We start from the raw sequence: 56,616 nt of genomic DNA, 5'->3' as shown, positions 1-56,616 counted from the left end.
CCCGTGAGGCCGGCAACGACGGCGACGCCGAACAACGCCCGTGTGGCGTGGAACCGCACCACGAGGACCGGCACCAGGAGAGAGCACGGCAGCCCCATCACGGCGAACAGCGAGAGCAGGGCGCCGGCCGCGGCGGGGCTCACCCCCGCCTCGTCGTGCAGCAGGGTCGGCAGCCACGCGAACGACGTGTAGGCGAGCACGCCCGACACCGTGAAGCCGACGACGAGCGCCCAGGCCAGCGGCAGTCGCCACATCCGCCCGAACGCCCGAGGGCTCGCGGCCTCGATGTCGGCGTCGGAGTCGCTGCGTCGCCGGACGAGAAGCGCCACCCACGGGATCATCGCGACCAGCGCGAAGACCGCCCACAGTCCCAGCGAGAGACGCCAGCCCGCGGCATCCGCCACCGGCACCGCCACGAGCGGAGGCGTGAACGTCGCGACCGCCATCGAGGTGGAGTAGATCGTCGTCATCAGGCCGATGCGATCGGGGAAGTACTTCTTGACCAGCGGCGGAAGGAGGATGTTGCCGACCCCGACGGCCGCGAAGATCAACGCGGTCGACAAGAGAAGCGTCAGCGCATCCACGGCGAGGCCGCGCCACGTCAGAGCGAGCACGGCGACGACCATCGCCGCGACGGCCAGGCGCTCGAGACCGAATCGGCGCTCGAGCCGCGGCGTGAGGATGCCGAACACGGCATAGCACACGGGCGGCGCCGTGCCGATGAGCCCGACGACGGCGGGAGACACCGCGAAGTCGGCGCCGATGAAGCCCAGGACAGGCGACAGCGACGCCACTGCGGTGCGCAGCGAGAACGCGAAGAGGACGATGCCGATGAACGCGAGGGCCCGTCCTCGCCAGAGCGGGCGGGCCGCGGGGCGCGTCAAGACTCCTGCGACCCCTCGACCCAGGCGAGGTACTCCTCGGTCACGGTGCCGGTGACGTAGCGCCCGTCGAAGCAGCTCATGTCGAGGTCCTCGACGTCGGAACCTTCGAGGATCGCCGCCTTCAGATCCTCGACCTCCTGATAGACCATGTAGTCGGCGCCGAGCTCGGCCGCGATCTCGGGGATCGTGCGGCCGTGCGCGACGAGCTCATGGCGCGACGGCATGTTGATGCCGTAGACGTGCGGATAGCGCACCGGGGGCGCGGCCGAGGCGAAGGTGACCGACAGGGCCCCGGCATCCCTCGCCATCTGGATGATCTGCTTGGACGTCGTCCCGCGCACGATCGAGTCGTCGATGAGCAGCACGTTCTTGCCCTTGAACTCGCTCGACATCGCATTGAGCTTCTGGCGCACGCTCTTCTTGCGCGCAGCCTGGCCCGGCATGATGAACGTCCGGCCGACGTACCTGTTCTTGTAGAACCCCTCGCGGTACTCGATCCCGAGCTTCCGCGCCACCTGCATCGCGGCGGGACGCGACGAGTCCGGGATCGGCATGACCACGTCGATCGCACCCTTGGGGGTGTACTTGGCGATGGTGTCGGCAAGACGGTCCCCGAGACGCAGACGCGCCTCGTACACCGAGATGCCGTTCATGACGGAGTCGGGACGGGCGAGGTAGACGTACTCGAACGAGCACGGGATGAGCTTCGGGGACTCGGCGCACTGCTTCGTGTGGAGGTGACCGTCGAGGTCGACGAACACCGCCTCGCCGGGGTCGACGTCGCGCACCACCTCGAACTCGCCGTTCTCGAGGACGAGCGACTCGCTCGTCACGACCCACTCGTAGCTTCCGTCGTCGTTCTTGCGCGTGCCCAGCACGAGGGGACGGATGCCGTACGGGTCGCGGAACGCGAGCAGGCCGTATCCGGCGATGAGCGCGATGGCCGCGTACGACCCCTCGACCCGCTCGTGCACGCGGGCGACGGCCTGGAACAGCTGCTCCGGCTCGAGGTCGACGCCCGAGATCGTCGCCTGCAGTTCGTTGGCGAGGACGTTCACGAGCAGCTCGGTGTCGCTCGACGTGTTGAGGTGACGCCGGTCCTTGTGGAACAGCTCGTCGGTGAGCTCGCGTGTGTTGGTGAGGTTGCCGTTGTGGACGAGGACGATGCCGTACGGCGCGTTCACGTAGAACGGCTGGGCCTCCTCCTCGCTCGACGCGGTGCCCTTCGTGGCGTACCGCACGTGTCCGAGCCCCAGGTTGCCGAGGAGTGCGCGCATGTCGCGCGTGCGGAACGCCTCGCGCACCTGCCCGCGCTCCTTGTGCACGTGGAAGACGCCGTTCGTCTCGGCGGTCGCGATGCCCGTCGAGTCCTGCCCGCGATGCTGCAGCAGGAGGAGTGAGTCGTAGATCTCCTGATTGACCGCGCCGCGGCCCACCATCCCGACGATTCCGCACATGGGGTGTTACTTCGCTCCGTCGTTGTCGCTGTAGGCGCCCACCAGGCGGACGGCTCCGCCGTCGACGCCCTTCGCACCCTGCTCGAAATCGCCCGCGGGGCGTTCCCCGGTGCGGACGACGCCGACCTGCCATGTGGCGATGCCCTCGGCGGTGAGAGCGGATGCCGCGGCCCCCGCCTTCTCGGCGGCGACGACGGCCAGGAACCCGATCCCGAGATTCCAGGTGCCCTCGGTCGCCTGCAGATCGAGGTCGCCGAGGTCGGCCAGCACCCGGAAGACCGGAGGCGGCGACCAGGTCGAGCGGTCGACCTCGGCCCACGTGCCCTGGGGCAGGACGCGCGCGAGGTTGGCGGCGATGCCGCCGCCGGTGACGTGGCTCAGAGCGTGGACGGCGTCGTCGGTCTCGGCGATGAGCCGCAGCAGCGCCCGGGTGTAGAGACGCGTGGGCTCGAGGAGCGCCTCGCCCCACGTCGTGCCGTGCGCACCGAGGTCGGGGGCGCGGTCGCCGTACTGGATGCCGGCACCGGCCACGATGTGCCGCACGAGCGAGTACCCGTTGGAGTGGAGCCCGGAACTCGCGAGGGCGAGGACGACATCGCCCTCTCGCACCCGCTCGGCTCCGAGGACGCGATCGGCTTCGACCACGCCGGTGGCCGCCCCCGCGACGTCGTAGTCGTTGATCCCCAGCAGACCCGGGTGTTCGGCCGTCTCACCGCCGACGAGCGCCGTGCCGGTCTCGGCCGCCCCCTGGGCGATGCCGCGGACGATGTCGGCGATGCGCTCCGGGAAGACCTTGCCGCACGCGATGTAGTCGGTCATGAACAGGGGCCTGGCCCCGACCACGACGATGTCGTCGACCACCATGCCGACCAGGTCGAGGCCGATGGTGTCGTGCTTGTCGATCGCCTGTGCGATGGCGACCTTCGTGCCGACCCCGTCGGTGCTCGTGGCGAGGAGCGGCTTGTCGTACGCGCGGAGCGCGCTCGCGTCGAAGAGTCCGGCGAATCCGCCGACCCCGCCCCGCACCTCGGGCCCGTGCGTGCGCCGGACCGCGGACTTCATCAGCTCGACGGCGAGGTCACCGGCGGCAGTGTCGACCCCGGCGGCGGTGTAGGGGTTCACAGCGGGGGAGTCAGGCGAATCGGGCGAAGAAGAGGCCACGGACCTCAGCCTACCGGCGGCGCGCGACGCCCGGATGCCCGCGTGACCGCGCGGCGGGCCGAAAGCCCCGGCATCGTTGGGGGAAGCCGGATCTACAATGTCGGCATGGGCGGCACCGGGGCTCCGGAGTGGCTGATCCGCGAGGACGCGGGTCAGCCGGTCCTGCTCGCGCTCTATCTGCGCCAGGTGCTCGGAATCCGCTCCCCCGACGAGCTTCCGCCGCTGCGCGGCATCCCTCCCCGCGTCAATGAGCGATCCGAAGAGGAGCAGGCTCTGCTCGAGCGGCAGTGGCGCGAGTACTGGGCGATGACCGTCGAGCCGCAGGCGCACCCGTCCCCCGTCCCGCTCGAGCTGGTCGACGGGTTCGACACGATGCTCGCGCTGCCGGCCGAAGGGGCCGAGGCCCTCCGCGCGGCGATCGCGCCGCACGCGGCCGAGGCCCTCGCGTTCGCGCAGTCCGCGCACGCCCGCTACCGCCGCGACGCGAGCCCCGGCACGGGCACGGCCTATCGTGCTTACGCCAGCGCGATCGCCGAGCATGAGCGCCAGGTCGGGCGGCGGGCGCACTCGTTCGAGCTCAACGTCCAAGTGCTGCCGCTGGCGCAGCGCGGCGTGTGGTGGATCGGCTCGCTCACGATCGCGGTCACCGACGGACTGCGGGGGGATGTCGCGGCCTTCGACGCCGCCATCCACCCGATCATCGCCGAGCTGGCGTAGCCCTACGGATTCTCGTCGAGGTGGATCGACTCGTGGTCCACGAAGACATCGCGCGACCGGCTGCTCGAGCGGCGGTCGAGAAGGAGCGCGACCACCGCGGCGAGCGCGAGACCGACGGGGACGCAGATGAGGGCGAGGAACCCGAACACCTGCCCCTGCGAATAGACGAGCCCGGTGTTGGGGCTGGCGTACTCGGTGCCGTTGAAGGCGAACGTGAGGATCATCGCCGCGAGGAGCCCGAGCGCACCGCCAAGCAGCAGGAACACCGAGAACTTCGGAGCGCGGCGCACCCGCAGGGTCTCAATGTGGTCGTCGACGTGCTCGGTCATGTCCCCATTGTCCCACTCCCGGGGCCCCCTGTCCCCGGTCCTGCACTCTCGGCCCTTCCCGCTCGGACGGCCGGGTCAGGGACGCAGCGGAAGGAGGTCGGAGATATCGGCGCGGGTGCCCGACGCGAGGATGCGGCCCTGGGCCGCGGCATCCGTCCACGACTGCGCGCCGGTGGCGAGGGCGACCCACGTGGCGGCGTCGGTCTCGACGACATTCGGGGGTGTGCCGCGCGTGTGGCGCGGCCCCTCGACGACCTGCACGGCCCCGAACGGCGGCACCCGGACCTCGACCGAGTTCCCGGGGGCCTTCTCGGCCAGCAGCTGCAGCAGGTACCGCACCGCCGTCGCCAGGTCGGTGCGAGAGGGGAGGGATGCCTCGCCCGCCGCGCGGACCGCCTCGAGGGCGGCGCGGCCCTGGTCGGTGCTGATCCTCCGCGGCATGCCTCCACGCTACGCCCGGGCCGGAGAGGCGGGGCCCGTGCCCTCCGGCGCGGCGGCACGAGCTCGTGGGCGCCAAGACCGAGGAAGAGCTCGGCGCGGGGTGGCTCACACCCCCTCCTCCGCAGCGCTTCTCCTCATTTCTTGCGAGTACGCCCGGGAGAGCGGCCCGAAACGAGCCGCAGCCCCCTCGGTAGGCTGTCGGGGTGAAGATCCTCGTTCTCGGCTCGGGCGCGCGAGAGCACGCCATCATCCTCGCGCTGCGGTCGGAGGACACTCCGCACGAGATCTTCGCCGCCCCCGGGAACGCCGGCATCGCCCAGGACGCGACACTCGTCGACGTCGACCCGAACCACCCGGGCGCGGTCACCGCCTTCGCCAACGCGAACGCCGTCGACCTCGTGGTGATCGGGCCGGAGGCTCCCCTCGTCGCGGGCGTGGCCGATGCGCTCCGCGAGCGCGGCATCCCGGTGTTCGGGCCAGGGAAGGCGGCGGCCCAGCTCGAGGGATCCAAGGCCTTCGCGAAGCGGATCATGGATGCCGCGGGCGTGCCGACCGGACGCGCGCTCCGCGCCGCCTCCCCGGCCGAGCTCGAGGCGGCGCTGGACGAGCTCGGCGCCCCCTACGTGGTGAAGGCCGACGGACTGGCCGCAGGCAAGGGCGTCATCGTGACCGAGGACCGCGCGGCCGCCGTCGCGCACGCCGCGTCGTACCTCGCCGCCGGACCCGTCCTCGTCGAGGAGTTCCTGTCGGGTCCCGAGGTCTCGCTGTTCTTCCTCAGCGACGGCGACCACGTCGTGCCCCTCAGCCCGGCGCAGGACTACAAGCGACTGCGCGACGGTGACGACGGGCCCAATACCGGAGGCATGGGGGCCTATTCGCCGCTGCCGTGGCTGTCGGAGCGCTTCGGCGGCGAGGACGAGTTCGTCGACCTCGTCACGCGCGAGGTCGCCCGACCCGTGATCGACCGGCTCGACGCCGAGGGCACTCCGTTCATCGGCCTCCTCTACGCCGGCCTCATCCTCACCGACGCGGGCGTGAAGGTGATCGAGTTCAACGCGCGGTTCGGCGATCCCGAGACGCAGGTCGTGCTGCCGCGGCTGCTCGACCCGCTGTCCGAGCTGCTGCTGGCCGCGGCATCCGGAAATCTCGAGTCCCACCCGCGGCCGGCGTTCGCCGATGCGGCCGCCGTCACCGTCGTGGTCGCGAGCGAGGGCTATCCGCAGGCGCCGGTCACGGGGCGCGCGCTCACCGGGACGGATGCCGCAGCCGCCGTAGAGGGCGTGCACCTGGCGCATGCCGCCACGGCGGCCGCGGACTCCGGGCTCGTCGCCACGGGCGGGCGCGTGCTCAACGTCGTCGGCCTCGGCACGACCTTCGCCGAGGCGCGCGACCGCGTGTACCGCGCGGTCGCGGAGATCGGCCTCGAGGGCGCCCAGCACCGCACGGACATCGCCGCGCGGGTCGTCGAGTCCTGAGTCACGCGGCCAGCCTGGGCGGGCCTAGGCCTCCCGGCCGCGCGCGAGAGTGACACTTCTGCGCGAGGGGCACCGAGTGTTCACGTCGGTCTCGCACGAAAGTGTCGCTCTCGCGGGCAGCAACCCGGGTCAGACCGCGGCCTCGGCCGCCTGCCACTCCGCGGTCGGCGTCGGGGTGGGACGCCGCAGGAACAGGACCGCGACGACCCCGACGAGCAGCACGGCGGCCGGGAGCAGGATGGCCTGGGCCATCGCGGCCGAGAACGGCTCGGCGATCTGCGGCGGCAGCGTGCCTCCGTCGAAGCCGCCGGCGGCGTCGGATGCGCCCGGCAGATTCGCCTCGAGCCGGCTCTGCATGAACACGGCGATCGCAGCGGAGCCGAGCACCGCGCCGATCGTGCGCGTCGTGTTGTAGATGCCGGCTCCGGCGCCCGCCTGCCGCGGCGCGAGGTTGCGGGTCGCGGTGGTCGCGAGGGGACCCCACATTCCGGCGTTCCCCACGCCCATCAGGAACGACGGGATGAGGAACATCCAGATCGGGGTGTCGAGGTTCATGAGGAACGAATAGAGCACGAGCGACGACGCGACCAGCAGCAGGCCGGGAACGAGCAGCACGCGCGGATCGGTGCGGTCGAGCAGGCGGCCCGCCAGCGGTGACAGCACGCCCGCCGCGATCGCCATCGGCACGAGCAGCAGTGCCGCCTCGGTCGGGGTGAGGCCGCGTCCGAGCTGGATGAAGAACATGAGCGGGAGCGACATGCTCGTGACAGCGAACCCGACCGTGGCGATGCCGAGGTTCGCGACCGAGAAGTTCCGATCTCGGAAGAGCTCGAGCGGCACGAGCGCCTCGGTCTTCGTTCGCGACTGCTGCCACAGGAAGAGCCCCAGCACCGCGACGCCCGCGAGGATGAGCCCCCACACGGTGATGGGTCCCCAGATCACGCCCCAGTCGTAGGTCTCGCCCTCCTGCAGGCCGAAGACGATCAGGAAGAGCGCGACGGCGCTGAGCACGACGCCCACGAGGTCGAACTTGTGGGGGTGCGTCTCGAGCTTGGGGACGAGCATCCATGCCAGCACGAAGCCGACGATCCCCACGGGGATGTTGATGAAGAAGATCCACTCCCATCCGAGTCCGTCGACGAGGAGGCCGCCCGCGAGCGGGCCGACGAGCATCGCGACCCCGGACGTGGCTCCCCACAGGCCCATGGCCGCGCCCCGCTGGTTGGGCGGGAATGTGCGGGTGATCACGGCCATCGTCTGCGGGGTCATGAGCGCTGCCCCGAGTCCCTGCACGGCGCGGAATGCGATGAGCGCCCCGAGCGCCTGTGACAGGCCGCACGCGAGCGAGGCGAGCGTGAACACCGCGAGACCGATCAGGTAGATGTTCTTCGGGCCGAAGCGGTCGCCGAGGCGTCCGGTGATGAGGAGCGGCACGGCGTACGCCAGAAGGTACGCCGACGTCACCCACACGACGTTGTCGAGGTTGTTCGTCTCGGGGTCGAGGGCGGCCTTGATCGCCGGATTGGCGACCGACACGATCGTGGTGTCGACGAGGATCATGAAAAACCCGATGACCAGGGCCCACAGTCCGGGCCACGGGCTGCGCGGCTTGTTCCCGACCGCGTAGGCGCCGGTGATCGGCTTCACTCCCCGGCGCTCGCCGGATGCGGCGGGGCCCGCCTGCGTGTTCTGTTCGGTCATAGCCGGGCGGCCTTCCTCTGGGCGAGATAGCGTTCCGAGGGCTCCGGTTCGGGCCCCCAGGCGAAGTCGGGTTCGGCGAGACGGGCGAGCAGCCCGTCCAGCCAGGTCAGATCGGCGGCGACCATCGCTTCATCGCGGTCGACCTCGAGCAGGTACTGGTCGGGCACGCCCTTGCCGCGGGCGGATCGGTGGCCGCTCTCGAGCGCGATCCGCGCGGCGGCGAGCGCGGTGCGGCGGGCGCCGAGGAGCTCGAGGACCTCGGAGCGGTCGAGGTTGTGGGCCTCGGCCAGCGCGACGCGGAACTCGGCCGGGCGATCGACGCGGGGCAGCTCCCTGCGCACCCATTCGCGCACCGCACGGGCTCCGGCATCCGTCACGGAGTACGTCGTGCGTTCGGGGCGGTTGCCCTCGCGGTCGACGCCGACTTCGGCGACCAGTCCCTCCCGCTCGAGGCGCGCGACGGTGTGGTAGACCGTGCCGTGGGTGACGCTGACGAGCCGGTCCTCGCGGCGCATGCGCAGGAGGCGGATCATCTCGTACGGGTGCATGTCGCCCTCGTGGAGGAGCGCGAGCACCATCAGCCCGAGGGGCGTGAGGCGGTCGACCGCATCCTTCATGAGCGCTCCGTATCGATTAGTCCATGTGGACTATACCCCTCACCGACCCGCCTGAGGACAGTGTCGGAGTACGCGAGTACGGTGACCGCATGACGGATGCCGCAGCCATCGCCCGGGCGCACGAGATCTTCGATCCGCTCGCCGCCGACTACCTCGCCCGTCCAGGCGTCGACATCGGCCCCATGTTCGGGAGCGAGGGCCTGCGGATCCGCGGCAAGGTGTTCGGCTTCGTCGGCTACCGCGGGTCGATGGTCGTCAAGCTGCCCGCCGCTCGTGTCGACGAGCTCGACGGCGTCGACGGCATGGAGCGCATGGTCATGCGCGAGCGCGCGATGAAGGAGTGGATGCTGGTGCCGCCCGAGGCGGCCGACCGCTGGGGGCCGCTCCTGGCCGAGGGGTTTGCGTTCGTCGACGCGATCACGCCGGTCGCCCCGGGATAATGGCCTGGTGACGACCCCCCTCGACCTGCACGGCTGGCGCCATGTCTACTCCGGCAAGGTACGCGACCTGTACGTCCCCGCCGAAACCCCCGAGAGCGCCCGTCCGGCTCGCATGCTCGTGGTCGCGAGCGACCGGGTGAGCGCCTTCGACCACGTGCTCGCGCCCGGCATCACCGAGAAGGGCGTCCTGCTGACGACGCTCAGCCTGTGGTGGTTCGACCAGCTCGCCGGCGCGGACGGGGGGCGCGGCATCCCGAACCACCTGGCGGCGTCGCACGTGCTCACCCGCGGCGAGGACGGACTGGCGAACACGGCCGACGACCTGAAGTCGTTGATTCCGGATGCCGTCGTCGGACGCGCGATGGTGGTGAAGAGCCTCGGCATGCAGCCGATCGAATGCGTGGTGCGCGGCTACCTCACCGGGTCGGGGTGGGCCGAGTACCGCGAGAGCGGCACGGTCTGCGGCATCCCTCTGCCGACCGGTCTCGACAACGGCGACCGCCTTCCCGAGCCGATCTACACGCCGGCCTGGAAAGCGCCGATGGGGCAGCACGACGAGAACATCCCGTACGAGCGGACGGTCGAGCTGGTCGGTGCCGACCGCGCCGCCGAGCTGCGCGATCTGTCGCTCGAGATCTACCGCCGCGCCGCGGCGACCGCGGAGCGGCACGGCGTGATCCTCGCCGACACGAAGTTCGAGTTCGGCCTCGATGACGACGGCGTCATGACGCTCGCCGACGAGGTGCTCACGAGCGACTCGTCCCGGTACTGGGATGCCGCGGCCTGGGCGTCCGGCACGACGCCCGAAGAGCGCATGGCCAGTTTCGACAAGCAGATCGTCCGCGACTGGCTGGCGGCCCACTGGGACAAGCAGGGCGAGCCGCCGGCACTCCCCGCCGAGATCGTCGAGCGCACCGCAGCGCGCTACCGCGAGCTGCTCGACCGCCTGACCGCCGCCTGACCGCCTGGCCGCGGCTCCCCGGGAATGCCCACCCCGCGCGACGGGTTGTGTATTCGCATGAATGAGAAGCTCGCGGCGGACACCGGTATGGGCCCGGTGACCCTGCTCGTGGGCGATCTGGACGCGATGACCGCGTACTACCGCGACGTGGTGACGCTGCGGGTGCTCTCAGCCGACGGCGACACCGTGACACTGGGACGCGCGGGCCGCCCGATCGTCGTGCTGCGCCACGAGCCGGGCCTGCGTCACGCGAGCGCCGGATCGGCAGGACTGTTCCATACGGCGATCCTCTTCGAGACGCAGGCGGCCCTCGCTGCCGCTCTCTACAGCGTTGCCCGCCACGCGCCCGGCACGTTCACCGGATCAGCCGACCACCTCGTCAGCCAGGCCTTCTACTTCACCGATCCGGAGGGCAACGGCGTCGAGCTGTATTGGGACCGCGACCGCACCGAGTGGTCATGGACCCACGGGCAGGTCGAGATGGCGACGCTGTTCCTCGACCCGAACGGCTTCCTCCGCGAGCACCTCAGCGAAGAGGCGGCCCTCGGCGCCACCGCGGGAGACGCGGCATCCGTCGGTCATGTGCACCTGTCGGTCGGGGATGTCGCCACCGCCCGGTCCTTCTACGTCGATGCCCTGGGGTTCGACGAGACGGCGGCGCTCGGCGAGCAGGCGGTTTTCGTCAGCGCCGGCGGCTACCCCCACCACATGGCGATGAACGTCTGGAACTCACGCGGCGCCGGACCGCGCATGCCCGCCCTCGGCCTCGGCCGCGTCGATCTCGCGCTCCCCCACGAGGACGCGCTCGGTGAACTCGGTGACCGCCTCCGGCATCACGGGGTCCGGGTGCGCGACGACGGCCGAACCCTCCGTTTCGACGATCCGTGGGCGAATCTGCTGCAGGCGACGGCGCCCGGGCGCGGCTGACCGACTTCGGCGGCAGGCGCTGCCGAGTCAGACCGAGTGGCGGACGACGAGTTCGGTCTCGAGGATCGTGACGTGGCGCGGATGCCGACCCGCGAGCAGATCGAGCAGCACCGACGCCATGCGCTCCCCCTGTGCGAAGGACGGCTGGCGCATCGTGGTGAGCTGCGGCTCGACAGATGTGGCGACGGGCGAGTCGTCGAAGCCGATGATCGCCATGTCTTCGGGCACGCGCACCCCGGCCGCCCCGAGAACCGCGAGGGCGCCCTGCGCCATGAGGTCGCTCGCGACGAAGATCGCGTCGGGGCGCTCGCCCGACTCGAGGATGCGTCGCATCGCGTCGGCGCCGCCGTCCGCGGTGAAGTTGCCGTCGACGACCATGCCCTCCGGCAGATCCCACGCCCGGAGGGCGTCGCGGTAGCCCTGGAGCCGGTCGATGCCGGCGGGCATCGTCACCGGGCCGGTGATCGACGCGATGTTGCGGTGCCCGCGCTCGATCAGGTAGGTCGTGGCGTCGTGCCCGCCCCGCACGTTGTCGACGTCGACGTAGTAGTCGCGCTCGCGCTCACGCACGGGGCGACCGCCGTAGACCACCGGAACGGCGCTGGCGATGCGGTCGATGAAGGTGTCGCTGGTGTGATGCGACACCACGAAGGCGCCGTCGACCGCGCCGCTGCGCACGTAGCTCGTAGTCTTGTCGCCCGGGTCGTCGCTCGCGATGAAGAGATTGAGCACGTAGTCCGAGCGGCTCAGTCGCGCGTTGATGCCCGAAACGATCGCGGCGAAGAACGGGTCGCCGAAGAACCGGGTGGTGTCTTCGGGGACGATCAGTGCGATCGCGTGGGTCTGGCGGCTGGCGAGCGACCGGGCGGCACGGTTGGGGACGTAGTTCAGCTCGGAGATGGCCCTCGTGACGGCCTCGAGCGCCTCGGGGCTGACGGCCGTGGACCCGTTCACGACACGCGAGACCGTCGACCGTGAGACGCCCGCCGCGACGGCGACCTCTTCGATCGTGACGGTTCCCCGCAGCGCGTCCGTGGTCATCTCCTCCTGCTTCCCCTCGGGATGCTACGCCACCTCGGGGACACGGCGACCGAAGGCCGCGGCATCCCGATCCAGCGCTCGCGCGGCGATGATGCGGCTGTACTCGAGGCCGCTGTCCTTCACGGTGCGCAGCTGGGTGTCGTAGTCGACGCGCACGATGCCGAAGCGCTTCTCGTACCCCCATGCCCACTCGAAGTTGTCGAGCAGCGACCAGTAGAAGTATCCCCGCACGTCGACACCGGCATCCACCGCGTCCAGGATCGCGCCGAGGTGCGATCGCACGAACTCCGTGCGATCGGCGTCGTGCACCCGCACCCGGCCCGCCTCGACCACGCGCTCGTCGTCGTACGCGGCGCCGTTCTCGGTCACGAACAGCGTCGTGCCCGCGGGCTTGGCGTATTCGTCGGCCACTCGGACGAGCAGTCGGGTGAGGCCCTCGGGCTGCACCTCCCAGTGCATCGGCGTGCGCGGGAGACCCCGTTCGTGCCAGTAGATGCCCTCGTGCGAGGGGAAGGGCGACTGCCCCGGCCGGTCGGTCGGCGCGTCGCCACCCGTCGGAGGCACAGCCGGAGCGTGGCCGCCGACGAGCTCGCCGTGGTAGTAGTTCACCCCGAGCGTGTCCAGCGGTGTCGAGATCGCCTCGAGGTCGCCGGGCTGGATCGCTCTCTCGAGCGCGGCGATCGCCTCGGCGTCGACCACGCGGATGTCCTCGACCACGTCGGCCGGGTACTGGCCCCGGAAGATCGGGTCGAGGAACCAGCGGTTGAACTGGCCGTCGATGCGGCGTGCGGCGTCGAGGTCGGCGGGATCGTTCTCGTCCACCGGGTCGGCGACGGTGAGGTTGAGCGTGATCCCGAGGTTCAGCGACGCGTCGCGGGCACGCAGCTCCCGCACGGCCTGACCGTGGCCGAGCAGGAGGTGGTGGGCCGCGAGAACCCCCTCGGTGACGCTGTAGTGGCCCGGCGCGTGCAGTCCCGCCGTGTAGCTCAGGAACGACGAGCACCACGGCTCGTTGAGCGTCGTCCACACGTTGACGCGGTCGCCGAGCGCATCGTGCATGTCGAGGGCGTACTCGGTGAACCGGTCTGCGGTGTCGCGGTCGGCCCATCCGCCCTTGTCCTGCAGCGCCTGCGGGAGGTCCCAGTGGTAGAGCGTCAGCCACGGCAGGATGTCCGCGCCGAGCAGCTCGTCCACGAGGCGCTTGTAGAAGTCGACGCCCTTCGGGTTGAGCGCGCCGCCGTCCGGACGAACGCGCGACCACGAGGTCGAGAAGCGATAGGTCTGCAGCCCCATCGACTTCATCAGCGCCACGTCGTCGGCGTACCGGTGATAGTGGTCGCAGGCGACGTCACCGTTGTCGGCGTTGATGACGGCACCGGGCACGCGGCAGAACGCATCCCAGATCGAGTCGCGACGGCCGTCCTCGTGTGCGGCGCCCTCGATCTGGAAGGCGGCGGTGGCGGCGCCGAACAGGAAGTTCGACGGGAAGGCGCGCGCAGTGGTCGCGGTCATGCGGACGGCGTCCTCTCTGGTGGGGGGTGGAAAAGTGGTGGGGATGCCGGACCCGGCCTCGACAGCGGTCAGCCCTTGACGGCGCCGGCCATGATCCCGCTGACGAGCTGCTTGCCGGCGAAGGCGAAGAGGATCAGGAGCGGGATCGTCGACAGGAGCACGCCCGCGAGCACGACCGAGTAGTCGACGAAGTAGTTCGACTGCAGCAGCGAAAGCGCGACCGGAAGCGTGGGGTTCTGCCGGTCCAGCACGATGAAGGGCCAGAAGAAGTTGTTCCAGGCGCCCACGAAGGTGAACAGGAACAGCATCGCCGCGGCCGGTCGGGCGGCGGTGGCGCCGACGACCCAGAAGGTGCGGATCATCGACGCGCCATCGACGCGCGCGGCCTCGATCAGCTCATCGGGGACCGACTGCTGGAGGTACTGCGTCATCCAGAACACGCCGAACGCACTCGTGAGCGCCGGAATGATGATCGCGCCGATCTGCCCCGTCCAGCCGAGGTCGGCGAACAGGATGTAGAGCGGCACGACGCCGAGCTGCATCGGCACCGCCATCGTCGCGACGACGAAGACGAGCAGCGCCTTGCTGCCGGGGAAGCGGAGCTTGGCGAACGCCCAGCCCGCCAGAGTCGACGTGACGACGACCGCGGCGGCGATGAGCGTGGAGCTGTAGATCGAGTTCCACAGCGCCGGCCAGAAGTTCACCGCAGGGTCGTTGACGACCGACAGCGCGTTCGCGATGAAGTTGCCACCGGGGATCCACGACATGTTCGGGTCGTTGATCGTCGAGGAGTCCCCCGAGCCGATCAGGAACGACCAGTAGTAGGGAAAGATCGCCGACAGCAGCACGACGCCGAGTCCGATATAGACCCAGAAGCCGGCGCGGTGTCCGCGGATCTTGGTGGTGCGGTCACGGCGTCCGCGGCGTCCGGCCACGCCCGCCGTGGCGACGGGCTCCTCGACCATCGCGATCGGAGGTGTCGTGCTCATCGGCGGAATCCCTTTCTGCGCGGTGCGGTCACGCCTCTGCCGCCCTCGTCCCGGACGAGCCGGCGGGTGACGGCGAGATTGATCAGTCCGATCACCAGGATGATGAGGAACAGGATCCACGCGAGCGCGGCGGCGCGGCCGAAGTTCCATTCGCGCCAGCCGATGTTGTAGAGGAACAGGGTGATCGTCAGCCATTGCTGCGCGGCCCCGCCCTCTCCGGTGTTGTCGTACATGCGGGGCTCGTCGAAGATCTGCAGGCCGCCGATCGTCGACGTGATGATCACGAAGATGAGGGTCGGACGCAGCGAGGGCACGGTGATCGCGGTGAACTGGCGGAACGCGCCGGCACCGTCGACCGTGGCGGCCTCGTAGTAGTCGCGCGGGATCGCCTGCATGGCGGCGAGGAGGATCAGGGCGTTGTAGCCGGTCCAGCGGAAGTTCACCATCGTCGCGATGGCGACGTGGCTCCAGAACGGGTCCTTGTGCCACGGGATCGGCTGCAGGCCGAGGTCGGTGAGGATGTTGTTCACCAGGCCGTGGTTGTCGCCGAACATGTTGCTGAAGATCAGCGCGACGGCGACGGGGGCCATCACGTAGGGGAGCAGGACGCCCATCCGCCAGAACGTCTTGGAGCGGATGTTGCGGTCGAGCATCGCGGCGATGAAGATCGCGAGGATCAGCTGCGGCACGGTCGACAGCAGGAAGATGCTGAAGGTGTTGCGCAGCGCCGTCCAGAACTGCGGGTTCTGGAGGATCCAGATGTACTGCTCGAACCCGACGAACTCGCCGGAGTTGCGGACCAGGTCCCATTCCTGGAACGAGATCACGGCCGTGTAGACGATCGGGAACAGGCCGACGATCGCGAAGATGATGAAGAACGGCGAGATGTAGAGGTAGGGGGAGACCTTCAGATCCCAGCGGCTCAGCCGGTGGGAGAAGGACAGCACGCGCGGTGCGCGCTCGGCGTCCGGCCGGCCGGCCGGCTCGGATGCCGTGGGGCGGGTGGCGGTCGTTGTCACCGGAGGCTCCGATCGATGTCGAGTGGTGAGGCAGGCGGGTGGGGAGTGCACGCGGACCCGGGCAGGGCCCGCGCGCACTCCTCCTCTGTCACGCCACGACCGGGCGAGCGGCCGCGGTGGTCAGATCAACCGCTCAGAAGGCCTCGACCTCGGCGACCCACGTGTTCCACGAGGTCTGCTCGTCCTCGACACCGTCGAAGACGCGCGTGACCGCGTTCTGGAGTGCGTCGTGGTACTTGAAGTAGCTCGCGTCCTTGTAGGGAGCGACCGTCACGGCCTCGGCGCGCTCGCTGAGGATCTCGCCGGTCGGAGCGTCGTTGAAGTACTCGTTCGTCGCGTCCGTGAGGGTCGGGTCGGAGTACGCCTCGAGCTGGCTCGGGAACGTACCGGCGTTGGTGAACGCCTTGACCTGCTGCTCAGGAGCGGTCAGCCAGTCGGCCAGCGCGAGCGCGGCGTCCACGTTGGCGCCGTTGGCCGGGACGGTCAGGTACGAGCCGCCCCAGTTTCCGCCGCCGTTCGGGAAGACGTTCGCGATGTCCCAGCCGGTGACGTCGGGCGCGTTGCCGGAGATGACGCCGAGCATCCAGCCCGGGCAGAGCATCGTGGCGAACTCGCCGTTGGCCATCGAGGCGAACCAGTCGTCCGACCACTGGCCGGCGTAGGCGGCGTTGGGGACCGCGCGCTCCGTGACGAGCTCGTACGCTGCCTGGATCTCGGGGTTCTCGGTCGCGATGACCGTGCCGTCGGGCTCGGTGTAGGTGTACTCGATCTGGTTGACGATGCCCTGGAGCACCGAGTTGGCCGAGTCGATCATCGGCTTGCCGGTGGCTTCCTTGTACTGGTCGGCGACGTCGAGGAAGTTCTCCCAGTCGCCGTCGAACAGCTCGGCGACGCCCTCGCGGTCGCTGGGGAGCCCGGCGGCCTCGAACAGGTCGGCGCGGTAGCAGATGCCCTGCGGACCGATGTCGGTGCCGAAGCCCACGAGACGGCCGTCGGGGTCGGTCGCAGCGGCTTCCTTCCAGTCGAGCCAGCGGCCCTTGACGCTGTCGGGCGCCTCGGCGAGGAGGTCGGAGTACTGCATCGCCTCGGCGAACCAGTCGATCTCCACGGCCTCGATGTCGGCGAGGCCCTCCTTGCCGAGCTTCTGGAAGTAGTTCGCGCGCGCGTCGCCCGACTCGGCGGCGCGGTTGTGGACGATCTTCACGTTCGGGTTCTCGTCCATGTACTCCTGGAGGAGTTCATCGGTGTAGCCGAAATCGTTGAACGTGGCGATGGTGAGCGTGACCGGCTCGTCCGAATCGCCCGAGCCGCTGTCACCGCCGTCGCTGGCGCAGCCGGCGAGGACGAGCGCGGTGGCCGAGAACGCGGCGACCGCTACGGCGCTTCGGCGGAAGGCACGTGAGTTCACTGTCACTCCTTTGTGTTGTCAGATCTGTGTTGCAGGTGGTGTGCGACCGGGACGGGATGCCGGGCCACGATGCCGTGGGAGCGTTCCCACCGGACGGGAACCGACGCTATGGGATCGCTCCCACGATGTCAAGGGAGCGCTCCCACGATTGCGTCACGGTTGTGTCACGGTTGCGGCTGAGCCAGAGGTCGGCGGCCCATAGACTTGACGGGACCCCTGCCCGCGACATCCGGAGCTCTTCATGCCCACCATCGTCGTCGACGTCATGCCCAAGGCCGAGCTGCTGGACCCGCAGGGGAAGGCCGTCTCCGGTGCACTGGCGCGACTCGGCCAGGACGCCTTCTCCGCCGTCCGCATCGGCAAGCGATTCGAGCTGACGGTCGAGGGAGAGGTCGACGACGAGGTGCTCGCCACGGCCCGCAAGGTCGCCGACGAGATCCTCTCCAACTCGGTGATCGAGGATGTCGTGGGCATCGAGGTGGTCGAGTGACCACCCGCGTCGGGGTCATCACCTTCCCGGGCTCGCTCGACGACCGCGACGCCCAGCGCGCGATCGCCGTGGCCGGCGCCGAGCCCGTCGCCCTGTGGCACGGCTCCCACGACCTCGAGGGCGTCGACGCCCTCGTGCTCCCGGGTGGGTTCAGCTATGGCGACTACCTGCGGGCGGGCGCGATCGCCGCCCTCGCGCCGATCATGGCCGAGGTGAAGGATGCCGCGGCGAAGGGCATGCCGATCCTGGGGATCTGCAACGGATTCCAGATGCTCGTCGAAGCCCACCTTCTCCCCGGCGGTCTCATCCGCAACGCGCATCAGCAGTTCATCCGACGCGATCAGCGGCTGCGCGTGGAGAATGCGGACACGGCGTGGACGAGCGACTTCGAGGACGGTCAGGAGATCGTCATCCCCCTCAAGAACGCGGACGGCGGATACATCGCGTCCGAGTCCGAGCTCGACCGGCTCGAGGGCGAAGGGCTCGTGGCGTTCCGCTACCTGGGAGTGAACCCGAACGGGTCGCTGCGCGATATCGCGGGGATCGCGAATGAGCGCGGGAACGTCGTCGGCCTCATGCCCCACCCCGAGCACGCCGTCGAGCCCGGCTTCGGCCCCGACACGCCCGCGGCCATGCGCTCCGGCGTCGACGGCCTGCCGTTCTTCACGTCGGCGATCGCCGCCGTGGTCACCGCCGCGGCCTGAGCCCGCGACATCCGTCCGATCAGACCGTGCCGGCCGGCGGCCACACGCCGATGATGACGCCCATCACCACGAACGTCACGAGTTCGTGGGCGATGTTGATGACGGTGAGCGAGGTCGGCCGGCCCTCGAACTGGTCGTGGGTGATGAACCGGGCCGCCGTGAATCCGGCCCACAGGATCACCGCCGTGCCCAGCGAGGCGAGCAGGTAGCCGCCGCCGTAGAAGTGCCACGCGATGTTGGTCGCGCCGGCGAGAACCCACGCCGACACGAAGCTCACGAACACCGTCACGATGATCGGCATCCAGGCCTGCAGACCGGTCTGCCGGCGGTCGAGGTCGACGTTCGCGAGCGTGGCCCAGCGCGCGCCGAAGACCCTCCGCGTGTACCAGATCGAGCCGACGACCATCGTCGACAGCGTCGCGATCACCACCGCCCAGTAGTTGATCTCGGGAACCATCGCGCACCTCCTCGCGCAGGGGCGCGTGCGCGCCCCGTCCCGGCGACGATATCGCCGGTGATCGATGCCGTCGGGGAAGCACGCCGGGGCGCATCGCTCGGCGCGTCACGCCGAGAGCGTTCGGCTCCCGTCTCGGGACGCCCACACTTCGAGCGCGTGATCCCGTGCTGCGGCCGAGGCCGCAGCGAGGGCGCCGGTCACCACGACGTCGGCGCCCAGCTCCGACACCACCAGGTCGGGCGCGGGCAGGTCGAGGTCGGTGGGCAGCTGGCGACGGGCAGCGGCGACCACGTCCTCGACTCCCGCGGAGATTCCGCCGGACACGACGACCCGCTCCGGGTCGAACATGCTTCCCAGCACGCTGACGATCCGGGCGAGCACGGCGCCGACGCGCTCGGCGATCGCGAGCGCGGCGGGGTCGCCGAGTGCGGCGAGTTCGAGGACCCTCCGCGCATCGAGTTCGTCCGGCGGCACCGCGGCGAGCGCGCCTTCGGGGTCGACCCGGCCGCCGTCGAGCGCCTCGGCGGCCCATGCGCCCACGCGGGCTCCCAGTCCGTCGGCCGAACCGACGCCCTCGACGTGGTCGAAGGCCACCATCTCGCCGACTCCGCCGTGTCGTCCTCGGAGGAGCACGCCGTCGACGACGACACCGGCGCCGAGGCGTGCCCCGGCGAGGAGTGTGATGTAGTCGCGGCATCCCACCGCCGCACCGACCGTTCCCTCGGCGACGGCGGCCAGGGAGGCGTCGTTGTCGATCCTGAGGTTCGGCGCCCACGCGAGGGTATCGACGAGGTCCGGGTTCATCCGCGCCCAGAACCCGGTGGGATGCTGCGGCGAGCGCCCGTCCGCGTCCACGGGTGCGGGCACCCCCACGCACATCGCCAGCACATCCGCGCGCTGGCGCCCGGCGGCGAGCAGCGCGTCGTCGATCGCCGACCCGATGAGGGCGGCCCGCTCGGCCGCGGGGTCGTGGTCGAGTTCGAGCGTCACCCTCCGTGTGGCGAGGGGCCGCGACCGGAGGTCGGCGACCGTCGCCGTCACATGGACATGACCGGCATCCACCCCGACGAGGACGCCGGCGTCCTCGCGAAGCGCGAACCGTCGCGCCGGCCGGCCCTTGCGATATTCGCCCGCGAGACGTGCGTTGGGGAGCTCGCGGAGCAGGCCGCGCTCCACGAGCGCGTCGAGGGCGTCGATCGCTGTCGATCGGGTCAGACCCGTCGTGTCCATCGCTTCGGTCGCCGTGAAGTCCTGCGTCGACCACGCGAAGGCGAGCACGGCGGCGTGACTCGCCGGCCGGGGCGGAGAGGCTGGAAAAGGCGCTGGCATAGGGGATTGATCTCTCGACGGGACGATGCAATACTGCCGTCAATGATTTTATTTGGCGAGTAAATCTATTCAATGGAGATTGTCCGCACGACGCGGAGGAGGACGAAGATGTCACCTGCGGTACGACGCATCGCGGCAGCGACAGCCGTGATCGCACTGGGCGCGACGATGATCGCGGGGTGCGCGGCCGACGGCCGGGAGACGATCCGGTTCACGTTCAGCAAGCGCGAGGCTCTGGAGTTCATGACCGGCGTGGTCGCCGACTTCAACGCCTCCCAGGACGGCGTCCGCGTCGAGATGGACACGTCGGGCGTGGATGTCGTCTCGGCGAGCTTCGTCCGCGGCAACCCGCCAGACCTGATGCTGGCGAACTACAACTACGAAGTCGCGCGTTTCGTCCAGCGGTGCGCGCTCAGCGACCTGTCGGGCACGGACGCCGCCGCGACGGTGCGCGAAGACCTCCAGCCCCTGATGGAGCAGTACGGCCGGTGCGAGGGCCGTGTCAGCGCCCTGCCGTACTCCGTGATGGCAGCATCCGTCATCTACAACAAGGACCTCTTCGCGGAGCACGGCGTCGAGGTGCCCCAGACCTGGGATGAGCTCATCGAGGCGTGCGAGACGCTCGAATCCGCCGGGGTGACGCCCTTCTACGCGACGTTCAAGGACGACTGGACCATCGGCCAGGGGTGGTACGACTACTCCGCGGGCGGTTCGATCGACGTCATCGAGTTCTTCGACGATCTCGCCGCCGCAGGCGCGGAGGTCGGTCCCGACTCCCCCGTGTCGTTCGAGAAGGACTTCTCCGAGCCGATGGACCGGATGCTCCAGCTCACGAGCGAGTACGTCAATGACGACGCCGCCAGCCGGGGCTACGGCGACGGGAACCTGGCCTTCGGGCGAGGAGAGGCGGCGATGTACCTGCAGGGGCCGTGGGCGTTCAGCGAGATCGCCAAGACGGCGCCGGACCTGGAGCTCGGCACGTTCCCGCTGCCGATGACCGACGACCCGAGCGACCTCGCCGTGCGCGTCAACATGGACCTCGCGGCGATGATCCCGGAGGGGTCGCGGCACAAGGAGGCCGCGCGGGAGTTCCTCGAGTACCTCTATCAGCCGGAGATCATCGAGGCCTACAACGCCTCGCAGCTCGGTTTCGCGCCGACGACGGACGCCGCGCCCCCCGACGATCCCCGCATCGCCGGCATGCAGGAGTACTACGACGGGGGCAGGGTCTACCAGGGTCCGTCGGTCCTCGTGCCCAAGACCATCCCGGTCTTCAACTACACGCAGGCGATGGTGCTCGGCGCAGCACCGGAGTCGGTCCTGCGGACCATGGACCGGGACTGGGCCCGCCTGGCCTTCCGTCTGCCCGCCCCGTCCGACGAGACGAAGGAGTCTTCGAAGTGACCACCACCACGACGATCGTGACGGGCGAAAAGAGGCGCCCGCGCAGCACCGCGAAGGTCGAGCCGATCTACTACCTCTTCCTGCTCCCGAGCCTGATCCTCTTCACGCTGGCGATCACGGTCCCCGGCGCCATCGGCATCTTCTTCAGCTTCACCGACTCGATCGGCATCGGCGACTGGAACTTCATCGGCCTGACCAACTACGTCGCGCTGTTCAGCGACCCCGCCATCCTCCAGAGCTACCTCTTCACCTTCGGCTTCTCGATCGCGACCGTGATCGCGGTGAACGTCGTCGCGTTCCTCCTCGCGGTCGGTCTCACCTCCCGGATCCGCTTCAAGACGGGCCTGCGCACGATCTTCGTCATCCCGATGGTGATCTCGGGCATCATCATCGCCTACGTCTTCAACTTCCTGTTCTCCAACTCGATCCCCGCCGCGGGCTCGGCGCTGGGGATCGGATGGCTCGAGACCAGCCTCCTCGCGAACCCCGACCTGGCATGGGTCGCCATCGTGTTCGTCACCGCCTGGCAGGCCATCCCCGGCACGATGCTCATCTACATCGCCGGCCTGCTTTCCGTGCCGGGCGAGGTCTACGAGGCAGCCGACATCGACGGGGCATCCAAGACCCAGCAGCTGCTGCGCATCACACTCCCCCTCGTCGCGGGATACGTCGTCATCAACGTGATCCTCGGCTTCAAGGGGTTTCTCAACGCCTACGACATCATCGTCGGCCTCACCGGCGGCGGCCCCGGCACCGCGACGCGCAGCATCGCGATGACGATCATCGCCGGATTCAACGGCGGCGACTACGCGTACCAGATGGCCAACGCGACCGTCTTCTTCGTCGTCGCCGTCCTCATCTCGGTCCTCCAGCTCTCGCTGACGCGCGGAAGGAATCAACTCTCATGACCGTCACCAGCCAGCCTGCGCTCGCGTTCGAGCAGGCGGACGTCTCCGTCGGCCTGCAGAAGCGAGCCCCCGTCAAGCGGTTCGCAATGGAGCGGGTCAACTGGTCCACGACCATCATCCTCATCCTCTGCGCTGTCACCGTCCTCCTCCCCCTGTACGTCACGCTCTCGATGTCGCTCAAGACGACGGAGCAGGCCGTCGACGGCAATGCCTTCTCCCTGCCGGCCCCGTTCAGCATCGATGGGTTCGTCCAAGCGTGGAACCTGACGCAGTTCCCCGTCGGTGCGCTGATCTCACTGCTCGTCACGGCGTCCACCGTCGCCGCCACCATCGTCCTCGCCGCGTTCGCGTCCTATGCGATCGTGCGCAACTGGGAACGGCGCCTGTTCCGCTACTCGTTCTTCTACCTGCTGGCGGCGATGTTCATCCCCTTCCCGGTCGTCGCGCTGCCGCAGATCCAGCTCACCGGCCGGGTCGGGCTCGACAATCCGGTGGGGGTGGTCCTGCTCGCGACGATGTTCCAGCTGAGCTTCAGCGTGCTGCTGTTCACCGCCTTCCTCCGCTCGATCCCGATCGAGCTCGAGGAGAGCGCGCGCATGGACGGCGCCACGACGTGGCAGACGTTCTGGAAGCTCATCTTCCCGCTCCTGGCGCCGATGAGCGCGACGGTGGGCATCTTCGCGTTCCTCTACGCGTGGAACGACTTCATGATGCCGTCGCTCATCATCTCCGACCCGTCGCTGCAGACGCTCCCCGTGCGCCAGAACCTCTTCCAGTCCCAGTTCAGCAACAACTACAACGTCTCGTTCGCCTCCTATCTCATGGCCATGGCCCCTGCCATCGTCGCCTACCTCTTCACCCAGCGCTGGGTGATGGAAGGCGTCACGCAGGGCGCCGTCAAGGGATAGGGCCGCGACGAGCACCTGCCACCACCGTCACTCCGCATCGAAAGGACTCTGCTTCGTGACAATTTCCAGCGACCTCGACCTCGACCTCGAGACCGACCGCGCCGAATCGGTGCCGCACTGGTGGCGTCAGGCCGTCGTCTACCAGATCTATCCCCGCAGCTTCGCCGACTCGAACGGCGACGGTCTGGGCGACCTTCCCGGCATCACCTCCCGCGCGGACTATCTGCGCGAGCTGGGGATCGACGCGGTGTGGCTGAGCCCGTTCTACCCTTCCGAACTCGCCGACGGCGGCTACGACGTGGCCGACTACCGCAACGTCGACCCGCGGCTCGGTACGCTCGACGACTTCGACGCCATGCTCGCCGCACTGCACGCGCGCGGCATCAAGGTCGTCGTCGACATCGTCCCCAACCACACGTCCGACCACCACGAGTGGTTCCGTGAGGCCGTCGCCGCGGGGCGTGGCTCTCAGGCACGCGAGCGCTACATCTTCCGCGAGGGGTCGGGTCCGTCCGGTGACGAGCCTCCGACGGACTGGGTCTCGGTGTTCGGCGGACCGGCGTGGACGCGGGTGACCGAACCCGACGGCAGCCCCGGTCAGTGGTACTTCCACAACTTCGCGCGGGAGCAGCCGGACCTGAACTGGGATCACCCCGACGTCCACGCGGACTTCGTGAAGACCCTGCGCTTCTGGTCGGACCGCGGGGTCGACGGCTTCCGCATCGACGTGGCCCACATGCTCACGAAGGACCTGACCGAGCCCCTGCCCTCGCGGGCGGAGCTGGAGCTGATCCCCCGTGACGGCAATCATCCGCTGATCGATCGCGACGACGTGCATGAGATCTACGCGGAGTGGCGGGAGGTCTTCGACTCCTACGACCCGCCGCGGACCGCCGTCGCCGAGGCGTGGGTCGACCCCTCCCGCATCCACCTCTACGCGCGGCCCGAGAGCCTCGGGCAGGCGTTCAACTTCGACCTCCTCGAGGCCGACTTCGACGCGGACCAGTTCCGCCGCATCATCACCGACAACCTCGCCCTCGCGGCGCAGTCGGGCTCGTCGAGCACGTGGGTGCTCTCGAACCACGATGTCGTGCGGCACGCCACGCGCTACGGCTTGCCGGGCTCGAGCGCGGAGTCCTCGGCGCCGACCCGGCATGGAGGGGAGTGGCTGCGCCGAGGCGGGGACGATGCCCTGCTCGACCGTGAGCGGGGTGCGCGGCGCGCCGCTGCCGCGACGCTGTTCATCCTCGGCCTGCCTGGTTCGACGTACCTGTACCAGGGCGAGGAGCTCGGACTCCACGAAGTGGCCGAGATCCCGGCGGAGGAACGCCAGGATCCGACGTTCTTCCGCACGGAGGGCGCCGAGATCGGCCGGGACGGATGCCGCGTCCCCCTCCCGTGGCAGTCCGATGGGGCATCGTTCGGGTTCGGCGCCGACGGGGCGCACCTGCCGCAGCCGGCCTGGTTCGCCCGGTACGCGGTCGAGGCGGAGGAGGCCGATCCGGACTCCACGCTCCACCTCTACCGCCGGGCACTGAGGCTGCGCGCCGAGCTGCAGTCCGACGAGGCGCTGGAGTGGATCGAGACCGGACGCCCCGACGTGCTGCGCTTCGCGCGACCGAACGGGTGGCACATCGTCACGAACTTCGGCGACGAGCCGTTCGCACTGGGCGGGGGCGACGTCGTGCTGGCCAGCGGGCCGAGCGCGGCCGGCGAGGTGGCGGGCGAGACCACCGTGTGGCTCGCCCCGACGGGGGGTGCCGCCGGCTGAGGGGGGCGGGGCGGCGCGCTTCGGCGCGTCGCCCCGGGCGCCCGGCCCGACGCCCGGGCGCCCGGGCGCGGAAGCACCGATAGCGTGTACGGATGAGCCGAGGCATCCGGAATCTGACCGTGAGCGTGCCGACCGACGAGCTCGCCGCCGACCTGGGGGGCCTGCCCGACGGGGTCGAACTCGTGGTGTGGCCGATGGACGAGCCGGCTCCTCGTGAGCGGTTCGACCTCGTCGTGCCGCCCTACATGTCGATGACCCGCGTGCTCGAGCGGCTCGAGGGCATCGAGGTCGGCCTGGTACAGAGCCAGTCCATCGGCTACGACGGCGTCGCCGACATCCTTCCCGCCGGCCTGACGTTCGCCAACGCCGCGAGCGTGCACGAGACCTCGACCGCCGAGCTCGCCGTCGGCCTCGCGATCGCGTCGCAGCGGCGCATCGACGACTTCGCGCGCGACACCGCCGCCGGGCGCTGGTCGCCGCAGTTCGCCGACAGCCTCGCCGACCGGCGCGTGCTGCTCCTCGGCTACGGCGGCGTCGGAAAGGCCGTCGCCGCGCGGCTGCTCCCGTTCGAGGTGGAGCTGACCGCGGTCGCGCGCCGTGCGCGCGTCGAGGACGGGATGCCGGTGCACGGCGTCGACGAGCTGCCCGGCCTTCTCGGCGCGGCCGAGATCGTCATCGTCACGCTCCCGGGCGGAGACGACACGCGGCACATCGTGGACGACGCGCTCCTGTCGGGGCTTCCCGACGGGGCGCTCGTGGTGAACGTGGGCCGCGGGCCCCTGGTGGACACCGACGCGCTCGTCGACCACGTGCGCCGAGGACGCATCCGGGCGGCACTCGATGTCACCGACCCCGAGCCGCTCCCGGAGGGCCATCCGCTGTGGGGTCTTCCCGGGGTGCTGATCGCGCCGCACGTCGGCGGCGCGTCGTCGGCCATGCGGCCGCGGATCGCACGGCTCGTGCGCACGCAGATCGAGCGGCTCTCCCGCGGGGAGGCGCCCCTCAACGTCGTGCTCGGGGGCTGACCCGCACCGCACGGTGCTTCGCGGGGTCCGTCGCGGGGTCCGGGCTGGGCGGGGTCCGGGCCTTCGCGCCCAGGGTCCGGGCTCGCGCGGCAGTTCCCGACGCGCGCTGCGTCGCGCGACGCCGCGTTAGCCGCGAACTGCAGCGCGGGGAAGCATCACGTGCCCGCGGCGGAGCGTCCGACCCGTCGCGGCGGGTCTGGGCGCGGCAGGGACGGGCGCGGTGTCCGTCGCGGCGGGTCTGGGCGCGTCAGGGACGGGCGCGGTGTCCGTCGCGGCGGACCTGGCTCGGCCATCGCTCCCGCAGATGCCGCTGCAGTTCCCGACGCGCGCTGCGTCGCGCGACGCCGCCCGTGCCGCGAACTGCAGCGCGGGGGCGTCCCACGCAGCGCGGGGAAGCGTCCGGGCCGGTCAGGCCGTGAAGACGGTGTGGACGTCGCCGAGGACGCCCCGTCCGCCGAGCGCCTCGAGCTCCAGGAGCACGGCGGTGCCGACCACGACCCCGCCCAGCTCGGCGACGAGGGTGCGGGCGGCGGCGAGGGTGCCTCCCGTGGCGAGCACGTCGTCCACGAGCAGCACGCGCGCGCCGGCGGCGATGTCGTCATGGGCCTCGATCGTCGCGGTGGCGTACTCGAGGGCGTAGTCGACGGATGCCGCGGGCCGGGGCAGCTTGCCCGCCTTCCGGATCGGCACCAGCCCGGCCCCTGCCTCCATCGCGGCGGCCCCCGCGAGCAGGAACCCCCGCGCCTCGACGCCGGCGACGACGTCGAAGTCCCCGTCGAAGGGGGCGATCAACGCGTGGATGACGGTCCGGAGGGCCGAGGCATCCGCCAGCAGGGGAGTGATGTCGCGGAACATCACGCCCGGCTCGGGGTAGTCCGGGATGGTGCGGATGAGCGACTCGGCGCGGGTCAGGGCTTCGGACACCGCTTCACGATACCGCCGGTCCCGTGCCCGCCGGTCCCGTGCCCGCAGGTCCCGGAGCCGCCGCGCAGGAGTTCGCAAACTGCGCGGATGCAACTGCGCACGCGGGGAGAAAGCACGCCCAGATCGGCCGTGAGCGGGCGGACGCCCCCACCGCCGTCTCCGGAGGACATCTTCAGCGTCGGGGCGCGGACATGTAAGCGCTTGCAGTATTCTGGTCGGATGACTTCCTCGCAGACCGCCGAGCGCACGGACGCGCCGGCCACCACCGCCGGGCGCGAGTGGTGGCGCACCGCCGTCATCTACCAGATCTACCCGCGCTCGTTCTCCGACAGCTCCGGCGATGGCGTGGGCGACCTTCCCGGCGTCACGTCCCGGCTCGACGACCTCCGCGACCTCGGCGTCGACGCGCTGTGGCTGAGCCCGTTCCAGCGCTCGCCCCAGAAGGACGCCGGCTACGACGTCTCCGACTACTGCGACGTCGACCCGCTCTTCGGCACGCTGGCCGACTTCGACGAGCTGCTCGCGCAGGCGCATGCCCGCGGCATCCGCCTCATCGTCGACCTGGTGCCCAACCACTCGTCCGACCAGCACGAGTGGTTCCAGCAGGCGCTGGCGGCTGCGCCGGGCAGCCCCGAGCGCGCGCGGTACATGTTCCGCGACGGCAAGGGCCCCCAGGGCGAGCTGCCGCCGAACAACTGGGAGTCCGTCTTCGGCGGGCCGGCGTGGACCCGCGTCGTCGAGGCCGACGGCACGCCCGGCCAGTGGTACCTGCACCTCTTCGACTCGTCGCAGCCCGACTTCGACTGGTCGAACGACGCCGTGCGCGAGGAGTTCCGCGGCGTGCTGCGGTTCTGGCTCGACCGCGGGGTCGACGGATTCCGGGTCGACGTCGCCCACGGCCTGGTCAAGGCCGAGGGCCTCCCCGACTACACGCCCGACCCCGACGCCGGCTCCATGGGCGGCGAAGAGGCGAACGTCCCCTACTGGGGCCAAGACGGCGTGCACGAGGTCTACCGCGACTGGAACACGCTCCTCGCCGAGTACGACGGCGACCGCGCCCTGTGCGCCGAGGCCTGGCTGCCCACGCCCGAGCAGACCGCGCTGTGGGTGCGGCCCGACGAGATGCATCAGGCGTTCAACTTCGCCTACCTCGAGACACCGTGGGATGCCGCGGCCCTGCGCTCGGTGATCGCCGAGTCGATCGCCGCCTACGCCGCGGTCGGCGCCCCGAGCACCTGGGTGCTCTCGAACCACGACGTCGTGCGCCACGCTTCGCGCCTCGCGCTGACCGCCGAGAACCCGCAGGGTCACGGCATCGGCCCGGACTCCCCCGGCAAGCCGATCCCCGAGGTCGGCCTGCGCCGCGCCCGCGCCGCCACGACGCTGATGCTCGCGCTGCCCGGATCGGCCTACCTCTACCAGGGCGAGGAGCTCGGCCTCCCCGAGGTCATCGACATTCCCGGCGACGCCCGCCAGGATCCCACCTGGTTCCGCACGAACGGGGAGCGCTACGGCCGTGACGGCTGCCGCGTCCCGATCCCGTGGACCGCCGACGGCCCGGGCTACGGCTTCTCGCCGAACGGCGCCGCGTGGCTGCCGCAGCCCGCCGAGTGGGCGAAGCTCGCGCGCGACGTGCAGAACGGCGACCCCTCGTCGACGCTGTCGCTCTACCGGTCGCTCATCGCCGCTCGCCGCGCGCGCGGTCTCGGCGCGGGGACGCTCGAGTGGCTCGAGGGCTTCGGGACGGATGCCGTCGCCTTCCGCAACGCGGGCGTCACCGTCATCGGCAACACCGGTGACACGGCCATCCCCCTGCCGGGCGGTATCGTGATCGCGGCGAGCGGTCCGCTGGGCGACGGCGAGCTGCCGGCCGATACGACCGTCTGGCTCGCGAACGACTGAGGACCGACCGGCCGTGGGGCCGGACGAGAGGTGAGGACGACGTGGTCAGCATCGACGAGGTGGCGCGGCACGCCGGCGTCTCGACGGCGACCGTCTCGCGCGCCCTGAGCGGCCGCGGCCACGTCTCCGATGCCACGCGCGCCCGCGTCGAGGCGGCGGCGAAGAGCCTCGGGTACGTCGTGTCGGCGTCCGCGTCGAGCCTCGCGTCGGGGCGCACGCGCAACATCGGCGTGCTCGTGCCGTTCCTCGACCGGTGGTTCTTCTCCACGGTGCTCTCCGGGATCGCCTCGGCGCTCATGCGCCGCGGTTATGACATCACGCTGTACTCCCTCACCGCCGACCGCGGCGAGCGCAAGGACATCTTCGACACGTTCCTGCGGCGGCAGCGGGTCGACGGCGTGATCGCGATCTCGATCGAGCTCGGCGAGGAGGAGACCGGGCAGCTGCTCGAACTGGGGCTTCCCGTGATCGCGATCGGTGGCCCGAATCCGCGGCTGACCACGCTCACGGTCGACGACCTGGCCGTCGCGCGGCTCGCGACCGAGCACCTGCTGGCCCTCGGTCATCGCGAGATCGCGCACATCGGCGCGAGCCCCGAGTTCGACATCGACTTCCATATCCCCACCCACCGCCGGCAGGGATTCGAGCTCGCCCTCGCCGACGCCGGCATCGCGGTGAAGCCGTCGCTGTTCGAGCCCGCGGACTTCACGATCGAGGGCGGCTTCCGGGCCGCGAAGCAGCTTCTGGGCAAGCCCGGCGGGCGTCCCACGGCGATCTTCGCGGCATCCGACGAGATGGCGATCGGCGCGCTGCTGGCGGCGCGCGAGCTCGGCTACCGGGTGCCCGAGGACCTCTCGGTCGTCGGGATCGACGGTCATGAGCTCGGCGAGTTCTTCCGGCTCACCACCGTGGACCAGTTCCCGCTCGGGCAGGGCGAGCGCGCCGCCGACGCGATCCTCGCCGAGCTGGAGGCCAAGGGCGTCGCGCCGCCTGTGCACCAGCCCGGCGAGCTGCCCTACGAGCTGATCGTGCGCGGTTCGACGGCACGGCTGCCCGACTGAGCCCACGGGCGCTTCAGCCCACGATGAGCCGACACGGTGCACGCCCACTGGTCCGGTTAGGCTCGATCGCATGACGTTCGACCTCGAGGCTCTCTACATCGACCTGCACCGGCATCCGGAACTGTCGTTCCAGGAGACGCGGACGGCGGGGATCGTCACGAAGCACCTCGAGGAACTCGGACTCGAGTTCGAGGAGGGCATCGGCAAGACCGGCGTCGCCGCCATGCTGCGCAACGGTGAAGGACCCGTGGTCTGGCTGCGGGCCGACATGGATGCCCTGCCCGTTCCGGAGCAGACCGGGCTCGCGTACGCCAGCACCGCTCGCGGCACCGACCCGGCGGGCAACGACGTGCCGGTCATGCACGCGTGCGGCCACGACATGCACGTCGCTGCGCTGCTCGGCGCGCTCGAACAGCTCGTGGCGACGAAGGACGAGTGGAGCGGCACGATCGTCGCCGTGTTCCAGCCAGCCGAGGAGTACGGCGCCGGGTCACAGGCGATGATCGCCGACGGCGTGCTCGATCGGTTCCCGAAGCCCGACATCGTCCTGGGTCAGCACGTCACCCCGCTGCCGACGGGCACGATCGGCGTGCGCAGCGGCACGCAGATGGCGGCCTCCGACGGGCTCACAGTGACCCTGCTGGGCCGGGGTGGACACGGCTCGCGCCCGCACTCGACGATCGACCCGGTCGTGATGGCCGCCGCCACCGTGATGCGCCTGCAGACCATCGTCTCGCGCGAGGTCGATCCGAGGGATGTCGCGGTCGTGACGGTGGGCTCCATCCACGCGGGGCTCAAGAACAACATCATCCCCGCGGAGGCGAGGCTCGAGCTCAGCCTCCGCTACCCCCACGACGAGGCCCGCTCGCGCATCCTCGAGAAGGTCGAGCGCGTCGTGCGTGCCGAGGCCCAGGCGTCGGGCTCGGAGCAGCAGCCCGTCATCGAGATCGACCACACCCTGCCGCCGACCATCAACGACGTCGACTCGACCGCGCGGCTGCAGCTCGCATTCGACGGCGCGTTCGGCAAGGGCACCGTGATCGATCCGGGCATGTTCACCGGCAGCGAGGACGTGTCGTGGTTCGCGCGCGAGTCCGGCGCTCCGCTGGTGTTCTGGTTCTGGGGCGGGATCGACCCGGCCCTGTTCGCGGCCGCGACGGCCGCCGGAACCGTCGAGCGCGACATCCCCACCAACCACTCGCCGTTCTTCGCCCCGGTGCTCCAGCCCACGCTCGACAACGGTGTGCGCAACCTCGTCGTCGCGGCGCGCGAGTTCCTGGGGTCGGCCGCGACCGAGTGAGAGAGAGGATGCCGCGGCCCGCGGCATCCGTCTACTCAGCGCCAGCCCGCCACGCGACGCCGCGGCGGTGTCTCGGGATCGATCGGCTCTCGCGCGTCGAAGAGATGGCGGCCCGACGCGAGCCCCGGCAGCCCTCGCCCGTCGCGGGTCGTGAAGACGAGGACGAGCGACGCGATCGTGAACAGCCAGCCGACGAGGTCCCACGCACCGGGGAGCGCGAACAGCACGAGGAAGCCGCCGATCCCGCCGACGAAGCGGAGCGTACGCGCGAGGCCTTCGAGAAGCGGGCCGCCCTGGTAGCGCAGCTGCACCGCGAGGTCGCCGACGGTGCGGCCGGTGGCGAGCACGACGATCAGCCACACCACGATCGGTGTCGCCGAGGCGACCGTCGACGCCGAGAGGCCGTTGCGCACCTCGGCGTCCGCACCCAGCGCGAGGAGAACCAGCTGGAAGCCGACCCCGACGGCCAGCGACACGAGCCACGCGCCGAGGGCATCGCACAGCATCGCCAGCAGCCGCCGCGTGCGAGTGACCGGCCGCGGTGAGTCGGCGTCTTTCGACACGGCCAGGCCGCGGTGCCGCGCGGGCACGGCGAACGCGAGCATGCCGCCGAGGAGAGCGCCCACCGTGTTGGTGAGGAGGTCGTCGACATCGAAGACGCGGTAGGCACAGGAGTACAGGCCCCACACACCGGTGAGCTGAGTGAGCTCGACCATGGCGGACACCGCGAATCCGACGAGCGTCGCCACGAGCACGCCGCGCCCAGCGAGGACGCGCACGAAGAACCCCAGCGGGATGAACAGGAGCACGTTGAGGACGACCTGCAGCGCGGCGGGATCGGTGAGCAGTGTCGTCGGCTGCGAGGCGACGCCGCGCAGGTCGTCGACGAAGGCGAACAGGTCGAAGTTCGCGCCCGTGCACGCGACCTCGCGGGAGGCGGGCAGAGGGAGGAGGGTATAGGTCCAGATCGCCACGAAGTAGATCAGGGCCGCCGCCCACAGCGCGAAACGCCCGACGGTGATCCGGCCGCGGAGCCGATAGCTGACCGCGACGAACGGCACGAACAGCACCACGCCGGCCAGGATTCCGAACACGATCGCGATCGCTCCGAGGCCGAAGGGCGCGTCCATCCAGAGATCCTCGCAGAGAAGCGGCCCGCATGGATTCCGTGAGGATGCCGCCCTCGATGAATCCTCACGGAATACGTGCGAGTAGCATCACCCGCCGTGACGAACGAATCACGGGAGCCGTCGGTCGACGGGCCACCCATCGCGAAGCGCCTCATCCTGGGCGACCCGCTGGCATCCGCCGACTCCGAGGAGCACCTCCTCCCCAAGAAGCGCGCGCTCCCGATCTTCGCGTCCGACGCGCTGTCGTCCGTCGCCTACGCGCCCCAGGAACTGCTGCTGATCCTCCTCACCGGGGGCCTGGCCTTCCTCGCGTTCGCGCCGTGGGTCGCCGTCGCCGTCGTCGTGCTGCTGATCGTCGTCGTGACCAGCTACCGGCAGCTGATCAAGGCCTACCCGTCGGGGGGCGGCGACTACGAGGTCGCGCGCAAGAACCTCGGGGAGGTCCCGGGCGTCATCGTGGCCGCCGCGCTGCTCGTGGACTACGTGCTCACCGTGTCGGTCTCGGTCGCCTCCGGGGTGGACAACATCATCTCGGCGCTGCCGTGGCTCGATCCGGGGCGCATCGAGCTGGCGGTCGGCTTCGTCATCCTCATCGTCCTCATGAATCTCCGCGGCGTGCGCGAGGCGTCGCGGGCGTTCGCGATCCCGACCTACGTGTTCATCGGCTCGGTCGCGGTGATGATCGTCACCGGCCTGATCGAGACGGCGACCGGCAACGCTCCGGTCGCCTCGAGCGCGCAGTACGCAGTCGAGGCGCAGAACGTCGCGCAGGCCGCGGTGATCCTCCTCATCCTCCGCGCGTTCTCGAGTGGATGCTCCGCCCTCACCGGCGTCGAAGCGGTGTCCAACGGCGTCCAGGCGTTCCGCCAGCCCAAGGTGCGCAACGCCCAGTCGACGCTCGCGCTCATGGGCGGAATCGCGATCCTCCTCTTCTCGGGCCTCACGGCGCTCGCGCTCGTGTCGGGCGTGCACTACGCCGAGAACCCGTGCGACCTCATCGGGTTCGACTGCGCGAACAACCCGCAGCCGAGCCTCATGGCACAGGTGTCGGCGGCGGTGTTCGGCATGGGCTCCATCCCGTTCTTCGTGATCCAGGCCGCCACCGCGTGCGTGCTGCTGCTGGCGGCCAACACCGCCTTCAACGGGTTCCCGCTGCTGGGGTCGGTGCTCGCCCGTGACGGGTACGCCCCGAAGGCCCTCAACACCCGCGGCGACCGTCTCGTCTACTCCAACGGCATGATCGTCCTCGGCCTGGTGGCGATCGGCGTGCTGATCGTGTACCAGGCGAACCTCACACAGCTCATCCAGCTGTACATCATCGGGGTCTTCACGTCGTTCACCATCGGGCAGATCGGCATGATCCGGCACTGGCGGCGCGGCCTGCGCGAGATCGCGGCGCTCCCCGTCTCCGAACGCGCGACCGCGGCGGTGCGCGAGCGGCTGGCGGGTCACCGGAAGGGACTCGCCATCAACTCCCTCGGCGCGGCGATGACGGCATCCGTCCTCGTCATCGTGACGATCACGAAGTTCACGCACGGGGCGTGGCTGGTGTTCCTCGCGATCCCGATCCTGTCGTTCCTCATGATCGGCGTGCACCGGTACTACCGCGACGTCGAGCACGAGATCGCGATGGACGACACGACGCACTTCGGATCGTCCGGCGACGTCGCGCTGATCCTCGTCAACAAGCTGCAGAAGCCGGTCGTGAAGGCCGTCGACTATGCGCTCGCGGCCAAGCACGACAAGACCTTCGCGGTGCACGTCTCGGTCACGGCGGAGGAGGCCGAGCAGCTCGAACGCGAGTGGCGCGAGCATCGGATGCCGATCCCGCTCAAGATCATCGAGTCGCCGTACCGGATGTACGCCTCGCCGATCGCCGAGTTCGTGCGGAAGTACCGGGAGCAGCACGGCTCGTCGGTGGTGACGGTCTACCTGCCGCAGTACATCGTCGGCCACTGGTGGGAATCGCTGCTCCACAACCGCCGGGCCAAGCGGATCGCGCAGCAGCTGATGCTCGTGCACGGCGTCTCGATCACTCTCGTGCCGTGGCTGCTCGACTCGTCCGAGCTCATCTACGGCCGGCGCTCCCGCGCGCTCCCCGGCGACGACCGCGCCGGCCGAGGGATCGTCGAGGAGGCGCACCGGGCGGGCCGCCGCGCCACCCGCCCCGCCGGCCCGCCGTCGCCCGTGACCGAGGCCGAGCCCGCCGCACGTCCGTAACGTCCGGGCCCGGCGCGGACGGGCGGGGCGGCGTAGCCTGGAGGGGTGACCTCTGTGCTCGACCTCGCGGCGATCCGCGCCGACTTCCCGCTCCTCGGCGAGCGCGTCGGCGGCGCCCCCCTCGTCTATCTCGACTCGGCGGCCACGAGCCAGAAGCCGCGGGCCGTGATCGACGCCGAGGTGTCGTTCCTCACGCGTGCCAACGCTGCCGTGCACCGCGGTGCCCACACGCTCGCCGCCGAAGCCACCGAGCTCTTCGAGGACGCCCGTGAGGCCGTCGCCGGGTTCGTCGGCGCGCGCGCGGAGGAGCTCGTGTGGACGAGCGGCGCGACGGCCGGGCTCAACCTCGTCGCGTACGCGATCGGCAACGCGACGATCGGCCGGGGCGCGCCCGCGAGCCGGCGCTTCGCGCTGCATCCGGGCGACGAGCTCGTCGTCACCGAAAGCGAGCACCACGCGAACCTGATCCCCTGGCAGGAGCTCGCTGCGCGCACCGGAGCGGTGCTGCGCCACATCCCGGTCCGCGACGACGGGACGATCGACACGGATGCCGCGGCATCCGTCATCACGAACCGCACGCGCGTCGTCGCCTTCCCGCATGTCTCGAACGTGCTGGGCATCGTCAACCCGGTCGCCGAGCTCGTCGCCCTCGCCCGCGAGGCGGACGCGCTCACGGTGCTCGACGCCTGCCAGTCCGCTCCGCACCTGCCGCTGGACCTGCCGGCGCTCGGCGTCGACCTGGCCGTCTTCTCGGGACACAAGATGCTCGGCCCCTACGCGGTCGGCGGCCTGTACGGGCGCTCCGACGTGCTCGAGGCGCTCCCCCCGTTCCTCACCGGTGGGTCGATGATCACCACCGTGACACTGGACGAGGCGTCGTACCTGCCCCCGCCGCAGCGGTTCGAGGCGGGCACCCAGCCGGTGTCGCAGGCGATCGGCTTGGCCGCGGCGGTGCGCTACCTCGACGGTGTCGGCATGGATGCCGTGCACGCCCACGAGCGCGCGCTCGAGGCGCGAATGGGCGAGGGACTGCGGTCGATCCCGGGCATCCGCCTCCTCGGCGACGCGGTCGGGACGGAGCGCGTGGGCCTGTGGGCGTTCGAGGTCGAAGGGGTGCACGCGCACGACGTGGGGCAGTTCCTCGATTCCCGCGGCGTCGCGGTCCGCGTCGGCCACCATTGCGCGCAGCCGCTGCATCGGCGCTTCGGGCTGACGGCCTCGGTGCGCGCGTCGGCGGCGCTGTACAACACCCCGGACGAGGTCGACGTGTTCCTGGAGGCCGTCTCGGGTGTGCGCGGATTCTTCGGAGCGGGATCGTGAGCGGGCTCGAGTCGCTCTATCAGGAGCTCATCCTCGACCACTCGAAGCGGCGCGTGGGGTTCGGCCTCGCCGACGAGGAGGGGCGGACGGCCACCTCTCATCAGCACAATCCGCTGTGCGGCGACGAGATCACGCTGCGCGTCCGTCTCGACGCCGATGGCGAGACGGTACGCGACGTCACGTGGGAGGGCAACGGCTGCTCGATCTCGCAGGCGTCCGCGTCGATGCTGAGCGAGCTGGTCGACGGGATGCCGCGGGCCGAGGCATCCGCCCTCATCGACGGGTTCCGCGAAGCGCTGCGCTCGCGCGGCACGGTCGAGCTCGACGAGGACGTCTACCTCGACGCCGCGGCGCTGTCGGGGGTGTCCAAGTACGTCGCGCGGGTGAAGTGCGCGATGCTCGCGTGGGTCGCCCTCGAGGACGACCTCGCGCGCGCCTGACCCGCCGACGCGACCGGTCGGCTCCGTCCCTCCGCGTCACGAATCCCGCTCCACCGCGTCTTCTTCTCAGCGCCGACGTTCGTGCGGCCCGGAGGGAAGGGAATCGCATGGGCTCTCCCACGCGCCGCGACGACGGACATCATCCTCGGGTCGTACGCGAACCGTCCGCTGGGTGGATGCCGCGGACCGCAGGCCTTCGTAGCGTCGAAGCATGATGTACTCCACCGCGCGAACCTCCGCCGCTCCGCGACCCGCGGCCGATCGCGCGAGCCGCGTCGGGGCGGCTGCGCTCGCGATCGCGGGGAACATCCTGGTCGCCGTGATCCTGGCCGCGGCGGCCGCCGCCGTCGTCGCGGCAGCCGTGCTCATCTTCGGGGAAGGCCTCGCGGCGATCGTCTGACCCGCGCGTGTACAGGTCGTGAGGGCGAGCGCCATCGGCGTATGGATCCCGTGAGGCCCGGCCTGCGGCCCGGGGTCGAGGTGTTGCATCGGGAGTCGTGGTCGCCGAACGGGCGATCACCCGCGCCTCTGGGCGCGGCACGTCTTCCCCTGGAGTCCTCGTGCTCGATGTCATCTACCTCGCCACGACGCTGGTGCTCTTCGCGCTCGTCGGCGTGATCGCCAAGGCGGTGGAGAAGCTGGGCCCCCGCCCCGGAGGCTCCGCGCAGCGCCCTGCGCTGCGTGGAGAGGAGCAGGGATGATGGTGCTCTCCCTCATCGCCGCCGCCCTCGGGCTGGCCGCGATCGTGTACCTCGTCGTCGCCCTCGTGAAGCCGGAGAAGTTCTGATGGATGCCTCGACCGTGTGGACGGGCGTCCTCCAATTCGCCACCGTCCTGCTGATCCTGGCGGTCGTCTACCGCCCCCTCGGCGACGGGATCGCCCGCATCTACACCAGCGAGAAGGACTGGCGCGTCGAGCGCGTCTCCTACCGGCTGGTCGGGGTCGACCCCCGTTCAGAGCAGACCTGGCAGGCGTACGCCCGCGGTGTGCTCGTCTTCTCGGCAGTGGGCGTCCTCCTCGTTTACGCGCTGCAGCGCTTCCAGGCCGTTCTCCCCTACTCGCTCGGACTCCCCGCCGTCCCGGAAGGGCTCGCCTTCAACACCGCGGTGTCGTTCGTCACGAACACCAACTGGCAGTCGTACTCGCCGGAGCTCACGCTCGGCTACACCGTCCAGCTGGCCGGCCTCGCGGTGCAGAACTTCGTCTCGGCATCCGTCGGCATCGCCGTGGCGATCGCGCTGGTGCGCGGCTTCGCTCGGCGCGGCTCGGCCACCATCGGCAACTTCTGGGTCGACCTGACCCGCGGCGTCACACGCCTCCTCCTGCCGCTCGCGTTCGTCTCGGCGATCGCACTGCTCGTGGCCGGCGTCGTGCAGAACTTCAACGGCTTCACGGAGGTCGGCACGATCACCGGAGGCACGCAGCTGATCCCCGGCGGACCCGTGGCCTCACAGGAAGCCATCAAGGAGCTCGGAACCAACGGCGGCGGATTCTTCAACGCCAACTCCTCGCATCCCTTCGAGAACCCCGCGCCGTGGACGAGCGTCCTGGAGATCCTGCTGCTGCTGGCGATCCCCACCGCTTTGCCGCGCGCCTTCGGCCGCATCGTCGGCGACAACCGTCAGGGCTACGCGATCCTCGCGGTCATGTCGACCATCGCCGTCGCCTCGATCAGCCTCCTGACCTGGCTGGAGTCCCTCGGCCTCGGCAGCGCGCCTCAGCTCGCGGGAGCCGCGATGGAGGGCAAGGAGGTCCGGTACGGCATCTGGGGGTCCACCCTCTTCGCCGGCGCCACGACCCTCACCAGCACCGGCGCCGTCAACTCGATGCACGACTCCTACACCGCCCTCGGCGGCATGATGCCGATGATCAACATGATGCTCGGCGAGGTCGCCCCCGGCGGCGTCGGCTCGGGCCTCTACGGGATGCTCATCCTGGCCGTCATCGCCGTCTTCGTTGGCGGACTGCTCGTCGGGCGCACCCCGGAATACGTCGGCAAGAAGATCGGCCCGACCCAGATCAAGCTGGCGAGCCTCTACATCCTGGTCACGCCGACGCTCGTCCTCGCGGGCACCGCGCTGAGCTTCGCCATTCCGGGCATCCGCTCGGACGTCGAGTCGGTCTCCATCTGGAACCCGGGGGTCCACGGACTCAGCGAGGTCCTCTACGCCTTCACGTCGGCGTCGAACAACAACGGCTCGGCGTTCGCCGGACTCACGGCCAACACCCCATGGCTGAATACCGCCCTGGCCGTCGCCATGCTGCTCGGACGATTCATCCCGATCGTCCTCGTGCTCGCCATGGCCGGCTCCCTCGCGGCACAGAAGCCCGTCCCCTCCACGGCGGGGACGCTGCCCACCTATCGACCGCAGTTCGTCGGGCTGCTCGCCGTCGTCGCCGTGGTCATCACCGCACTCACCTACTTCCCCGTTCTCACGCTGGGTCCCCTGGCGGAAGGGCTCGTCTGACAGATGTCCACCTCCACTCTCATCCCCTCTTCCGACCACGAGCCGATCCCCGGCCACGTGACCATCAAGCCGCCGAAGGCGACCTCGCGCGCCTTCAGCTGGGCGCAGCTGGTGCAGGCGCTCCCCGGTGCGCTGCGCAAGCTGAACCCCGCCGAACTGTGGCGCAACCCCGTCATGTTCCTCGTGTGGGTCGGAGCGGCGCTGACGACGGTCATCGCGATCGCCGAGCCGTTCCTCGGAGGCGCTGAGGAGTCCGGCGGCACCCCCGTGCCGTTCGGCTTCACGTGGGGCATCGCCGTCTGGCTGTGGCTCACCGTCCTCTTCGCCAACGTCGCCGAGGCGGTGGCCGAGGGGCGCGGAAAGGCACAGGCGGCCACGCTCCGCAAGACCCGCACGTCGACGATGGCGCGTCGCGTCGTGTCGTACGACGCCACCAGGGATGCCGCCGCCACCCGCTCCGAGACCGCCGAGGTGGCCTCGTCCGACCTCACGCTCGGAGACGTCGTGATCGTGACCGCGGGCGAGCTCATCCCCGGCGACGGCGACATCATCGACGGCATCGCGACGGTCGACGAGTCCGCCATCACCGGCGAGTCGGCGCCGGTCGTGCGCGAGTCCGGCGGCGACCGCTCGGCCGTCACCGGCGGCACGCGCGTGCTGTCGGACCGGATCGTGGTCCGCATCACGTCGAAGCCGGGCGAGACGTTCGTCGACCGCATGATCGCGCTCGTCGAAGGCGCCGCCCGTCAGAAGACGCCGAACGAGATCGCCCTGAACATCCTGCTCGCGAGCCTCTCGATCGTGTTCCTGGTCGTCGTCCTGACGCTCAACCCGATCGCGTCCTACGCGGCGTCGCCGGTGAGCATCCCCGTTCTCATCGCCCTGCTCGTGTGCCTCATCCCGACGACGATCGGTGCGCTCCTCTCGGCCATCGGCATCGCGGGAATGGACCGGCTCGTGCAGCGCAACGTGCTCGCGATGTCGGGACGCGCGGTCGAGGCCGCGGGCGACGTGACGACGCTCCTGCTCGACAAGACCGGGACGATCACCTACGGAAACCGGCGTGCGTCGGACTTCGTGGCGATGCCCGGGGTCGACGCGGCCGAGCTGGCCGAGGCGGCGGCGCTGTCGTCGCTCGCCGACCCCACGCCGGAGGGAGTCTCGGTGGTCGAGCTCGCGGCGGTGCGCGGCATCCACATCGCCACGCCGGAGGGTGCCGTCACCGTGCCTTTCACCGCGCAGACCCGCATGAGCGGCGTCGACCTCGTGGACGGCAGCCAGGTGCGCAAGGGCGCGGGCTCCGCGGTCATCGCGTGGCTCGAGGCCGCCGGCACCCCCGTCCCCTCGTCGACTCGCGCGCAGCTGACCAGCGCCACCGAGGCGATCGCGCAGTCGGGCGGCACGCCGCTCGTCGTCGCGTCGCTCGGCGCGGCGGGCGAGGGCCGTGCCCTCGGTGTCATCCACCTGAAGGACATCGTCAAGGACGGCCTGCGCCAGCGCTTCGACGAGCTGCGCTCGATGGGCATCCGCACCGTGATGATCACGGGCGACAACCCGCTGACCGCCGCGGCGATCGCGAAGGAGGCGGGAGTCGACGACTACCTCGCCGAGGCGACTCCCGAGGACAAGCTCGCCCTGATCCGCAAGGAGCAGGAGGGCGGAAACCTCGTCGCGATGACCGGCGACGGCACGAACGACGCACCGGCGCTCGCGCAGGCCGACGTCGGCGTGGCGATGAACACCGGCACGTCGGCCGCGAAGGAGGCCGGCAACATGGTCGACCTCGACAGCGACCCGACCAAGCTCATCGACATCGTCCGCATCGGCAAGCAGCTGCTCATCACGCGCGGCGCCCTGACGACGTTCTCGCTCGCGAACGACATCGCGAAGTACTTCGCGATCATCCCGGCGATGTTCATGGGGATCTTCCCCGGCCTCGCGGCGCTGAACATCATGCAGCTGAGCTCGCCGGCCTCGGCGGTCACGAGCGCGATCATCTTCAACGCGGTCGTGATCATCGTCCTCATCCCGCTCGCGCTGCGGGGCGTGAAGTACCGGCCCGCGAGCGCGTCGCAGATCCTCAGCCGCAACCTGCTCGTCTACGGGCTCGGCGGAGTGATCGCCCCGTTCATCGGCATCAAGCTCATCGACCTCGTCGTGAGCCTCATCCCCGGCTTCTGAGCCCGGCGAAGGAGACGCATCATGTCCACCCCCGCACGCAGCACCATCCGCACCACGGGCGTCGCCGTCCGCGCGATGCTCCTGTTCACCCTGGTCCTCGGAATCGGCTACACGGTCGTCGTCACCGGGATCGGCCAGCTCCTCCTGCCGTGGCAGGCGAACGGGTCGCCCGTCCAGAACGCCGCCGGTGAGACGGTCGGCTCGGCGCTCATCGGGCAGTCCTTCACGGATGCCGACGGCAACGCCCTGCCGGAGTACTTCCAGGCCCGCCCGTCCGCCGCCGGCGACGGCTACGACGGCGGCGCCTCCAGCGGCTCGAACTGGGGGCCGGAGAACACCGACCTCATCGCGGCGATCGAGGACCGTCAGGCCGCGATCGCCGAGCTCGAGGGCGTGGCGGTGTCGGAGATCCCGGCCGATGCCGTCACGGCATCGAGCTCGGGCCTCGACCCGCACATCAGCCCGGCGTACGCCCAGCTCCAGGCTCCCCGCGTCGCGGAGGCGCGCGGCCTCTCCGAAGGCGAGGTGCTCGACCTCGTCGCCCGGTACACCGAGGCGCGCGATCTCGGATACCTGGGCGAGCCGCGGATCAACGTCCTCGCGCTGAACCTGGCGCTCGACGCCCTGGACTGATCGGCGCTGATCCTGGTGAACAACTCCTCGGATTCGACCGGTCGCGGCCGTCGTCGCGGCGGATTTCCGCGGTCGGCCGAATCGCACGCATCCGGATCTGAGGAGTTGTGCACGCGGAATAGGGTGAGCACGTGAAGCGCGGCAAGCTCAGGGTGCTGCTCGGCGCCGCTCCCGGCGTCGGGAAGACGTTCGAGATGCTCGAGGAGGGCAGGCGCCTCGCCGCCGAGGGGCACGACGTCGTGATCGGCATCGTCGAGACCCACGGCCGGGCGGCGACCGCGGCGCAGGCCGAGGGCCTCGAGGTCGTGCCGCGCGCGCTGGTGCCGTACCGCGGCGTGGAGCTGCCGGAGCTCGACGTCGAGGCCGTCATCGAGCGGGCGCCGGATGTCGCGCTCGTCGACGAGCTCGCCCACACCAATGCGCCCGGGTCGGTCCACGAGAAGCGCTGGCAGGATGTCGACCTCCTCCTCGACGCCGGCATCGACGTCATCACGACCGTCAACGTGCAGCACGTCGAGTCGCTCAACGGGGTGGTCGAGCAGATCACCGGGGTGGTCCAGCGCGAGACGATCCCCGACGCCGTCGTGCGCGGCGCCGACCAGATCGAGCTCGTCGACCTCGCGCCCCAGTCGCTGCGCGACCGGCTCGCCGTCGGGCTCGTCTACCCGGCCGAGCGCATCGACGCCGCGCTGTCCAACTACTTCCGATTGGGCAACCTGACCGCGCTGCGCGAGCTCGCCCTCCTCTGGCTCGCCGACGAGGTCGACAGCGCGCTGCGCTCGTATCGCGCCGAGCACGGCATCGCGGGAACGTGGCAGGCGCGCGAGCGCGTCGTGGTCGCCCTCACGGGTGGCCCCGAGGGCGAGACCCTGCTCCGGCGCGGCGCCCGCATCGCGGCCAGGTCGGCGGGTGGCGAGCTGCTCGCCGTCCACGTCTCCAGCCAGGACGGCCTGCGCGGCGGCGACCCCAGCGCACTCGCCGCGCAGCGCGCGCTCGTCGAGTCGCTCGGCGGCACCTATCACCAAGTCGTCGGAGACGACATCCCGCGCACCCTCGTGGAGTTCGCGCGCTCCGTCGACGCCACGCAGCTCGTCATGGGCGCGAGCCGTCGCAGCCGATGGGGCGCGGCGCTGACCGGCCCCGGCATCGGCGCCACCGTCATCCGCGAGTCCGGCGACATCGACGTGCACATGGTGACCCACTCGGCGGCCGGGGGTCGGCGGCGCCTCCCGCGCCTGAGCGGGGGCGCGCTCAGCGTCAAGCGGCGCGCCCTCGGCTTCGCCGTCGCCCTCATCGGCGGCCCGCTCCTGACGTGGCTTCTGGTGTCGATCCGCAGCGAGGAGACGATCACCACCGACGTCCTCGCGTACCAGCTGCTCGTCGTGATCGTCGCCCTCGTCGGTGGCATCTGGCCCGCCGTGTTCGCCGCGGTGATGTCGGGGCTCACGCTCAACTTCTTCTTCGTCGAGCCGTTCTACACGGTCACGATCGCGCACCCGCGCTACGCGTGGGCGCTCGCGCTCTACGTGGTCATCGCGGTGCTGGTCAGCTTCATCGTGGACCGCGCCGCCCGGGCCGCACGCGCGGCGCAGCGATCGTCCGCCGAGTCCGAGCTGCTGGCGACGGTCGCCGGAAGCGTGCTGCGGGGTGAGAGCGCCGTGCCTGCCATGGTGAGCCGAACCCGCGAGTCGCTCGGCCTCGCCGGCGTGCGCCTCGTCGCGGCCGACGGGCAGGTCCTCGCCACCGACGGCGAGCCGGTGCGCGACGGACGCTACGAAGCGGTCCCGGTGGGATGGATGTCGGGCGGCGGCCCCCGCGCGACCCTCGAGCTCCACGGGCGCGGCCTCGACGCCTCCGAGCGGCGCCTCGTCGACGCGATCGTGGCCCAGCTCGCCGCAGCTCTCGAGCATTCCGCCCTGTCGGAGTCCGCGAGCCAGGCCGGGGCGCTCGCCGAGACCGACCAGGTGCGCTCGGCACTACTGTCCGCGGTCAGCCACGACCTGCGCCGGCCACTCGCCGCAGCCGTCGCGGCCATCGGCGGCATCCGCGCCGCGGGTCCGGGTCTGTCGGCGGCTGACCGCGACGAGCTGCTGGCGACGGCCGACGAGTCGCTCACGACGCTGTCGGCGCTCGTCACCGATCTGCTGGACGTGAGCCGCGTGCAGGCCGGGGTGCTCGCGGTGTCGCTCAGCGAGGTGGACTCGGCCACGGTCATCACGGCCGCCCTCGACGAACTGGGGGCGGGGCCCGACGACGTCGAGCTCGCCCTCGATTCCGACCTTCCGATGGTGAGCGCCGACCCCGTGCTCCTGCAGCGCGTGCTCGTCAACGTCCTCGCCAACGCCCTGCGGCATTCGCCGCTCGGAGCCCGCGTCCGCGTCGCGACCAGCCACCTGGGCCGCACGGCCGAGATCCGCGTGGTCGATCACGGGGTGGGCATCGCCGCCGACCGCCGCGACGACATGTTCGCCCCGTTCCAGCGCCTGGGCGACGTCGACAACACCGCCGGCCTCGGCCTCGGACTCGCGCTGTCCAAGGGCTTCACCGAGGGGATGGGCGGTACGCTCGCCCCCGAGGACACCCCCGGAGGAGGACTCACCATGGTGATCGCGCTGCCGGTGGCCGAAGCATCCGTCCCCGAAGGAGCCGTGTGAAGGTCCTGATCGCCGACGACGACCCGCAGCTGGTCCGCGCGCTGCGCATCACGCTCGCCGCCCACGGGTACGACGTCGTCGCCGCACCCGACGGGCAGGCCGCGATCGCCCTGGCCGCCAAGGAGCACCCCGACATCGTCATGGTGGATCTCGGGATGCCGCGCCTCGACGGCATCCGGGTCATCGAGGCGCTGCGGGGGTGGACGTCGGCGCCGATCATCGTCGTGTCGGGCCGCACCGGATCGGCCGACAAGGTGGAAGCCCTGGATGCCGGCGCCGACGACTATGTCACCAAGCCGTTCCAGGTGGACGAGCTCCTCGCGCGGCTGCGGGCGCTCTCGCGCCGTGCGGCGGCGAGCACGAACGAACCCGTCGTGGCGTTCGGCGATGTGACGGTCGACCTCGCGGCGAAGCTCGTCACCCGCGCCGACAGCCCCGTGCACCTGACGCCGACCGAGTGGCGCATCCTCGAGTTCCTCACCCGCAACGCCGGTGCGCTCGTCACACGGCAGGCGCTGCTCAAGGACATCTGGGGCACCGAGCAGGTCACCGACACCGGATATCTGCGCCTGTACCTCTCCCAGTTGCGTAAGAAGCTCGAGCCCGACCCCTCCCGGCCGCGGCACCTGCTCACCGAGCAGGGAATGGGGTACCGCCTGGTCACCGACCCGGCCTGATCGGGCGCGCGGGTGCGGGCGCGGCCGGTCGGGCGAGCCGGGCGTGGCGTGGCCGGTCGCGGCCGGTCCCGGCGCGCTGCAGTTTCCGACGGGCGCTGCGTCGCGCGACACGGCGTGTGTCGCGAACTGCAGCGGGAACCCACTTCCGGCATCGGGCCGGGGGCGCGGGCTCGCGGCCGCCGAGGAATCCTGGCGTGCCGGCAGGATCACCGAGGCCGAGTTCCAGCGGGAAAGGCGCGCCGCCTACGCCGCCATCGCCTAGCTCGCGCCGAGTGCGCCCGCACCGGCGATGAGGCACGGCAGGCCCAACGCCAGGAAGATCGGTGCCGCCAGGATGCCCGACCAGAAGCTCGGCGCCGCCGTGCGCTGCGGCAGGAACGCCGCACCCACCCCCGCCGCCGTCAGCAGCACGGCGGCGATGAGGAGGATCCACTGCGCGAACACGAACGCGAGCGGGACGAAGTGGAGACCGACGACCGTGAGCACCAGCGGTGCGATCAGAGCGCCCCGGCCCGTCTTCACGAAGAAGATAGAGAAGCCGACGATCGCGATCACTTCGAGCCAGAACACCACGATGTACCAGACGAGGGCGGTGCTCGCGGAGGCGAGGGCGGTCGGAGTCTCCCAGTTCTGCACCGCGATCGGGATGCCGAACCCCAGCATCACGAGACCGATGAGCTGAAGCAGCACGAGGACGATCCGCCACAGCACGCCCTTCGGAGGTCGCTCCTGGGCCCAGCCCGCCCAGACGAACGCCGCGCCGCCGAAGATCACGGCGATCATGACGAGATCGCGTCCGTACTCGAGATCCAGGATGCCGCTCCCCTCCTCGCGCCACGCTAGCCGCTCACCCGGCCGTGCGCGATCTCGGCGCGGCGGGCGTCGCGGCTCTTGCCCCGGCCGTTCGCGGCCGCCCACTCCCGCGCTGCAGTTTCCGACGGACGTCGCGTCGCGCGACGCAGCGTCCGTCGCGAACTGCAGCGTCACGCACCGGTGTCGGCTCCTCCACAGCCGGCGCGGACCCACGACCGCTCCTCAGGACGCGGTCGCGGGCGGCCGGGCGTCGCCGCGAGCGGACATCCTGGACCGATGTGGCTCCTCGAACCGCCGCTCGCGACCGTCTTCCGTCGTCGCGAGAACGACGGCGACCCGGTCAACGACCGCAGGCTGCGACGACGCATCGCGGAGAGGGAGATCGTCCGAATCGCCCGCGGCGTGTACGTGGAGGCGCAGAGTTGGTCGCGATTGAAGCCGATCGCGCGTCATGCGCAACTCGTGTGGGAGGCAGCCGCGCGATCGCAGACCGAGTGCGTGTTCTCGCATTGGTCGGCGGCAGCGCTGCACGGCATCGACATCCTCGGCCGATGGCCGAGCGGAATCGACGTCTGCATCGAGAAGCCTTCGGGAGGTCGCTCCAGCGGCACGATCCGCCGCCACGGGCGTGCGCTGGCCGACCTCGACCTCGTCGCGTGGGGGCGCCACCACCTGACCAGTCCCGCGCAGACGGCGATCGATCTCGCCCGTTCCCTGCGATTCGCCGAGGGCGCCGCCGTCGCGGATCAGGCCCTCTGGTCCAAGCGACCTGGTGGGCCGCTGTGCGAAGCATCCACTCTTCTTCGCCTGGCGCACGACCAGTCCGAGCGCGGCACCGCTCGTGCCGTGCGCGCCGCGGAGTTCGCCACCGAGCTTTCGGACAGCGTCCGCGAATCGCAGAGCCGTGTGCTCATCTCGACGATGGGCTTTCCTCCGCCCGAGCTGCAGACGCGATTCGAACTGGCCGACGGCCGTGCCGCGTTCACGGACTTCTTCTGGCGGGATTTCCGCCACATCGGTGAGTTCGACGGCATCGGCAAGTACCGCGATCCCGAACTGCTCCAGGGGCGCACGCCCGAGGAAGTGCTGCTCGCCGAGAAGGACCGCGAAGACGACCTGCGCCGCCGATGCGACGCGTTCTCGCGGTGGCGCACGCCCGACCTCGCGTCACCCAGGCGGCTCTACGACATCCTGAACGGAGCCGGGCTTCCGTCGTCGAAGTCGCGTCCCGGGCGCTGACCCTCCGCCGCGCCGCTGCAGTTTCCGGCACACGCTGCGTCGCGAACTGCAGCGTCTGTCGCGAACTGCAGCGCCGGTGGGACGGTGGCGGCGTCGGGATGCCGCGCACGGCGCCCCTGCCGGCGAACAGCGACCCGGGCGGTGTCTCAGGCGTGCGCTGCAGTTTCCGGCACACGCTGCGTCGCGAACTGCAGCGTCCGTCGCGAACTGCAGCGTCAGGCAGCGTTGCGCCGCGAACCACAGCGCTGGTCGCGAACTACAACGCCGGACGCGGCCCCGCGGCCGGGCGGGCCGGATCAGCCGAGGCCGTGGCGCTCCTCGTCGGCTGCGGGGGTGTCGTCGCCGGCGACGGGGCGGCGCGAGAGCCCGACGGAGCCGCCCGAGGCCCGCCCGGTGAGCGCGGCGTGGACGGCGACCGACTCGTCGACGTCGGGGTACTGCGGGCGCAGCTGCACGGCGTGCAGGCGGGCCTTCTCGCGCTTGGCCTTGCGCGCCGAGTAGGCGAGGTTCAGCGCCTCGACGAAGATCGCGAACGCCATCGGGCCGTAGATGAACGCCTTGTCGATCTTTATCTCGAAGCCCTCGGCCACCAGGAAGACACCGATGAGCAGCAGGAACGACAGCGCCAGCATCTTCACCGTGGGGTGCTTGTTCACGAAGGCGAAGATGAAGCGCGACGCGAAGAGCATGATGCCGAACGAGAGCACGACCACGGTGATGATCACGACGAGGCTCTCGGTCATGCCGACCGCGGTGATGACCGAGTCGAGCGAGAAGACGAGGTCCAGCAGCAGGATCTGGATCAGCACCGAGCCGAACGTGATCGTCTTGCGCCCGACCCCCGCGTGCTCCTCCTCGGCGCCCTCGAGCTTGTGGTGGATCTCGGTCACCGCCTTGTAGACCAGGAACAGCCCGCCCGCGATCAGGATCAGGTCCTTCCACGAGAAGCCCATCTCGCCGATGAAGAACACGTCCTCCTTCAGCGTGATGATCCAGCCCGCGAACAGCACGAGGATCACGCGCATCACCATCGCCAGCGTGAGGCCGAGGTTGCGAGCCTTGGCCTGCTGCTCCTTGGGGAGCTTCGAGGCGAGGATCGAGATGAAGATGACGTTGTCGACGCCGAGGACCACCTCGAGCACGAACAGCGTCAGGAAGACGGCGACCAGGTCGGGGGTGAATTCGAGGGAGAAGTCCACGGGTCGATCCTACGGGGACGGATGCCGCGTCCCGGCGCGCGCGCCTGATCCTGGGTGCCACCTGCCAAGGTGCGGCGAGTCGCCTCCGCATTCCGTCGACGCCATATGGCCCCGCGTAGGGTTGGCCACAGCGATCGGCATCCGCCTGTGGCTCCGCGTCGGCCTGGTGGCCGGCATCCGACCAGGCAGGTGCGATCATCGCCACCATCACCCCCGTCGCTCCGACCGAAGCCCGTCTGGGCGCCGTGCGCCAGACGTATGCCGGCGCCGAGACCTTCCCGCCCGTCGCCCGCGCCTATACCGAGGTGTCGCAGGTCGTCCGAGAGACCGGTCTCCTCCGGCGCGCGCGCTGGTTCTATGCGATCGTCGGCGTTGCCATCGCCCTCGCCTTCGGCGGCGCGATCACCGGCTTCGTCCTGCTCGGCGACACCTGGTACCAGCTGCTCATCGCGGGCGCGCTCGGCGTGATCTTCACGCAAGTCGCCTTCCTCGCGCACGAGGCCGCGCACCGGCAGATCCTCGTCTCCGGTCCCGCCAACGACCGCCTCGGGCGCATCCTCGCCGCCGGCGTCGTGGGCATCAGCCTGTCCTGGTGGAACAACAAGCACAACCGCCACCACGCGAACCCGAATCGCGTGGGCAAGGATCCCGACATCGAGGTCGACACCATCCGCTTCCTCGAGGAGGATGCCGCGAAGGTGAGCCGCCTGGGCGCGCTGATCACCCGCAGGCAGGGATGGCTCTTCTTCCCGCTCCTCACCCTCGAGGGTGCGAACCTGCACGCGCTCGGCCTCAAGCACCTCTTCTCCCGCGGCGAGGTGAAGGGCCGGTGGATCGAGCTCGGCCTCATCGCGATGCGGTTCTCGCTCTACCTCACGCCCATCTTCCTGTTCCTGCCGGTCGGCATGGCGTTCGCCTTCCTGGGGGTGCAGCTGGCCGTGTTCGGCGTCTACATGGGCGCCTCGTTCGCCCCCAACCACAAGGGCATGCCGATCATCGCCGCCGACGCGAAGCTCGACTTCTTCTCGAAGCAGGTCCGGACCTCGCGCAACATCCGCGGCGGCTGGTGGGCGACCGCCCTCATGGGCGGCCTGAACTACCAGGTCGAGCACCACCTGTTCCCGAGCATGGCCCGCCCGCACCTCGCCAAGACGCGCGAGATCGTGAGGGAGCAGTGCCGCACCCGCGGCGTGCCCTACACCGAGACCAGCCTCATCCAGTCGTACGGGATCGTGATCGCCTACCTGAATCGCGTCGGCCTGGCGGCCCGCGACCCGTTCGACTGCCCGATGGTGAACCGGTTCCGCAGCGCCTGACCTCCCGCCCTCGGCGCCGGCTCGCCGGCTTCCCGAGAGGGCGCATCTGACGTATTCGGGGAGTTCGGATTGGTCGTCGGCGCCCTCTCGGCGAGCTGAGACTCACACCGCCGCGAGCATCCCTTCGAGGCGGGCGTAGCTGGCCTCCATGCCGTCGGTCATCCCCGTCGCGAGCACCATGTCACGCGTCTGCTTGTCGGGGTACTCGACGATGAGGGTGAGGAGCGTGGCGCCATCCTCCTCCTCGAGATTGAGGTCGTTGAGCGTCGACGGGTAGTCCGTGCCCGTCATGTGCTCGGTGGTCACCGCACGGCGAGGCGCTTCGGACAGGATCGTCTCACCGTCGAAGCCGAACGACTCGCCCTCTGTCTCGCCGACCGGTTCCCATTCGTAGCGGTAGCGTCCGCCCACGGTCGGGTCCAGCTCGCACACCGACATGCGCCAGCCGTCAGGCCCGAGGAGCCACTTCTTCAGCAGCTCGGGTTCGTGATGCGCGCGCCACACGAGGTCGATCGGGCCGTCGACCAGGCGTGTGATCCGCACGTGCGTGTCGTCGAGGAGTTCGGTGCGGGTGCCCTTCCCTTCGGCGTACTCTCGCAGGCTGACCAGCACCCGGTCCAGCTGGTTGATGGCCATCGTCGAGCCTTCGACGGCACCCATGGCGACGATCTTCTCGAGCGCGTCCGCCGAGTCGAAGTGGGTGGTGTTCACGAGGCGGGAACCGCGGGACGTCGGCTCGAACACGAAGACCATCCGCGAGGTCGGCAGGTCGGCGAGGATCTCACCGTCTTCGTTCGCGAACGAGTCGAGCGCGGTGAAGGTGCGCGGTCCGTCGATCTCGAGGAACTCCCATGCGCCGTGGTACTCCTCTCCGCGGGGACTGGTCATGTGGTACCGCGCGCGGCCGCCCGGTGCGAGATCGAACTCGGTGAATGTCGCAGGGTAGCCGGGAGGACCCCAGAACCGCTCGAGCTGGCGGGGGGTGGTGAAGGCGTCCCACAGCCGCTCGACCGGAGCGTCGAACTCGGCGGTGAGCGTCATGGTGAGCGCTTCGGGATCGGTGGTGACGTCGGTGACGGGCATGTCAGACTCCTTGCGTTTCGGTGGGATCTTCGGGGGTGGTGTCGGCTGCAGGCTGTGCCAGCAGCGCGTCGAGCCGGTCGATTCGGGCGCGCCAGAGCTCCTCGTACCGTGCCAGCAGCGTGCGGGCGCGGGCGATCATCGCCGGATCCGCCCGGACGAGGCGCTCGCGCCCTTCGGCGCGCTTGACGATGAGCCCGGCCGCCTCGAGCACCGCGACGTGCTTCTGCACGGCCGCGAAGGACATGTCGTAGTCGCGCGCGAGCGCCGACACAGACTGCTCGTGCTCGATCGTCCGGCGGAGGATGTCGCGCCTCGTGGAAGCGGCGAGCGCGTGGAACACGCGATCGGTCTGTTCATCGGTCAACTCACTTTGTGCAACCATTTGGTTGTACGTTATTCCGCGCTGCGGCATCCGTCAACCCCCCTCTTCTCCCTGACCGTCGGCAGACGACGAGCTATCCACAGGAAGAACCCCCGCGCCCACGCGGGCCGGCGCCACTCAATATGCTCGGCACATGCACGGACCCGGATCCCGTGATCCGCAGATGGCGGCGCGAATAGGGATCGTCGACGATCACCCGGCGGTGATCCTCGGCACCAGTTCGATCCTCAACCAGCAGCCCCGCCTCCAGGTCGTGGCGACCGGAGCGACGGCGAACGACCTGCTGTCGCAGCGCATCCGGCTCGATGTGATCCTCCTCGACCTCGTCCTGGGCGACGGGTCGACCCCGACGACGAACCTCAAGCGGCTGTCGGTCTTCAAGGTTCCGGTCATCGCCTACACGTCGGGCGAGCGGCCGCATCTCGTGCGCGAAGCGATCGCCGCGGGCGCGGCGGGCATGATCCGAAAGTCCGATCTGCCGGCGGCGCTCGTGAAAGCGGTCGAGACGGTTCTCGCCGGCGGGATCGCCGCGAGTCCCGACTGGGCGAACGCCCTCGACAGCGACGAGACCTTCGTGCGGGCTCAGCTCACCGCGCGCGAGGCCGAGGTGCTGGCCCTCTACGCGTCGGGTGAGACCGCCGAGCGGGTGGCCGAACTCCTCTTCATCAGCAAGGAGACGGTGTACGACCACGTGCGCCGCATCCGCGCGAAGTACGCGGCCGTCGACCGTCCGTCCCGCACGAAAGTCGAGCTGTATCGAAGGGCCGTCGAAGACGGCATCGTCACGCCAGAGGGGGGCCCGCCCGACCAGTGACCCCTCCCTCCCTCGCCCTCGCCTCCCTCGCCTCCCCACCCCAACGCACGATCGGCACGCTGATCACCGCGGGCGGCCTGCTGCTGACCGTCGCCAACCTGCCGGCCGCGATCGCGCAGACCCCGCACTTCTCGCCCGCGTGGAGCGCGGGTGCGATCGCGTGCATCGCGCTCATCGCCGCTCTCTCCGTCGGTTCGCGCCGACTGCCGGCCCGGGCCCTGCACGTTCTGTGGATCACGGTGCCGACGCTCGGCGCACTGCTGCTCGCCACCTGGGCGGGGGCATACCACGGTGCCGACCTCGACACCGTCGACCCGTGGCTTCGCGGCCTGCTGCCCGCGTTCATCTGCTACCCCATCCTCTTCGTGGGCCGCGTGGCGTCCGTGGTGCTCGCGGTCGGGCTCTGTCTCCTGCCCGGTGCGTCGACGCTGGTCTTCCTCGGCGAGCCGACGAGCCTTTTCGCGAGCAACACGGTCGTCCACCTCGGCAACCTGATGTTCCTCGCGATCATGATCGGCCTGTCGCAGCGCCTGCACGACGTGTACGCGCGCGAGTCCGAGGTGCGCGAGGCGCGCAGACGCGAGGTGTGGGCTCACACGCACACCGAGCGGCAGCGCGCCGTCGCACGGCTCGTCCACGACGATGTGCTCGCCAGCCTCTCGGCGGCGGTCGCGGTCGAAGGCGACCCGCCTCCCGTGCTGAGGGATGCCGCGGCCGCCGCCCTCGCCGTGATGTCGGCGACCCCGGCACCCCTCGACGCCGACGACGTCATCCCGCTCGCCGACGGTGCCCGGGCGATCCACGAGTCGCTGAGCGAGCTGCCCGCCGATCTCGAGCTGTGCATCGAGCCCACCGCCGCCACCATCCCGGCGACAGCCGCCTCCGCGCTCGGGCTGGCCGCCGCCGAGGCTGTGCGCAACGCCGTGCGTCATGCGCGCACCCGACCGTGGGTGACCATCGCCGTGGCAGACGATCCCTCCGCGCTGCGCATCGACATCGAAGACGACGGCCCGGGCTTCGATCAGACCGCGCTTCCGGCCGACCGGCTGGGGGTCAGGGAGAGCATCGTCGGCAGGGTGGAGGATGCCGGGGGCCGATGCGAGATCGACTCCTCGCCGGCGCGGGGCAGCCGGGTGTCGCTGCGGTGGCCGCGGTGAGCGCTTCCGCCTCCGCGCTCGATCTCGGCGGCAGCGGGTTCGAACGCGGCACCACCCGGGCAATCCTCGTGCTGGTGTGGCTCTCCGGTGCCGCGCACGGGTTCCTCGTCGGGCGGCTCCCGGGCGACGGGATCTTCCTTCCGGTCGCCTACGGCGCGGCCCTCGGCGCGGCCCTGCTCCTCACCGACCGCCGACCGCGGCCCCTGCCGTGGACATCCGCTGCAGCGCTCGGTGCCTGCGTGCTCACGAGCTCGGTCATCGGGCTCTTCCAGTTCACCTACTCCGAGGAGTACGCGAGCCTGTGGCTGCTGCAGTTCCCCACGTACATGGCCGCGATGATGATCGCTCGCGGCAATCCGTGGTTCGGCGGCATCACCTGCCTCATCATCGTGCTCCTGACCTTCGCGTGGGCATGGGACGTGAGCGCCGATCCGACGACCGTGGCCCGCGTGATCACCAACCCCGTGGTCGGCGTCATCGTCGGGTATGTGTGGCTGCGGGGCATCCGGTACTTCGTCCGTCGTGAGAGACGTGCCCGGGATGCCACGGCACAGGCCGAAGCGCGGTCCGACGCCGCGAGCGCGGCGGCCGCAGCGGCCGCCCGCGAGCTCGACGAGGTCGCCGCCGTGACACGTTCTCCGTTGGAGGATCTGGCGGCCGGTCGAGAGCTCGACGCGGAGTTCCGCCTCGAGCTCGCCATGGCCGAGGCCCGCGTGCGCGATCGCCTCCTCGTGCCTCAGCTGCGTCATCCGGGGGTCGAGGAGGCGATCGGCCGCGCGCGCACGCGTCGCGTCGACGTCGTGCTCCTCGGGGAGCCCGACCCGTCCCGCAGGATCTCGGACGAGGATGCCGCGGCACTGGGATCCCTGCTCGATACGGTGGGCTCGGGTCGCGTGGTCGTCCGCTCGACTCCGCCGGGACGGCCCGGCGCGATCACCGTCGTCGTCGATCGAGATGGTGTCGTCGAGCGGATGTCTCTCGCCTCGCGCAACCCCCATCAGTAGGGGATTCGGGGCGGCGAATCGACACAGAAAACCGCTGATTCATGCGGATTTTTCCGGCGCAACCACTGCGCAACCCCGGCGCTCTTTCGGCGCCCCCACGGCGCGTACTACCGTCGCCGGGCGATGAGAATTCGCGACGTCCGACGTCCGGCTACCCGATGCCCACGACGCGGACAGAACGAGCCGGGAGATCCTGTGGAGACCAGACGTGCGCACCGTGGACGACGGACGACGGCAGCTGCCGTCGCGGCGTCCGCCGTCGCCGCGCTCCTGACGTCCCTCGCACCGCCGGCCGCGGTTGCCGCTCCCGGCGACCCCTTCGATCCGGCGACGCCCGCCGTCTTCGTCGCACAGGACATCCCCACGCGGCTCTTCTCCAGCGTCCAAGGCGACGGTTCGGTCTCCTTCTCGCCGGAAGGGTCGGCGGCCGCATTCGGCTACAACGCGGTCGGGTTCAACAGCGAGGACGACTACCTCTACGGCCTCCGGCGCGACACGGGCAACCGGCGGAACCTCGTGCGGATCGGGCAGGACGGGGCGGTGACATCCCTCGGCGACGTCACCGGGCTCGCGACTCCCCCCGGCATCGAGGTCTACAACGAGGGCACGTTCGGCTCCGGCGCGACGGCCGGGGTGCTGTATGCGAGGTTCTCCGGCGCCACCAGCAACTACATGGCCGCGATCGACGTCTCGGCGGGCACGGCGACGGGGATCACGCTGTCGGCGGCCATCCCCACCCTCTCCGACATCTTCTGGAAGGACGGCTTCGTCTGGGGCGCGGCATCCAATGACCGCATGTACCGGATCAACCCGGTCACCGGCGCCGTCACCTCCTGGCCGCTCGGACTCGGGGTCTCGACGGCGTTCGGTGCGCAGTGGGTGTACGGCAACGGGAACATCGGGCTCTCGGCCAACTCGACGGGCACGATCTATCAGATCGCGATCGCGAACGCGGCCGGCGCGACACCTTCGTTCACCCTCGTGTCGCAGACACCGGGTCCGGCGTCGGGCAACAACGACGGAGCGTCGATCCCGGGCCTGGACGTCGACCTCGGCATCGTGAAGTCCGGACCGTCGTTCTACGAGGCTCCGACCTCGATCTCGTACACGCTGACCGTCACCAACAACGGCCCCGGTGCGTCGTCGGGTTTCCTCGTGCGCGACCCGCTGCCGGCTCAGGTCACCTCGGCGACGACGACGACCACGGGTTGCTCGATCGTCTCGGGCGCGGTGCGCTGCACCCTTGGAGAACTGGCGGTGGGCGCCACTCGCACCATCACCGTCAGCGGCCAGATCACCGCAGGCACGACGGTCGACATCGTCAACACGGCCACCGTCGCCGGCAACGAGCGTGATCCGAACCCTGCGAACAACCAGAGCACCTCGACCGCCCGACCCGCTCCCGACGCCTGCGCCGCCGTGCCGATCTGGACGAACACCGCCGACGGCCTTCAGCAGTACGACCCGACCACGTTCGACGTCCTCTCGACGACGACGCTGACCCGCGAGTACGGCGACATCGCGTGGAGCCACAACGGCAGCGTCCTGTACGCCGTCGACTACGACGGCGGTGCAGGACTCGCGCCGGTGCTCCGCACGATCGATCCCGTGACGGGGACAGAGCTCACGTCGCTCAGCATCACCGGCCCGCTCCTCACGCAGGGCAACGTGCCCGGATTCGGCACGACCAACTACAGCCTCAACGCCCTGACCGCGCTCGACGCGAACACGCTTCTCGTCGGCTCCTACTCGTCGCGGGCCATCTGGCGCCTCGACGTGACGACGGGGGCCACGACCTTCTGGACGCAGTTCCCCAACCAGATCAGCTCAGCCGGCGACTTCACGGTCCTGCCCGACGGCGACATCCTCGCCTTCGGCGTGCGTCCGCTCGACGGCAACCTCTCCAACTCTCGGGCCTACCGCATCCACCCGAACGGCTCGATGACCCAGATCGGCACCGTCCCGGCGATGTGGGGAGGCGCGCAGTCCGGCGGCTACTTCTTCATGGCCGCGCCGAGCGGACAGCTGAACCGTATCGCTCTGGCCACGCTGCCCCTCACCAACGTCGGCAGCCTCCCGTACACCACTGTTCTCTCCGGAGGACCCCAGTTCTGGGGCGCGAGCGCGGTGCAGGACGCGGGCGAGTGCGTCGGCCTCACGATCACGAAGACCCCCGCTCCCACGGTGATCACCGGGCCCGGTCAGCAGGTGACCTATTCGTTCGAGGTGACGAACATCTCCGACGTGCGCATCGAGGACATCGAGGTGACCGACATCCAGCACGCCCCGGCCAGCCCGCTGACGTCCGGACCGACCTGCCCGCAGTCGGCGCTGGAGCCCCAGGCCAGCATGACGTGCACCGCCACGTACCTCGCGACCGACGCCGACGTGGCGCACGGGCGCATCGACGACACCGCCTCTGCGGCCGGTCTCACCGAGGCGGGGCGCGAGGTCATCTCGAACGAGGCGACGGCGACGGTCACCATCGATCCGGTGACGACCTGGTCGCTCAGCAAGCGTGCGCTCCTCGGCGACGACCCGCTATCCGACGGCGCCACGGTGCGGCCCGGGGACGTCGTCACCTACGAGGTGACCGTCACCAGCGAAGCGACGGTCGACATCG

At 70.4% G+C, this 56,616-nt stretch carries 52 protein-coding genes (2 of these 52 running past the window's edge); 32 read left to right on the top strand and 20 right to left on the bottom strand.

The features are described from left to right. The 3 genes in view from ACFQ0P_RS06660 to purM are tightly spaced (at most 6 nt apart) and all read right to left on the bottom strand, a layout consistent with a single transcriptional unit that may run on beyond the window. Window positions 1-884: the 5' portion of an MFS transporter gene (locus tag ACFQ0P_RS06660; RefSeq protein WP_204977721.1), read on the bottom strand. The gene continues 343 nt to the left of window position 1, outside the view; 884 of the gene's 1,227 nt are visible here — the first part of the coding sequence; it begins with the start codon at window positions 882-884; its stop codon lies off the left edge, out of view. Then, the gene (gene purF / locus ACFQ0P_RS06655) at window positions 881-2,341 is read right to left on the bottom strand and encodes an amidophosphoribosyltransferase (protein WP_204977719.1); all 1,461 of its coding nucleotides are present in this window, start codon (window positions 2,339-2,341) and stop codon (window positions 881-883) included. The genes ACFQ0P_RS06660 and purF overlap by 4 nt, the downstream gene beginning before the upstream one ends. Window positions 2,342-2,347: 6 nt before the next feature. Further along, entirely contained in the window at window positions 2,348-3,502 is a 1,155-nt protein-coding gene (gene purM / locus ACFQ0P_RS06650) for a phosphoribosylformylglycinamidine cyclo-ligase (protein ID WP_204977717.1), read from the bottom strand. A 105-nt stretch (window positions 3,503-3,607) separates the two neighbouring features. Between purM and ACFQ0P_RS06645 the strand changes: the two genes are divergently transcribed. Then, window positions 3,608-4,219, top strand: a complete 612-nt coding sequence (locus tag ACFQ0P_RS06645) for a zinc-binding alcohol dehydrogenase (protein ID WP_204977716.1) — start codon at window positions 3,608-3,610, stop codon at window positions 4,217-4,219. Between the two features lie 2 nt (window positions 4,220-4,221). On the opposite strand, the gene ACFQ0P_RS06640 is transcribed toward ACFQ0P_RS06645, so the two are convergent. Together ACFQ0P_RS06640 and ACFQ0P_RS06635 are read right to left on the bottom strand one after the other, a co-directional pair. Continuing rightward, on the bottom strand, window positions 4,222-4,548 hold the full coding sequence (locus ACFQ0P_RS06640) for a potassium transporter Trk (protein ID WP_204977714.1): 327 nt from the start codon (window positions 4,546-4,548) through the stop codon (window positions 4,222-4,224). Window positions 4,549-4,623: 75 nt separating this feature from the next. Continuing rightward, window positions 4,624-4,989 (bottom strand): sterol carrier family protein, encoded by a 366-nt coding sequence (locus ACFQ0P_RS06635; protein WP_204977712.1) that lies wholly within the window; start codon window positions 4,987-4,989, stop codon window positions 4,624-4,626. 203 nt (window positions 4,990-5,192) lie between these two features. On the opposite strand from ACFQ0P_RS06635, the gene purD reads away from it, so the two are divergent. Further along, a complete protein-coding gene (purD, locus tag ACFQ0P_RS06630; RefSeq protein ID WP_204977710.1) occupies window positions 5,193-6,464 on the top strand; it encodes a phosphoribosylamine--glycine ligase in 1,272 nt (423 codons plus the stop codon). 129 nt (window positions 6,465-6,593) lie between these two features. Here the strand turns inward: purD and ACFQ0P_RS06625 are convergent, their stop codons facing one another. After that, window positions 6,594-8,165, bottom strand: coding sequence for a DHA2 family efflux MFS transporter permease subunit (locus ACFQ0P_RS06625; RefSeq protein WP_204977709.1), 1,572 nt, complete (start codon window positions 8,163-8,165; stop codon window positions 6,594-6,596). Beyond that, complete coding sequence (locus tag ACFQ0P_RS06620) at window positions 8,162-8,782, bottom strand: PadR family transcriptional regulator (protein ID WP_204977708.1); 621 nt, start codon at window positions 8,780-8,782, stop codon at window positions 8,162-8,164. The genes ACFQ0P_RS06625 and ACFQ0P_RS06620 overlap by 4 nt, the downstream gene beginning before the upstream one ends. 89 nt (window positions 8,783-8,871) lie before the next feature. On the opposite strand from ACFQ0P_RS06620, the gene ACFQ0P_RS06615 reads away from it, so the two are divergent. Genes ACFQ0P_RS06615 through ACFQ0P_RS06605 form a run of 3 tightly spaced genes read left to right on the top strand, consistent with a single transcriptional unit; the run spans window position 8,872 to window position 11,110 of the window. Beyond that, on the top strand, window positions 8,872-9,222 hold the full coding sequence (locus tag ACFQ0P_RS06615; RefSeq protein WP_204977707.1) for a hypothetical protein: 351 nt from the start codon (window positions 8,872-8,874) through the stop codon (window positions 9,220-9,222). A gap of 7 nt (window positions 9,223-9,229) precedes the next feature. Further along, on the top strand, window positions 9,230-10,183 hold the full coding sequence (locus ACFQ0P_RS06610; RefSeq protein WP_378771700.1) for a phosphoribosylaminoimidazolesuccinocarboxamide synthase: 954 nt from the start codon (window positions 9,230-9,232) through the stop codon (window positions 10,181-10,183). A 57-nt stretch (window positions 10,184-10,240) separates the two neighbouring features. Beyond that, window positions 10,241-11,110, top strand: a complete 870-nt coding sequence (locus tag ACFQ0P_RS06605; protein ID WP_204977706.1) for a VOC family protein — start codon at window positions 10,241-10,243, stop codon at window positions 11,108-11,110. 27 nt (window positions 11,111-11,137) lie between these two features. Here ACFQ0P_RS06605 and ACFQ0P_RS06600 read toward each other — a convergent pair whose 3' ends face one another. The 5 genes from ACFQ0P_RS06600 to ACFQ0P_RS06580 form a co-directional block, all read right to left on the bottom strand. Continuing rightward, entirely contained in the window at window positions 11,138-12,151 is a 1,014-nt protein-coding gene (locus ACFQ0P_RS06600) for a LacI family DNA-binding transcriptional regulator (RefSeq protein ID WP_204977705.1), read from the bottom strand. Between the two features lie 24 nt (window positions 12,152-12,175). Beyond that, a complete protein-coding gene (locus tag ACFQ0P_RS06595) occupies window positions 12,176-13,663 on the bottom strand; it encodes a glycoside hydrolase family 1 protein (protein ID WP_204977703.1) in 1,488 nt (495 codons plus the stop codon). Window positions 13,664-13,731: 68 nt separating this feature from the next. Then, the gene (locus tag ACFQ0P_RS06590; RefSeq protein WP_204977700.1) at window positions 13,732-14,652 is read right to left on the bottom strand and encodes a carbohydrate ABC transporter permease; all 921 of its coding nucleotides are present in this window, start codon (window positions 14,650-14,652) and stop codon (window positions 13,732-13,734) included. Next, window positions 14,649-15,671 (bottom strand): carbohydrate ABC transporter permease, encoded by a 1,023-nt coding sequence (locus ACFQ0P_RS06585; RefSeq protein WP_204977698.1) that lies wholly within the window; start codon window positions 15,669-15,671, stop codon window positions 14,649-14,651. Before ACFQ0P_RS06585 ends, ACFQ0P_RS06590 begins: the two co-directional genes overlap by 4 nt. 133 nt (window positions 15,672-15,804) lie before the next feature. Beyond that, on the bottom strand, window positions 15,805-17,079 hold the full coding sequence (locus tag ACFQ0P_RS06580; protein ID WP_204977695.1) for an ABC transporter substrate-binding protein: 1,275 nt from the start codon (window positions 17,077-17,079) through the stop codon (window positions 15,805-15,807). Between the two features lie 241 nt (window positions 17,080-17,320). Here ACFQ0P_RS06580 and purS point away from each other — a divergent pair, with 241 nt between their 5' ends. After that, a complete protein-coding gene (gene purS, locus ACFQ0P_RS06575) occupies window positions 17,321-17,569 on the top strand; it encodes a phosphoribosylformylglycinamidine synthase subunit PurS (protein WP_204977693.1) in 249 nt (82 codons plus the stop codon). Next, window positions 17,566-18,273 (top strand): phosphoribosylformylglycinamidine synthase subunit PurQ, encoded by a 708-nt coding sequence (purQ, locus tag ACFQ0P_RS06570; RefSeq protein WP_204977691.1) that lies wholly within the window; start codon window positions 17,566-17,568, stop codon window positions 18,271-18,273. The genes purS and purQ overlap by 4 nt, the downstream gene beginning before the upstream one ends. A gap of 19 nt (window positions 18,274-18,292) precedes the next feature. Here purQ and ACFQ0P_RS06565 read toward each other — a convergent pair whose 3' ends face one another. Beyond that, a complete protein-coding gene (locus ACFQ0P_RS06565; protein WP_204977689.1) occupies window positions 18,293-18,730 on the bottom strand; it encodes a DUF1761 domain-containing protein in 438 nt (145 codons plus the stop codon). Window positions 18,731-18,835: 105 nt separating this feature from the next. After that, the gene (locus ACFQ0P_RS06560) at window positions 18,836-20,008 is read right to left on the bottom strand and encodes an ROK family protein (RefSeq protein ID WP_378771694.1); all 1,173 of its coding nucleotides are present in this window, start codon (window positions 20,006-20,008) and stop codon (window positions 18,836-18,838) included. A gap of 159 nt (window positions 20,009-20,167) precedes the next feature. On the opposite strand from ACFQ0P_RS06560, the gene ACFQ0P_RS06555 reads away from it, so the two are divergent. The 5 genes from ACFQ0P_RS06555 to ACFQ0P_RS06535 all read left to right on the top strand — a co-directional run bounded on the left by ACFQ0P_RS06555 (window position 20,168) and on the right by ACFQ0P_RS06535 (window position 26,075). After that, complete coding sequence (locus ACFQ0P_RS06555; protein WP_204977685.1) at window positions 20,168-21,463, top strand: ABC transporter substrate-binding protein; 1,296 nt, start codon at window positions 20,168-20,170, stop codon at window positions 21,461-21,463. Further along, a complete protein-coding gene (locus ACFQ0P_RS06550) occupies window positions 21,460-22,371 on the top strand; it encodes a carbohydrate ABC transporter permease (RefSeq protein ID WP_204977683.1) in 912 nt (303 codons plus the stop codon). The genes ACFQ0P_RS06555 and ACFQ0P_RS06550 overlap by 4 nt, the downstream gene beginning before the upstream one ends. Window positions 22,372-22,457: 86 nt before the next feature. Continuing rightward, entirely contained in the window at window positions 22,458-23,279 is an 822-nt protein-coding gene (locus ACFQ0P_RS06545; protein ID WP_378772366.1) for a carbohydrate ABC transporter permease, read from the top strand. Window positions 23,280-23,334: 55 nt separating this feature from the next. Further along, the gene (locus ACFQ0P_RS06540) at window positions 23,335-25,050 is read left to right on the top strand and encodes a glycoside hydrolase family 13 protein (protein ID WP_378771691.1); all 1,716 of its coding nucleotides are present in this window, start codon (window positions 23,335-23,337) and stop codon (window positions 25,048-25,050) included. A gap of 92 nt (window positions 25,051-25,142) precedes the next feature. After that, window positions 25,143-26,075: a 2-hydroxyacid dehydrogenase gene (locus tag ACFQ0P_RS06535; RefSeq protein ID WP_204977679.1), complete on the top strand. Its 933-nt coding sequence runs from the start codon at window positions 25,143-25,145 to the stop codon at window positions 26,073-26,075. A 408-nt stretch (window positions 26,076-26,483) separates the two neighbouring features. Here the strand turns inward: ACFQ0P_RS06535 and ACFQ0P_RS06530 are convergent, their stop codons facing one another. Then, window positions 26,484-26,999 carry an adenine phosphoribosyltransferase gene (locus ACFQ0P_RS06530; protein WP_204981293.1) on the bottom strand — a complete coding sequence of 172 codons (516 nt, stop codon included), beginning with the start codon at window positions 26,997-26,999 and terminating at the stop codon, window positions 26,484-26,486. 219 nt (window positions 27,000-27,218) lie between these two features. On the opposite strand from ACFQ0P_RS06530, the gene ACFQ0P_RS06525 reads away from it, so the two are divergent. The 3 genes from ACFQ0P_RS06525 to ACFQ0P_RS06515 all read left to right on the top strand — a co-directional run bounded on the left by ACFQ0P_RS06525 (window position 27,219) and on the right by ACFQ0P_RS06515 (window position 31,262). Continuing rightward, window positions 27,219-28,901: a glycoside hydrolase family 13 protein gene (locus tag ACFQ0P_RS06525; RefSeq protein ID WP_204981292.1), complete on the top strand. Its 1,683-nt coding sequence runs from the start codon at window positions 27,219-27,221 to the stop codon at window positions 28,899-28,901. Window positions 28,902-28,942: 41 nt separating this feature from the next. After that, complete coding sequence (locus tag ACFQ0P_RS06520) at window positions 28,943-29,962, top strand: LacI family DNA-binding transcriptional regulator (RefSeq protein ID WP_204981291.1); 1,020 nt, start codon at window positions 28,943-28,945, stop codon at window positions 29,960-29,962. A gap of 70 nt (window positions 29,963-30,032) precedes the next feature. Beyond that, a complete protein-coding gene (locus ACFQ0P_RS06515; protein WP_204981290.1) occupies window positions 30,033-31,262 on the top strand; it encodes an amidohydrolase in 1,230 nt (409 codons plus the stop codon). Between the two features lie 35 nt (window positions 31,263-31,297). Here the strand turns inward: ACFQ0P_RS06515 and ACFQ0P_RS06510 are convergent, their stop codons facing one another. Further along, the gene (locus ACFQ0P_RS06510; RefSeq protein WP_204981289.1) at window positions 31,298-32,392 is read right to left on the bottom strand and encodes a VanZ family protein; all 1,095 of its coding nucleotides are present in this window, start codon (window positions 32,390-32,392) and stop codon (window positions 31,298-31,300) included. 96 nt (window positions 32,393-32,488) lie between these two features. Here ACFQ0P_RS06510 and ACFQ0P_RS06505 point away from each other — a divergent pair, with 96 nt between their 5' ends. The 11 genes from ACFQ0P_RS06505 (at window position 32,489) to ACFQ0P_RS06455 (ending at window position 44,986) form a co-directional block, all read left to right on the top strand. Further along, on the top strand, window positions 32,489-34,612 hold the full coding sequence (locus ACFQ0P_RS06505) for an APC family permease (protein WP_378771685.1): 2,124 nt from the start codon (window positions 32,489-32,491) through the stop codon (window positions 34,610-34,612). 45 nt (window positions 34,613-34,657) lie between these two features. Then, complete coding sequence (locus ACFQ0P_RS06500; protein ID WP_204981287.1) at window positions 34,658-35,932, top strand: SufS family cysteine desulfurase; 1,275 nt, start codon at window positions 34,658-34,660, stop codon at window positions 35,930-35,932. Next, window positions 35,929-36,372, top strand: coding sequence for a Fe-S cluster assembly sulfur transfer protein SufU (gene sufU, locus ACFQ0P_RS06495; RefSeq protein WP_204981286.1), 444 nt, complete (start codon window positions 35,929-35,931; stop codon window positions 36,370-36,372). The genes ACFQ0P_RS06500 and sufU overlap by 4 nt, the downstream gene beginning before the upstream one ends. 211 nt (window positions 36,373-36,583) lie before the next feature. Further along, entirely contained in the window at window positions 36,584-36,772 is a 189-nt protein-coding gene (locus ACFQ0P_RS06490; protein ID WP_204981285.1) for a hypothetical protein, read from the top strand. A 97-nt stretch (window positions 36,773-36,869) separates the two neighbouring features. Next, window positions 36,870-37,073: a hypothetical protein gene (locus tag ACFQ0P_RS06485; protein ID WP_204981284.1), complete on the top strand. Its 204-nt coding sequence runs from the start codon at window positions 36,870-36,872 to the stop codon at window positions 37,071-37,073. Then, the gene (locus ACFQ0P_RS06480; RefSeq protein ID WP_204981283.1) at window positions 37,070-37,159 is read left to right on the top strand and encodes a potassium-transporting ATPase subunit F; all 90 of its coding nucleotides are present in this window, start codon (window positions 37,070-37,072) and stop codon (window positions 37,157-37,159) included. Before ACFQ0P_RS06485 ends, ACFQ0P_RS06480 begins: the two co-directional genes overlap by 4 nt. After that, on the top strand, window positions 37,159-38,841 hold the full coding sequence (kdpA, locus tag ACFQ0P_RS06475) for a potassium-transporting ATPase subunit KdpA (RefSeq protein WP_204981282.1): 1,683 nt from the start codon (window positions 37,159-37,161) through the stop codon (window positions 38,839-38,841). The genes ACFQ0P_RS06480 and kdpA overlap by 1 nt, the downstream gene beginning before the upstream one ends. A gap of 3 nt (window positions 38,842-38,844) precedes the next feature. Next, complete coding sequence (gene kdpB, locus ACFQ0P_RS06470) at window positions 38,845-41,022, top strand: potassium-transporting ATPase subunit KdpB (RefSeq protein ID WP_204981281.1); 2,178 nt, start codon at window positions 38,845-38,847, stop codon at window positions 41,020-41,022. A 21-nt stretch (window positions 41,023-41,043) separates the two neighbouring features. Beyond that, window positions 41,044-41,655, top strand: a complete 612-nt coding sequence (gene kdpC / locus ACFQ0P_RS06465; RefSeq protein ID WP_204981280.1) for a K(+)-transporting ATPase subunit C — start codon at window positions 41,044-41,046, stop codon at window positions 41,653-41,655. A gap of 131 nt (window positions 41,656-41,786) precedes the next feature. Continuing rightward, a complete protein-coding gene (locus ACFQ0P_RS06460; protein WP_204981279.1) occupies window positions 41,787-44,309 on the top strand; it encodes a DUF4118 domain-containing protein in 2,523 nt (840 codons plus the stop codon). Beyond that, window positions 44,306-44,986, top strand: a complete 681-nt coding sequence (locus ACFQ0P_RS06455) for a response regulator (protein ID WP_204981278.1) — start codon at window positions 44,306-44,308, stop codon at window positions 44,984-44,986. Before ACFQ0P_RS06460 ends, ACFQ0P_RS06455 begins: the two co-directional genes overlap by 4 nt. A gap of 258 nt (window positions 44,987-45,244) precedes the next feature. Here ACFQ0P_RS06455 and ACFQ0P_RS06450 read toward each other — a convergent pair whose 3' ends face one another. Next, the gene (locus ACFQ0P_RS06450; protein WP_204981277.1) at window positions 45,245-45,973 is read right to left on the bottom strand and encodes a hypothetical protein; all 729 of its coding nucleotides are present in this window, start codon (window positions 45,971-45,973) and stop codon (window positions 45,245-45,247) included. A 102-nt stretch (window positions 45,974-46,075) separates the two neighbouring features. Between ACFQ0P_RS06450 and ACFQ0P_RS06445 the strand changes: the two genes are divergently transcribed. After that, on the top strand, window positions 46,076-47,038 hold the full coding sequence (locus tag ACFQ0P_RS06445; RefSeq protein ID WP_204981276.1) for a hypothetical protein: 963 nt from the start codon (window positions 46,076-46,078) through the stop codon (window positions 47,036-47,038). 296 nt (window positions 47,039-47,334) lie between these two features. Here ACFQ0P_RS06445 and ACFQ0P_RS06440 read toward each other — a convergent pair whose 3' ends face one another. Next, window positions 47,335-48,237, bottom strand: coding sequence for a TerC family protein (locus ACFQ0P_RS06440; RefSeq protein WP_204981275.1), 903 nt, complete (start codon window positions 48,235-48,237; stop codon window positions 47,335-47,337). Window positions 48,238-48,482: 245 nt separating this feature from the next. Here ACFQ0P_RS06440 and ACFQ0P_RS06435 point away from each other — a divergent pair, with 245 nt between their 5' ends. Continuing rightward, window positions 48,483-49,553 carry a fatty acid desaturase family protein gene (locus ACFQ0P_RS06435; RefSeq protein ID WP_378771675.1) on the top strand — a complete coding sequence of 357 codons (1,071 nt, stop codon included), beginning with the start codon at window positions 48,483-48,485 and terminating at the stop codon, window positions 49,551-49,553. A 102-nt stretch (window positions 49,554-49,655) separates the two neighbouring features. Here the strand turns inward: ACFQ0P_RS06435 and ACFQ0P_RS06430 are convergent, their stop codons facing one another. Together ACFQ0P_RS06430 and ACFQ0P_RS06425 are read right to left on the bottom strand one after the other, a co-directional pair. After that, the gene (locus ACFQ0P_RS06430) at window positions 49,656-50,636 is read right to left on the bottom strand and encodes an SRPBCC family protein (RefSeq protein WP_204981274.1); all 981 of its coding nucleotides are present in this window, start codon (window positions 50,634-50,636) and stop codon (window positions 49,656-49,658) included. A 1-nt stretch (window position 50,637) separates the two neighbouring features. Next, window positions 50,638-51,018 carry an ArsR/SmtB family transcription factor gene (locus ACFQ0P_RS06425; protein WP_204981557.1) on the bottom strand — a complete coding sequence of 127 codons (381 nt, stop codon included), beginning with the start codon at window positions 51,016-51,018 and terminating at the stop codon, window positions 50,638-50,640. 133 nt (window positions 51,019-51,151) lie between these two features. On the opposite strand from ACFQ0P_RS06425, the gene ACFQ0P_RS06420 reads away from it, so the two are divergent. The 4 genes from ACFQ0P_RS06420 to ACFQ0P_RS06405 all read left to right on the top strand — a co-directional run. Continuing rightward, window positions 51,152-51,832 carry a response regulator transcription factor gene (locus ACFQ0P_RS06420; protein WP_204981273.1) on the top strand — a complete coding sequence of 227 codons (681 nt, stop codon included), beginning with the start codon at window positions 51,152-51,154 and terminating at the stop codon, window positions 51,830-51,832. Further along, window positions 51,829-52,989 carry a sensor histidine kinase gene (locus ACFQ0P_RS06415; RefSeq protein WP_204981272.1) on the top strand — a complete coding sequence of 387 codons (1,161 nt, stop codon included), beginning with the start codon at window positions 51,829-51,831 and terminating at the stop codon, window positions 52,987-52,989. Before ACFQ0P_RS06420 ends, ACFQ0P_RS06415 begins: the two co-directional genes overlap by 4 nt. Next, window positions 52,929-53,993, top strand: coding sequence for a hypothetical protein (locus tag ACFQ0P_RS06410; RefSeq protein ID WP_204981271.1), 1,065 nt, complete (start codon window positions 52,929-52,931; stop codon window positions 53,991-53,993). The genes ACFQ0P_RS06415 and ACFQ0P_RS06410 overlap by 61 nt, the downstream gene beginning before the upstream one ends. A 195-nt stretch (window positions 53,994-54,188) precedes the next feature. Further along, a protein-coding gene (locus ACFQ0P_RS06405) for a DUF6923 family protein (protein ID WP_204981270.1) crosses the window boundary here: on the top strand, window positions 54,189-56,616 show its 5' portion. Its footprint extends 824 nt past the window's final position; the window shows 2,428 of its 3,252 coding nt (coding positions 1-2,428); the start codon lies at window positions 54,189-54,191; the stop codon falls past the right edge of the window.

Source organism: Microbacterium insulae, from assembly GCF_042677065.1.
In the GTDB taxonomy this organism is placed as follows: Bacteria; Actinomycetota; Actinomycetes; order Actinomycetales; family Microbacteriaceae; genus Microbacterium; species Microbacterium insulae.
Note: the sequence above shows the minus strand (reverse complement) of the source record. Positions and strands in the feature narration are given on the sequence as shown.

What these genes read in the sequence shown, in the direction of transcription:
- purF (WP_204977719.1), bottom strand. Translation starts at nt 2,341, where the DNA reads ATGTGCGGAATCGTCGGGATGGTGGGCCGCGGCGCGGTCAATCAGGAG.
- ACFQ0P_RS06645 (WP_204977716.1), top strand. Translation starts at nt 3,608, where the DNA reads ATGGGCGGCACCGGGGCTCCGGAGTGGCTGATCCGCGAGGACGCGGGT.
- ACFQ0P_RS06640 (WP_204977714.1), bottom strand. Translation starts at nt 4,548, where the DNA reads ATGACCGAGCACGTCGACGACCACATTGAGACCCTGCGGGTGCGCCGC.
- ACFQ0P_RS06635 (WP_204977712.1), bottom strand. Translation starts at nt 4,989, where the DNA reads ATGCCGCGGAGGATCAGCACCGACCAGGGCCGCGCCGCCCTCGAGGCG.
- ACFQ0P_RS06625 (WP_204977709.1), bottom strand. Translation starts at nt 8,165, where the DNA reads ATGACCGAACAGAACACGCAGGCGGGCCCCGCCGCATCCGGCGAGCGC.
- ACFQ0P_RS06620 (WP_204977708.1), bottom strand. Translation starts at nt 8,782, where the DNA reads ATGAAGGATGCGGTCGACCGCCTCACGCCCCTCGGGCTGATGGTGCTC.
- ACFQ0P_RS06615 (WP_204977707.1), top strand. Translation starts at nt 8,872, where the DNA reads ATGACGGATGCCGCAGCCATCGCCCGGGCGCACGAGATCTTCGATCCG.
- ACFQ0P_RS06605 (WP_204977706.1), top strand. Translation starts at nt 10,241, where the DNA reads ATGAATGAGAAGCTCGCGGCGGACACCGGTATGGGCCCGGTGACCCTG.
- ACFQ0P_RS06600 (WP_204977705.1), bottom strand. Translation starts at nt 12,151, where the DNA reads ATGACCACGGACGCGCTGCGGGGAACCGTCACGATCGAAGAGGTCGCC.
- ACFQ0P_RS06595 (WP_204977703.1), bottom strand. Translation starts at nt 13,663, where the DNA reads ATGACCGCGACCACTGCGCGCGCCTTCCCGTCGAACTTCCTGTTCGGC.
- ACFQ0P_RS06590 (WP_204977700.1), bottom strand. Translation starts at nt 14,652, where the DNA reads ATGAGCACGACACCTCCGATCGCGATGGTCGAGGAGCCCGTCGCCACG.
- purS (WP_204977693.1), top strand. Translation starts at nt 17,321, where the DNA reads ATGCCCACCATCGTCGTCGACGTCATGCCCAAGGCCGAGCTGCTGGAC.
- ACFQ0P_RS06565 (WP_204977689.1), bottom strand. Translation starts at nt 18,730, where the DNA reads ATGGTTCCCGAGATCAACTACTGGGCGGTGGTGATCGCGACGCTGTCG.
- ACFQ0P_RS06555 (WP_204977685.1), top strand. Translation starts at nt 20,168, where the DNA reads ATGTCACCTGCGGTACGACGCATCGCGGCAGCGACAGCCGTGATCGCA.
- ACFQ0P_RS06545 (WP_378772366.1), top strand. Translation starts at nt 22,458, where the DNA reads ATGGAGCGGGTCAACTGGTCCACGACCATCATCCTCATCCTCTGCGCT.
- ACFQ0P_RS06535 (WP_204977679.1), top strand. Translation starts at nt 25,143, where the DNA reads ATGAGCCGAGGCATCCGGAATCTGACCGTGAGCGTGCCGACCGACGAG.
- ACFQ0P_RS06525 (WP_204981292.1), top strand. Translation starts at nt 27,219, where the DNA reads ATGACTTCCTCGCAGACCGCCGAGCGCACGGACGCGCCGGCCACCACC.
- ACFQ0P_RS06515 (WP_204981290.1), top strand. Translation starts at nt 30,033, where the DNA reads ATGACGTTCGACCTCGAGGCTCTCTACATCGACCTGCACCGGCATCCG.
- ACFQ0P_RS06510 (WP_204981289.1), bottom strand. Translation starts at nt 32,392, where the DNA reads ATGGACGCGCCCTTCGGCCTCGGAGCGATCGCGATCGTGTTCGGAATC.
- ACFQ0P_RS06490 (WP_204981285.1), top strand. Translation starts at nt 36,584, where the DNA reads ATGATGTACTCCACCGCGCGAACCTCCGCCGCTCCGCGACCCGCGGCC.
- ACFQ0P_RS06480 (WP_204981283.1), top strand. Translation starts at nt 37,070, where the DNA reads ATGATGGTGCTCTCCCTCATCGCCGCCGCCCTCGGGCTGGCCGCGATC.
- kdpA (WP_204981282.1), top strand. Translation starts at nt 37,159, where the DNA reads ATGGATGCCTCGACCGTGTGGACGGGCGTCCTCCAATTCGCCACCGTC.
- kdpB (WP_204981281.1), top strand. Translation starts at nt 38,845, where the DNA reads ATGTCCACCTCCACTCTCATCCCCTCTTCCGACCACGAGCCGATCCCC.
- kdpC (WP_204981280.1), top strand. Translation starts at nt 41,044, where the DNA reads ATGTCCACCCCCGCACGCAGCACCATCCGCACCACGGGCGTCGCCGTC.
- ACFQ0P_RS06445 (WP_204981276.1), top strand. Translation starts at nt 46,076, where the DNA reads ATGTGGCTCCTCGAACCGCCGCTCGCGACCGTCTTCCGTCGTCGCGAG.
- ACFQ0P_RS06430 (WP_204981274.1), bottom strand. Translation starts at nt 50,636, where the DNA reads ATGCCCGTCACCGACGTCACCACCGATCCCGAAGCGCTCACCATGACG.
- ACFQ0P_RS06425 (WP_204981557.1), bottom strand. Translation starts at nt 51,018, where the DNA reads ATGGTTGCACAAAGTGAGTTGACCGATGAACAGACCGATCGCGTGTTC.
- ACFQ0P_RS06420 (WP_204981273.1), top strand. Translation starts at nt 51,152, where the DNA reads ATGCACGGACCCGGATCCCGTGATCCGCAGATGGCGGCGCGAATAGGG.
- ACFQ0P_RS06410 (WP_204981271.1), top strand. Translation starts at nt 52,929, where the DNA reads ATGCGAGATCGACTCCTCGCCGGCGCGGGGCAGCCGGGTGTCGCTGCG.